Genomic DNA, 44,010 nt, shown 5'->3' with positions numbered 1-44,010 from the left:
CAGAAAACTCTCATGCTTTCTGCCTAATGATACGTCGCGATACGGCATAAACCACCGATTCGACGCGCCAAATCGGCGACGTCGCGTTTTTTCTGCCGAACGCATGGTTTACTGAAGCTAAGTGCTTTACGGCCGAATTCGAAAGAAAGGGGGAGTCCATGGCTAAACAGCTGGTCGTGGATCCGAAGAAGTGCGTGAGCTGCCGCACCTGCGAGCTGGTATGCTCGTTCAAGCACAATGAGGAATTCAATCCACGCCTCTCAAATGTAAGCGTGTTCCACTACGAGGAAGCCGCTATCACCGTGCCCATCATGTGCATGCAGTGCGACGAAGCATCCTGCGCCGCCATCTGCCCCACCGGCGCGCTGCGACGCAACGCCCAGGGCATTATCGAACACGACGCCAATAAGTGCATCGTGTGCAAAATGTGCGTAAGCGCGTGCCCCCTGGGCAACATCTCCTACTCGCCTGCCAAGCGCATGATTCACAAGTGCGATTTGTGCGGCGGCGAGGCATGGTGCGCCAAGTACTGCCCCTCGGGAGCCATCACGCTGGTCGATCCCGATGAGGTCCCGGACAAAAAACAGCTTGCCGCCGACAAGCTGAAGGCGGCCGTCGAGGAGGTGCGTGCATAATGACGCAGGCAAACGGCTGGATCGGAACGATTCTTCGCATCAACCTCACCGAAGGCTCCATCAAAAAAGAGCCTCTGAACATGCAGGACGCGCACGATTACGTGGGCGCTCGTGGCCTGGGAACGAAATACTACTGCAACGAGGTCGACCCCAAGATCGACCCGCTTTCCCCCGACAATAAACTCATCTTCATGACCGGCCCGCTTACCGGCACTGCAGCATGCTCTTCGGGTCGCTATGAAGTGGTGTCTAAGGCGCCGCTCACGGGCATCATCGGCGCGGCGAATTCCGGCGGACATTTCGGCCCTGAGCTGAAGTACGCCGGATACGACGGCATCATCTTCGAGGGCAAGGCCGATCATCCGGTATATCTGCATATCGATGACGACAAGGTGGAGCTGCTCGACGCCGGCGAGCTGTGGGGCCAGGGCGTCCACGAGACCACCGAGGCCCTTGAGGCCAAGCACGGCAAGGTGCGCGTGTCCTGCATCGGCACGCCCGGCGAGCGCTGCATGCTGTACGCCGCCATTATGAACGACAAGAACCGCGCTGCAGGCCGTGGCGGCATGGGCGCCGTCATGGGTTCGAAGAACCTCAAGGCAATCGCCGTGCGCGGCACCGGCGGCGTGACCGTCGCGCGACCCGAAGGCTTTATGCGCGAAATCACCAAGGCACGCACCATGCTCAAAGAGCACCCCGTTACCGGCAACGGTCTGGGCACGTTCGGCACTGAGATTCTTGTGAACATCGTTAACGAAGTGGGCGGCCTGCCGCTGCGCAACGGCCGCGACGGCTCGTATTGGGATAAGGCCGACGACACTTCGGGCGAGCACCTGAACGAGACGCACCTGGTGAAGAACCAGGGCTGCTTCGGCTGCTCCATCGCCTGCGGACGCGTGACCAAGATCGAAGGTAAAGGCGATCTGGACGGCTTCGGCGAAGGCCCCGAGTACGAGGCAGGCTGGAGCTATGGCGCCGCCTGCGGCGTGAACGACATCTCGTCCATCGTCAAGGCAAACTTCATCTGCAACGAGCAGGGTATGGACCCCATCACCTTGGGCTCCACCGTGGCATGCGCCATGGAGCTCTATGAGATGGGCGCCATTCCCGAGGAAGACATCGGATTCCCCCTGCGCTTCGGCGACGCCGCCGCCATGGTCAAGCTCACGCAGATGTGTGCCGACGGCGAGGGCTTTGGCAAAATCATCGGCCTGGGTTCGTATCGCTTGGCCGAGAAATATGGCCACCCCGAGCTTTCCATGAGCGTAAAGAAGCAGGAGATGCCCGCGTATGACGGCCGCGCCATCCAGGGCATCGGCCTCGAATATGCCACGTCCAACCGTGGCGGCTGCCACGTGCGCGGTTACATGATCAGCCCCGAGGTGCTGGGCATCCCGGTGAAGCTCGATCCGCAGGTGACCGAGGGCAAGGGCGCCATGCTTAAGACCTTCCAAGATCTCACGGCTCTGTGCGACTCCACCGGCATGTGCCTGTTCACCACGTTCGGCATCGGCCTGCCCGAAATCGCGGGTCAATACCGCGAGGCTGTGGGCTCGGACGAAACCGACGAGGAAATCCTGCTCAAGGGCGAGCGCATCTGGAACCTCGAGAAGCGCTTCAACATGGAGGCCGGAGTCGAGAAAGACACCCTGCCTCCGCGCCTGCTGCGCGAGGCGCTGCCCAGCGGCCCGGCGAAGGGCAAGGTGAACGAACTGCAGACTATGCTCGCCGATTACTATGAAGCGCGCAACTGGACCGCAGACGGCATCCCCACCCCCGAAAAACTCGCTGAGCTGAATGTGACCTATTAAGCACGCCACGGAGGGGCGAGTCCTGCCCGCCCCTCCGCTCATCCTTTCTTTCGGGAAGGTTCGCCCATGCTTGTGAAGTTCTTGGCGACATATCGGCAGATCGCGAACTGCAAATCGTGCGATATGCCCGCCCCTTCCAACGTTCTGGAACTGATGGAGGCGCTTTGTGCCCGCTGGCCGGAATTCGACGGCCTCATTCTGAACGACGAAAGAACGGATAAGGGCGATGACGTGATCATCCTGGTGAACGGGCGCCACATCGAGCATTTGAACGGTGTGGCGACGCCCCTTACCGAGCAGGATTACGTGGTCATCACCCCGCTGGTCGCAGGGGGATAAGCAGCTTCCATAAATCCAGCCGCTCGTTCCGACGCAGGAACGAGCGCTGCGCTTTTCCGCCCGTTCTCGATGCGGGCACGTCCATTTGAAACGAGGCATCCATGAACGATACGGACCGCGCCTCGAAGATCACCGCGATCATCGAGGCATATCCCGCAGACCGCCGCTTCGCGCTGGCGGCCATGCAGGACATGCAGCATGAATTCAACTACATCCCTGAAGAGGGACTCGTCGCGCTTGCCGACTATCTGGACTGCAGCAAGGCGCACCTCTATTCCATGGCGACGTTCTACAAAGCGCTTTCGCTGACGCCCAAGGGCGAGCACATCATCAAGATATGCAACGGCACCGCATGCCACCTCCGCGGATCGGTCAATCTGGCCACCGAGCTCAAGCGCATTCTGGACATCGAGCCCGGACAAACCAGCGCCGACGGCGAATTCTCGGTGGAATACGTCAACTGCCTGGGATCGTGCGCCCTCGCCCCCGTCATGGTGGTCGACGGCGTGTACCACAACAAGCTGAAGGTCGATCAGATTTCCGGCATTGTCGAAAGCTACCGCACAGACGATTCGAAGGACGTGGTCAGCAATGATTAACGGAACCGACAGAATACTCGTCTGCTGCGGCACGAGCTGCATCGCCAACGGTGCACTCGACGTGGCGGACGCCATTGAAAAAGAGCTTACAGCGCGCGGCCTAGCCGACGATGTGTGCGTCAACGTGGTGCGCACCGGCTGCTCAGGCGAATGTGAGCAAGGCCCCGTAGTGCGATTCATGCCGCGCGACCTGATGTATTACCGCGTCGCCGTGCGCGATGCGAAGGCCATCGTCGATTCGCTCGACGGCGCGCCCGTCAAAAAGCTCCTGCACAAACGGGACGGCCAGTTCTTCGAGCATATGGACGACAACCCGTTCTACGCGCTCCAGCACAAGGTGGTGCTCAAAGACGTGGGCATCATCGACCCGCTGAGTCTTGACGATTACATCTCCCGCGGCGGTTACGAGGGCCTGAAGCGTGCACTGTCCATGACGCCGGACGAGATCATTTCGGAAGTGGAGAAGAGCGGCCTGCGTGGCAAGGGCGGCGCAGGCTTTCCAACCGGGCGCAAATGGCGCAGCGCCGCCGGCTACGACGAGTGGCCGAAATACATCGTATGCAACGGTGACGAAGGCGACCCCGGTGCGTTCATGGATGGCTCCACGATGGAAGGCTGCCCGCATGCCGTGATTGAAGGCATGGTCATCGGAGCGCTCGCCATCGGCGCCGAGGAAGGCGTGCTCTATATTCGCGATGAATATGCCCTCGCGCGCGATCACATCCAGCACGCGATCGACGACGCCTATGCCGCAGGCATCCTGGGAGACTCCATCATGGGCACGCCCCATAAGCTCCACCTGTCAATCGTTCGCGGCGGCGGCGCATTTGTGTGCGGCGAATCCACGGCGCTCATGGCGTCGATCGCCGGCCGCGTGGGCGAGCCCCGCGCCAAGTACATCCGCAGCGTGCAGCGCGGCCTGTTTGACAAACCCACCGTTCTCAACAACGTGGAGACGCTCGCCTCCGTTCCCACCATCCTGCGCTTCGGCGGCGAGGAGTACGCCAAGCTGGGCGCCGAGAAGTCCAAGGGCACCAAGGTGTTCGCCATGGTGGGCAAAGTGAAGCACACCGGCCTGGTGGAAGTGCCTATGGGAACCACGCTGCGCACGCTGATCTACGACATCGGCGGCGGCATCATGAACGACCGTCCTTTCAAGGCAATCCAGACCGGCGGCCCGTCAGGCGGATGCATCCCCGAGTCGCTGCTCGACCTGCCCGTTGACTTCGACACGCTCACCGAGTACGGCGCCATGATGGGCTCCGGCGGCATGATCGTCATGGACGACCGCTCGTGCATGGTGGAGGTCGCCCGCTATTACGTGGACTTCCTCTGCGAGGAGAGCTGAGGCAAGTGCACGCCGTGCCGCGAGGGCCTGCGCCAGATGCGCGCCATCCTCACCGATATCTGCGAGGGGCGCGGCCGCCCGGGAGATATCGAGTTGCTCGAACGCATTTGCCACACCATGCAGGACGTTTCGCTGTGCGCGCTCGGCAGAACGGCGCCCAACCCGGTGCTGACCACGATTCGATTCTTCCGCGACGAGTACGAAGCGCATATCGAGCGCAAGGAATGCCCCGCCGGCGTATGCCCCGACCTCACGCGTTTCACCATCAACGCGGAGGCGTGCACGGGTTGCGGTATGTGCTCGCGCGTTTGTCCGGCAAACGCAATTTCCGGCGAAGTCAAGACGGCGCACGTCATCGACCCCGACAAGTGCATCGCGTGCGGCAGCTGCCGAGAGGCGTGCCGCTTCGACGCCGTTGAAACGATGAGGAGGATGCCGGCATGAGCGATTTGTTGAATATCACCATTGACGGGCGCCCCTGCACCTGCGAAGCAGGCGAGTACCTGTACGACGTAGCGGAACGCAACGGAATCCACATCCCCGCATTATGCCGCTCGGATGCGTTCGAGGATCATCGCGCCTGCTGCCGCGTATGTATTGTAGAGGTGGAAGAGCGCGGCCGCCGCAAGGTGGTGACCTCTTGCGTGTACCCCGTAGAGCGTGAATGCACGGTGTATACCAATTCCGAGAAGATCGCCGAAGAGCGTGCCGTCACCCTTGCCCTGCTGTCGAAGCGCGCGCCGGAGTCTGAAACGATTGCCGCCATGGCGCGCGAGGCAGGCGGTGCAGAAGGCTTTGACCGCCTGGTAACCCTCGACGGCGAGAAGTGCATCCTGTGCGGATTGTGCGTGCAAGCATGCGACAGCCTGGGAACGGGCGCCATCTCCACCGTGAACCGCGGCGTCGACAAAATGGTGAGCACCCCCTACGACAAGCCGTCAGCCGATTGCATCGGATGCTTGAGCTGCGCAAACGTCTGTCCCACGGGCGCCATCGAATACGCACAGGACGCTACAAGCCGTACGATTTGGAACCGCACGTTCGAGCTTGCGCTCTGCGAGCGGTGCGGCTCGCCCATGGGCACGAAAGACGCCGTGCATCGCGCCGCCCAACAGGCCGGCGTGGAAGAACCGCGCATATGTGACGCTTGCCGCAAGCGAGAGCTCGCCGACGAGATGATGCACACATACCGCTACGTATAGGAGAGACAAGCGGCGGAAGCCAATCCGTGCATGACGAACCCCTGCCGCAATAATCGAAGCGGGCCCGCGCCGCCGCCCCTTTCATCCCGGGGCGGCGGCGTTGCGTAAAACACGGTCGCACCCCCTCGGAAAACGCCCACATCTCACTACCACATCGCCACAACCCCAACGCCACCATGGTATGCTTGAACCACGCCCGACTCTCCATGTCAGGAGTTTCCCATGCCTGTCGAAAAACGATACCTTCGCAATATCGAAGCGCTTACCGAGGACGAATGCCTTCTGCTCGCCGAGAAGCACGTAGCAGTGGTGGGCTGCGGAGGATTGGGCGGATTGGTCGTGGAAGCGCTTGCTCGCATAGGCGTGCGACACCTACGCCTCATCGACGCCGACATCTTCGACGAGACGAACCTTAACAGACAGGTTCTTTGCACCGAAGCAACAGTGGGGCTGCACAAAGCAGAAGTCGCGAAACGCCGCATCCTGGAAATCGATGGCAAGGCGGAACCAGAAGCAATCGTCTCGTACCTCGATAAAAACAATGCCGCCGACCTGGTTCACGATATGGACTGCGTCGTGGACTGCCTCGACACGTTGGAGTCACGCTTCTGGCTGGCGCACGCCTGCCAGAGTCTTGGAATACCCATCGTCTATGGCGCTATCGCGGGATGGTTCGGGCAGGTATGTACCGTGTACCCAGGCGATGCTTCTTTCGTCTCGATATATGGCGAGCCGTTCGGCACGAGTCAGCATGAACGACTAGGCAGCCTTCCCTTTGCAGCACACGCCACCGCCGCCGTGCAGTCGGCCGAGGTGGTAAAGGTGCTTCTCGAGAGGCCCGGCCAGATTCGAAATCGCCTGCTCATGATCGACCTGCTTGACGGCTCGATGGACGATGTGGAACTTGCATGACGACGTTTCGCGCCGAATCTCGGAACACGGAATCGAAGAATCATTCTTAATGAGAAATATTCTAATGAACGTATAATATTATCCAAATATACAAATTTTGGTGCAGTATGCCGAAGTTATTTTCGGCAAAGGTTTCCATTTCCTTGCATTTGACTATAGTTTTCCTGGATTGCGAAAAGGAGCATGGGATGATTGCGCTACCGGAAAGCGCAGCTTCTTTTCGAGCAAAGGGGGAACCATGAAGAAAATCCGCATTGGCATCGTCGCCTTACTCGCGGCCTTCGTCATGGCGCTTTCGCTGACGGCATGTTCGTCGCAAAGCACCGAGACCGCGACCGAAGAGACCCCGGCACCCGCCGCCGAAGAGGCCACTGAGACGGCGCCCGCCGAGGAGCAGGCGACCAACCTCACCATTCTCTACGAAGAGGACGACAGCCTGATCAACACCTACTCGCTCCTCGCCGTGAATCCCGATGCGCCGTTCGTTGATGCCGACGGCAACGAAGTCGCCGACGTGGCAATCAACTCGGAAGGCGCCGCGGCTTTCATCGACTGGATGCTTTCCGACGAGGGCCTCGAGCTGATTGCTGACTACGGCATGGAGGATTTCGGCGAATCGCTGTTTACCGTCAATGACGATGCTCCTCACTATGAGGGCGAAATCCCGCAGGCCACCGATGAGACGAAGGCCATCCGTCTGTCCACCACCACGTCGGTGAACGACTCCGGCCTGCTCGACTACCTGCTGCCGTACTTCCAGGACGAATACGGCTACGAGGTCGAGGTCTATTCCGCCGGCACGGGCAAGGCAATCGCCAACGCCGAATCGGGCAACGCCGACGCCATCCTGGTGCACTCCAAGAGCCAGGAAGAGGAGTTCGTAGCCGCCGGCTTCGCGTACACGCTGCCTGACTTCGATTCCGAGCGCCTGTCGTTCATGCATAACTACTTCGTGCTGTGCGGTCCCGCCGACGACCCCGCGGGCGTGGCCGACGCCGCCACTGCGCTCGACGCCTTCGCGCAGATCGCCGACGGCAAGTACCCGTTCGTTTCCCGTGGCGACGCCTCCGGCACGCACACGAAGGAAATTTCCCTGTGGCCTGAGGACCTGGGCATCACCACCGAGGCCGACAGCGTTGCCGATTATACCGATTGGTACACCTACTCCAACGCCGGCATGGGCGCCTGCCTCGCCATGGCCAACGAGACGAACGCGTACATCCTGTCCGACAAGGCGACGTTCCTCACGTTTGAAGCCAACGGCGGTATTGTCGAATAACACCGCAGAATAGGGTTGAGGGCACGTGCTGACCGCATTCGAAGAGGCCATCGCGCTTCTTGCCTCGGGCGACGAGATGCTGACGAATATCGTCCTGGTGACGCTGCGCATGAGCATCGCCAGCTCTCTCATCGCGCTCGCCATAGGCATGCCACTTGGCACGGCCCTCGCCATGGGGCGCTCGAAGATCGCTTCGGCGCTCGTCATCGTGAACCGCACGCTCATGGGCGTCCCGCCCGTGGTGTGCGGTTTGTTGTGTTATCTCATGTTCTGCGGCGTCGGACCGCTTCGCTGGCTCCAGCTGCTCTACACCGTCGAAGGCATGGTGGTGGCGCAGGTGCTTCTCATCACGCCCATCGTGGCAGGCAACATGGAGTCATATGTACGGGGCTTGGTGGATGACGTGCGCGAAACCGCCCGAGGCATCGGACTTTCACGCGTCCGCACGGCGCTGCTGCTTTTGGGCGAGTGCCGCTATCAGGTGTTCACGGTCTACCTCATCGCGTTCGGCCGCGCCATCGCCGAAGTGGGCGCCGTGTCCATGGTAGGCGGCGCCATCGCCTACAAGACCAACGTCATGACTACGGCAATCATGATGTACACGAACCGCGGCGACTTTACCTTGGGAATAGCGCTGGGCATCATCTTGCTGTTAATGTTCCTCACGCTCAACGTCGTCGTGAGCATCGTGCAAAGGAACGTGGCGCGATGAGAATAGAAAAAGCGATCAAACGATACGGCGCGAAAACGGCGCTCGACGTAGCGGGCATCGAATTCCCTCGCGGCACGATTTGCGCCGTGATGGGCGTGAACGGATGCGGCAAGACCACGCTTGCGCGTGTGCTCGCCGGAACGCTCAGGCCCGATGAAGGCGGCAGGATTCTAGGCGACGGCGAAAGCGTCGGCTATATGCCGCAGCGCAGCTACGCATTCTACGGAACGCTTGCCCGCAATGTAGCACTTGGGGCGAAAGAGCGCCGGTTCGACGATCGCTGCCGAGGGCTCATCAAAGAGTTAGGGCTGTCGCACCTTGAGCGCGAGCAGGCCAAGAAGCTCTCGGGCGGCGAAACTGCACGCATGGCGCTCGCCCGCGTGCTGGCGGGAACGTGGACACACTTGGTGCTGGACGAGCCCACCGCCGCCCTCGACATCCCCTCGACGCTTGCCGCCGAACGCCTGATGCGTGATTACTGCACCGAGGAAAACGTCGGCATCGTGGTGGTGACGCACTCTGTGAGCCAGGCCCGCCGCCTCGCTGACCACGCCATCTTCATGGATGGCGGGCGCATCGTGGAAGAAGGCCCCGCCGCCGACATCCTCTCGCACCCGCAAACGCCCGAGCTGTCAGAGTTCCTCGCAATATTGGGCTCGTAGCTGCCGGGCGCCAAACGAGCAGCAGCCTAGGCCGCTTCAACCTGCACGCGCCCGCTCTCCACCCCCAACACAAGCCGCATCGTTCACCCGAGGAACTTCGTTTGCGCCACCCAACCGCACGCACCTAGATCTGCCTACGGGCCTCATAATGCCGGCGAACCGTTCCCGGGCTTTCCACGCGATACCCGCCCATGGCCTCGATTCGCGCGCGAAACTCTTCGCCTTGGAGAACCTCCAAAAGCGCCTGCACCATGGGAGTATCCCACGCATAATCAGGAATGAGCAGGTCGTACTGCTCTTCGCATACGGGAACGAACCCCAGGCCATAAATCTTCGCCGCCGAATAGATGCCCATGCCCGCATCGGCCGAGCCCGACTCTACGAGCGCCGCCACGGCGGTATGGGTGAATTCCTCGTGGTCGTAGCCATAGATCAAAGCCGGATCCACGCCCTCCCGCTTGCAGAGATAATCGCTCAGGATGCGCGTGCCGGAGCCCTTCTGACGATTCACATAGCGCATGCCCTTCCGAGCCATATCGGCAAGGGACGCGATTCCCAGCGGATTGCCCGGCGCCACCATCAGACCCTGCTGACGGTACACGCATTCCACCTGACGCACCCCGCCTTGAGGAAAATGGCGCTCAAGATACGAGGTGTTGTATTCGCCCGTCGCCTCGTCAAGCAAGTGGATGCCGCCGCAATGGTTCTCGTGACGCTTCGCCGCAACGATGGCACCCATTGACCCCACATGGGTGGACGCCACGGACAGCTGCGGCCACTTCGCATGCATGATTTGAGCGACCTCGTCGACGAGAGGGTCGTGGCTACCTATGACCACCAGCGAACGCTCGATGTGCGCAAGCGGGCGCAGCAGACGCACGCGTGCCCTCTCCCCCGCTTCAAACCCTTCACTGTTCTGAGGAATCTCCATAATGCCGTCGGCTTTCACGAATGACGTGACCACTCCCGCCCCGCGCGAAAGGGGCGTTGCCACGAACTTGCCCTCGACCGCGCCGAGTCGCACGCGCACGTACTCATGATGCTTGAGGGACGACGTGCACGGACGCGCCAGCACCGCCTCCACCGACGCGCCACCGTCGAGGCCAGCGCCCAAAAGACACTCTATGACAGGCTTGAGCAGCGATTCGACCACCACGATGCCGCTTACCGGATATCCCGGCACTCCGATAACGGGCACGCCGTCGACCATGCCCGCCATGGCCGGCTTTCCGGGTTTGATGGCCACGCCGTGGAACAGAAGCTCGCCGGCTTCTGCCACCACGTGCGCCGAATAGTCGTCACGCCCCGCCGACGAGCCCGCGTTGAGCAGCACGGCGTCACATTCCGCAACAGCCTTGAGCAGCGCGCAACGTACTGCTTCGGGGTCGTCGGGCGTGATGGGATACGTTACGGGCTCGCCGCCCCACGAGCGCACCATTCCCGAGAATATCGTGGAATTGAACTCCATCACATCACCCGGTTTTGGATCCGAGCACGGAGGAACCACCTCGTCCCCCGTAGGGATGATTCCAATTCTGGGCCGCGCCGCAACCGACACCTCGGCGATGCCCGCCGCCAGCATGGCGCCCATGGCTGCGGGGGTTATCTCTACGCCCGAAGTAAGCAGCATTTCGCCGGCGCAGATGTCTTCCCCGATCTGGCGCACATTGCCCCAAGGCGCCGATGCCGCATACAGCGTTATCGGACACCCACCAAGGTCGTTCGCATCGAACCCTTCGGGGAAGACGACATCTTCGATCATCACCACCGCATCGCACCCATTGGGCAGAGGGTCGCCCGTGTCCACAACCACGTACTCATCAGGTTGCACCGTCACAGGCGTGGTCGACGTGGCCCCGAACGTGACGGACGCTTGCAGGGCTATTCCGTCCATTGCACAAGCGTGGTAATGAGGCGCCGAAATGCGTGCATATAGCGGCTCGGCAGTGACGCGACCAAGCGATTCCGTCACTGGAACCGCCTCTTTGCGGGGCTCTCCGCCGCAATGGTCGAGCGCCTGCCGCAAACGGCCGACCGCCTCTTCCAGCGTAATCGTGCTCAAATACGCAAAAGCCATGAATTCAACCTCCAATACAAAGCGCGACTTGCAGCGGACGCGTGGAAAAGAGCCGTCGAATGCGCCCGCAGAAGCGCCCGGAACAACATCGCTAGAAAAGCCGCACTTCCACGGCCTGGCCCGCAGGCACTCCTTCGGTGTTGCGACCCACCACAATATACCCATCCGCTGAAGCAAGACTCGAAATCAACCCCGACTTGCTCCGCACGGGAATCGCACTCGGCTCGTTTCCGCACGCATCGCCTTGCGAAAGCACGGCGTGGCCCGATTCGCTTTCAAGAGCAGGCACGACGTCCGGTTCGCCCTCCAAACGCACCGCGACGATTTCGGAACGCCCATGGTTTGAGGGAATGCCTTCGCGAAGCCGCACGCATACGCGGCGCCCATGCCTGCCCGACGTCCCGCACATACGCGCAAGCAGCGGACGCACCGCCTCGAGAAACATGAAATACGCGGCCACGGGGTGCCCCGGCAACCCGAATGCAGGCTTTCCCTGCACGTCGGCGCACATTGTGGGCTTGCCCGGTTTAACCGCCACGCCATGGTAGAGCAAGCTCCCCAATTCAGACAGCACGCGCGCCGTATTATCCCTTTGGCCAGCAGATGACCCACCTGAAATAAGCACCATATCGCATTCCCCAAGCGCCCGGCGCACCGCATGGAGCAAGGCCTCGTATTCGTCGGGCACGATAGGGTACCGAATCGGCCGTGCGCCGCAAGCCTGAACGGCGGAGGCCAGCATCGGTGCGTTTACATCGCGCATCTGCGCCCCGATAGGCTCGCACGCCGCATCGACGATTTCATCCCCCGTCGATATGATGCCCACTGTCACCGCATCGAACACGCTGCATTCCATGATGCCCATGCTCGCAAGCGAGCCTACATGATGAGGGTCGAGCTTAGTGCCGGCAAACAGTACGGGCTGACCAGGTTTGACGTCGTCGTAGCGAAACACCATGTTGTCGCCTGGCGCAACCGCCTTCATGATGCCCACCGTGCCGTCACCATACTCTTCGCACCGCTCCAGCATCACTACAGCGTTGGCGCCTTGGGGCATTTGGCCGCCCGTAGGTATGCGCACGCACGTGCCGGGCAAACAGGTGCATGTCGGAGCAACGCCCATGTCCACTTCGCCCGCAAGGGTCAGCATGGCGGGCAAGGCTTCGGAGCATCCGAACGTGTCGGATGCCACTACGGCGAAGCCGTCCATCGTCGAGCGGTCGAACGGCGGCACGCCCTCGGATGCAACGACATCGCACGCTATTACACGTCCCAAAGCCTCGTCAAGCGACACGACACACGTGCGCCGCACCGCATAATCGGCAAAACGCTGCAAAGGCATGGAGCGAGCGTCCTCCAACTCCACCACCGTGAGCATGTTGACCCCCATTCCTGGCTTGACTCGCAAGCGCCAAACCCGACTCGAGACTATCGCAATCCAAATCCGACCAATGCCGCCAATACGAACAGCGCCGCGAACGTGCATGCCGCTCCGCGAACCGCCGGCCGAAAGGAACGATCGACGTTCAAATCTTTCAGCAAAGACTTGCTCCCTACGCAAATATGAGCCGCAAGGGCAACCGCAAGAGCGACGATGACGATTACGCCCGTCACCGAGGAAATCATGTCGCCCGCTCCTGCGGTTCGCACCACAACAACATGCACGGCGGCGCATACGAGCAAGAACACGCCTGTAGCCCACTTAAGCGCAAGGTGGCGTTTTTTATTGATACTCGGAGGACGAACCGTATCGGTAAGCTGCTGAATGCTCGTGGCAACGCAGAGCGCCACGTGGATCGCCGCGCATGCGACGCCTATCCATACCGCCCATGCAAGACCGCTTTGGAACGGGACCAGCCCGACGATGCTTCCGATGGAGGCGTGCATGATGAAGAACACGACGATGCCTGCCGACACCACGCCGTTCGCCAACCGTATTCTCGATCGCTTCGTCATCAGACCCCCTGCCCTTTCATGGCAATTGTACCCCTCAAGAGGAGCTATGTGATTTCGCGCCGGCAAGCGATACGCCCTCGACTTCGAACGTAGCCTATGAGGCACCGCATCGTCATGCGCATTGCGCAATGTGAAGGAATCATGTCCTTATACGCGTTTGGAAAATAGTTCTTGCATTCGCCATGACCCGACGATATTATTCTTTCTTGCACTTGTGAAGTGCTCGCATATATTGCGGGGTGGAGCAGTCTGGTAGCTCGTCGGGCTCATAACCCGAAGGTCGTTGGTTCGAATCCAGCCCCCGCGACCAACAATTCCCCGGCTCTCGCCGGGTTTTTTATTTTCCGCACCTTCGGCATTGCGCTTCGCTTTTCACGCCTTCGCTCTAACGCCTCGTTTTTGCGCCTTCGACCCTACGCCTCGTCGTCGAAGAACATGGTGGCTTTGCCGGAATGCTTGGCCTTGTACAGCGCGGCATCGGCACGGCGATACAGGTCGTCGAACGACTCCCCCGCCACACGCTGCGCCACGCCCACCGAAAGTGTGACGACCAAACCCGGCGCGATATCGAACATAGCCTGCCCGAACGCATCGCCGAACAGCTTCACCTTGGTACGCACCACATCACGATTCACCAGGCGTGAGAAATACACCACGAACTCGTCGCCGCCCAGGCGCCCCACCACGTCATCGGCACACACATGCTCCCTGATTCCATGCGCAAGCGCCACGAGCGCGGCATCGCCCGCCTGATGCCCAAATCGATCGTTGATGTTCTTGAAATCGTCCACGTCCACGATAAGCAGCATGCCCTCGGCATCGCCCGCTGCCGCATCAATCAGACGCGTAGTCTCACGGCGGTTCAGAATACCCGTAAGCGCATCGGTGGTCGCCTCGCGCCGCAGCTGCTCGATGGCATGCATGCGCACGTCGGCTAGCGAAGGACCTTCGCCAGCGCCTTTGGGCTCTTCGGGAATGGACGCGTGAATCAAGGCGAGCTTCCAGCTATCACCAATCTGGCGCATCGTTGCCGTCATGCGCAACAAGAGCGGCGGAGCGACCGAATCCGAATTCGACGAAGCGGGGTAGGCAACCGCCACAGAGGCACCGCATTGCATGACGCTCGGAGCAAGCTCCCATTCGACGTAGCCGATAATCGTGTAGTCGAACGCCTTTGGATGCGCGTCGAACTCATCGGCCAGAACGCGTGCAAGCTCGCTTTTGTCACGCACGGCCCCGCTCGTCCACGGGCCCAACGCCCGCACGTCATCGCATGCCGCGTCAAGCGAGGTGGCAATATCGCGCTTGGCGAAATATGCGTCAAGTATGGCCTCGAAGGCCGGACGAATGGTGCTCACGGCGCTCAACCCCCTCCTCAAAAACGACGCGACGTCATGCTAGAGTGCAAGCATAGCGAATATGAGACGAAAAAAGTTGCGCAACATTCGCCAATGCTGCAACGTTTTGGCGAATGTCGCAGGTGAGGGCGCTGGCCACGCGCAATATCAAATGAAAGTTAAAAGCGCGCCTATTGATGCTGCACTGTGACAGAAGAATGGGAAAGCGGGCGCTCCCTGCACACGAAAGCGCCACCGTTCCCGGTAGATGCCTCCGGCGCGCACGGCAGATGGCCCCTTACGCGCGACGCACCTTGAAGCAGCAGTGAATCTTGGGATTGCGCGCGAAATCGTACGGAATGGTCTGCGCGGTAATGTCCTCCATGGCCACGCCAGCCGCAGCCAGCGCCTCATAGTCGGGCTTGAAGTTGCGCAGGTTGCAGCTGAACACCGCCTCGCCGCCTGGCGCCAGAAGCTGCACCACGTGAGTGAGCAGCATCACGTGGTCGCGCTGGACGCTCCAAGTATTCTTGCCCATGGCTTTGGAGTTGGAGAACGTAGGCGGGTCCACAAAGATGAGGTCGAAGCGTGGCTTCTCGCGGCACGCGCGCACGATCCACTGCAGCACGTCGGCACGCACGAAGCCATGCTCGGGGCCGTCGCAGCCGTTGAGCTCCATGTTGCGCGCGGCCCAACCCAGATACGTCTGCGAAAGATCCACCGTGAGCGTGCTTTTCGCGCCGCCCACCGCAGCGTGCACCGTGGCGGTGCCCGTATAGGCAAACAGGTTCAGAAAGCGCTTGCCTTCCGCCATCTGCCCCACCATCTCGCGCGTGGTGCGGTGGTCGAGGAAGATGCCCGTATCCAGGTAGCTGCCCAGGTCAATTTCAAACACGTTGCCCGACTCCTGCGTGTACATGATGCAGGCGTCTTTCTGCTGGTCAGTATACTGACCGCCGCCGCGTTCGTGGCGACGCGTCTTAAGGAACACGCGCTCTCGCGGCACCGCGAGCACCGCCGATGCGATTGCCACGGCGTCCTCCAGACGCACACGGGCGCGTTCGGGGTCCACCGACTTGGGCGCCTGGTATTCGGCGATGCACAGGTAGCTTTCGCCCTCGCTTTTCCACACGCCGTCGTAGCGGTCGATCGCAAGCGCGTAATCGGGCAGGTCGGCGTCGTAAATGCGGTAACACGAGATGTCGTTCTTGCGCGCCCACTTGCGGCGATCTTTGGCAACCTTCTTGAGGCGCGCGGCAAATTGATCGGCGCCTTTGTCGCGCACTTCGACCGGCACCTCGGCGCCCGTCTCGAGGTTGGTCACGTTGATGATGAAGGGTGTGAAGTCAGTGTTTTCCATGCGCGATATGGTAACGAAGCCCGCAGCAAACGCCAGCGCGATTTAGCCGGCTACCGCACAAAACCACGAGAGCCAATCCTGCTGAGGAATTCCTTATATGTGCGTTTGGAGGGTCGGCCTGCTAAAAATGTCGCTAAATGTATGGCTTCAATAACGACCGATGCAGCAGGAGAACGGGATTGCGAATTGCGACCAGGCATTATGGGAGCCAGACGAGAGGAATCCAGCAATCCAGCCCCCTTGCAGCATAAGGGCGGCACACATTTAAAGCCATTTTCAGCAGCTGAGGCCCGTAATCGTGCACATAGCGCATTTTCTAGCAGCCGCATCCAGAAGACCGGGCTAGTTTTTGGCGTTTTGCTCTACAATCGACAGAAGGACCTACGTGAGGAGGACAGCATGCCAACCAGGGACGAACGTCGCGCCGAAGCAGCCAAGCATCTGGCGCTTGTGAACGGAGTGTTCGCGAAGGAAACCGCGGCGGCAATCGAGAGCGCCGTCATCTACGAAGATGGCGATGGCCGTGCGCTTGAACTGCCCGAGCCTGCCTTTGAGGCAACCACGACTCGCGCGACCACCGACTTCGCATCGAACGTCGTGCATCGCGCCGAGGGCAAGACGCTGGTGGTGGACCCCGCATCGTTCACGCGCCCCGGCGGCGCCTACGAGGACGGTGCGTTTGGCCCCGAGCAGATTCTGTGCGCCAGCAGCAACCTCTATCCCGTGCTGCGCGGCATGAAGCGTGCGTACTACGACGCCAACCGCGGCTACCAGTGCGGCCAGCTGTTCACGGGACGTGCCCTGTATCTGGAAGGCATCGTGTTCACGCGCGACGGCGAGATGAAGGCCGCCGACGTGCTGGTCATCGCCGAGCCTAACCGTCAGCGCGCGCTTGAGAACCACCGCTCCGAGGCGGAGTGCGACAAGGTTCTGGCCGACCGCATCGAGGCCATCATGCACATTGCTGCCGCCCACGAGATCGAAACGCTCGTCGTGGGCGCGTTCGGCTGCGGCCGCGAGGCAGGCGACGAGGAGCGCACGATCGCCCTGTTCAAGGAGTGGATTACCGCGCATCCCGGCGCGGTAGCGAATGTCGTGTTCGCTGTGCCGCGTGCGCACTTCTCCGCGTTCGATGCCGCATTCGGCCAACCCAAGAAGCCGGTCGTGCAGCAGTCCGCCCCCACCGAGGAGGAAGAGGACGAAGGCTTCACCTTGGACTTCGAACTCCCTGAAGGCATCACGCTGCGCTCGTAGAGTCGAAACATCAATCCGCGCACAAAAGCAGCACCCATGCACAACAAGAGCCGACCCGTAGGTCGGCTCTTTTCATGCGTTTGGCTGCGAACCGTTTGGCTTTAGCCCTCGATCGGCCCCAGCAGGAACATGTTATGCATGGTGGTAAACAGCAGCTTGCCCGTTTCGGCCTGGCGCGCGGTCACGCGGATGATGGCAGTGGAGCGACCCGCATGGACGGGCTCGGTCGTCACGTCCACCTTGCAGCACGGCGCGGCCTTGACGAAGTTGATGCTCGCGCTCTGGCACACGTTGTCGGAGCCCAGCGTGTAGGTGGCGAAGCCCGACGCGATTTCGCTGATGAAATATGCGGTGCCGCCGTGGATGCCGCCGTGGTAGTTGCCCAGGCACGCAGGCACGTCCATGGTGAAGTGCACGTAACCCGGCTCGGTCACGTCGATGATCTCGATGTTGTCCTGGAAATCGGCCGAAGGCGGGATGTTGCAACGCATCTTCTCCAGCATCACGCTCTTCTCCATGGGGAATTCCCTCTTTGCGGCCATAATCGTCCCTTTCTTCGAAGCCAAACGGCACCGTTAGTTCTGTTGCCCTCGATTAAACAGCCGACTCGTTCGGAGAGAAATACACAGCATGGGCGATTCGTCCCAAAACTCTTATGCGAACGGGTCGCACGCCACCATCTCAAGCACCAGCTGGGCACGAATGGAAAGCGGGGCACGATTCTCATGCAGGAACTGCGCGATGTCGGCGCGAGGGAGCTCGAACACCTCGATGAACTCCGTCGATTCAGCGCGCGGCTCGCCCACCTTTTCCACCTGGGCGAACACCATGGCAATGCTTTCGTCGCCCATGCCGAGCGACGAGAAGCCAGGCTGCACGAAACTGTGGATATGCACCGGGGTGCCGTCGGCATTGCGCGCCAGGTCATAGCCCGTCTCTTCGCGCAACTCACGCGAAGCGCACTCCTCCACAGTTTCGCCCGCATCGCGCAGGCCGGCAGGAAACGCGATGCACTCGCGATTCATGGGGAAGCGGAACTCCTTGATCAGCAGAAACGATCCCTCGGCCGTGAAGCCCACAATGCACACGGCATCCACCTGCGGCTCCACCGGCCCCGGCGTTTCGAGCTCGGTCTTGTATACGTCGAGCGGCTTGCGCGAAACCGCCTCGTACTGGTAATCACGCCCGTTAGGCAAACGAAACTTGAGGATGTATTTATTGAGCCAGCCCGAACTTACCTGCTCGATGCCCTGAAGCTCAGGAAATTCCTTCTCGCTTACCATATCTGCTCCAATCTTAAAAACCGTCGATTCGACCACCGTACCACACGTAGGCATGCAATGCTCGAATTCGGTGTCAAATCAACCCGCCGCGCCCAGAAACCCCAAGTAACCCTCAACGCCGCATTTCGGCTCGGCTACAAATCGCGCTGCTGCGTGTTGTGAGCGCTACAATTGCCGAAGGCGGCGCATAGGCAAACGATTCGCGCTGCACCCTTCGAAAGGCACGCCATGACCATCAAACGATCGAGCATCTTCTCGCCCCAAGACCTTCCCGAAGCGCCCTCGCAATACGACCTGTTCACGAATTGCCGCATGCCCGCAAAAACGCATGCTGAAGACATCGTCGAGGCCATCGAGCGCACAGCCGTACGCTTGAATCTGCCCGTCGCCGCAGAGGTGGAGACCCTGGCGCCGGCATCGTTCTTCGGCCTCAAGAAAACATGCGTCATCGCATGGCACCCCAACCCACCCCGGGATTACTACAGCGTGATAATCGAGCCTCATAGGGTAATCAGGGGCAAAGGCTTTGCCCAGGCGCAGTTCTGGCTGTGCGGAGAAAGCGGCATGCTCGACGTCATGCCAGGTAGACGCATGCAAAGCATGTATGCGCGCATCATGGACGAAGCCTCGCTCAAGCGCCCTGAAGACTGGGTCATCATCCCCGAATACGAGTATTACAAGCGTCTCTTCGATGTGGCGAGGCGGGCGCTTACAGAACTGTGCAATCGATAGCCGTATCGCAGAAGATCAAACGGAGGATTACCTATGGACATCATCTCGCAGGCGTTCACGGCACACGCTGAGATTGCGAAAGCCGAGTTGGCGGCAGAGCATTCGCCTTTCGAGGACCCCGATGCTCTCGAGCACCGCATGCGTGCGTACGCGCGTCTTATCGTGGAAGCGGGCTGCGCCCTGCGTCCCGGACAGGAACTGTTCGTGCGCGCCAATCTTGAAGCGGCGCCCCTCGTGCGCTTGATTACGCAAGAGGCGTATGACCTGGGCGCACGCCATGTGACCGTACGCTTTTCCGACGAGACAATCGAGCGCATGCACTACGACCACTGCGACATGAGCGTGTTTGAGGAATTCCCCAGTTGGCTGGCCGAGCTCAACAACTCCATGGCACGCGGCGGGGCGGCCGTGCTCACCATTGATTCGGACGACCCGCAAGCCATGGCGGGCGTGGATACGCGCAAGATTTCGGCGCGCATCCAAGCGGGACACGCGGCATGCAGCGAGTTCTACGACGCGATGGACTTCGGGCGCTGCGTGTGGTGCATCGCGGGTGCCGCAAGCCCCAAGTGGGCGCGCAAGGTGTTCCCCAACCTGTCGGAAACCGCTGCGGTAGCGAAGCTATGGGAGGCCATCTTCCATACCGTGCGCGTGGATTCCGATGACCCCGCCGAAGCGATCGCCGCCTGGCGTGCGCACCGCCAGAGCTTTGCCGAGCGCTGCGCATGGCTCAACAGCCAGCGCTTCGACGCGCTGCACTACACCAATTCCCACGGCACCGATATCACCGTGGGGCTGCCCGCCGAACACCTGTGGAATGGTGGCGGCGATACCACGGTGGACGGCGTACAATTCTTCCCCAACATGCCCACCGAAGAGATTTTTACCACGCCCGACCGCCTGCGCGCCGAGGGCACGGTGGTCAGCGCCATGCCGCTTGCCTATAACGGCAGCCTCATCGAGAACTTCAGCGTGCGATTCGAGGATGGCCGCGCGGTGGAGGTGCGTGCCGAACGCGGGCAGGACGTGCTGCAATCCATCGTGGACACCGATGAGAACGCATGCCGCCTGGGAGAGGTGGCACTCGTTCCGTTCAAGAGCCCCATCCGCGACACGGGCATCCTGTTCTACAGCACGCTCTACGACGAAAACGCCAGCTGCCACATGGCGCTGGGCCAGGGCTTCCCTGACTGCTATCAAGACGGACTTGAGATGAGCGCCGAAGACCTGCTGGCCGCCGGCGTGAACAAAAGCGCCACGCATGTGGACTTCATGGTGGGCACCGAAGACCTGAACATCGACGGCATCAAAGCCGACGGCGAGCGCGTGCCCATCTTCCGCAACGGCAACTGGGCGTTTTAGAACACCACCTCTTGATAGTCGACACCCTTTTCGTCGCGAAGCCAGTTGAAGAACTCCCGCGCCGTCATCGCCCGCACGAGCGAACTCTCGAAATCTTTCGCGTTGCGCGTGATGATGGCGTCGGCCTTCAAGCTGAGTGCCGATTCGAACATCAACGCATCCTCAGGGTCCTTCCAGGCGGATGCCAACATGCGATCGACCTCTGCCCCGCCTACGGCAAACACTTCCACAAAAGTGCGCAAGCCCCGCAGGCGCTCCAGCACGGAAGGCATGAGCGACTGCTTGCCGCCGTCGCTCAAGATATAAATCAAATCCGTCACCTGGGACGACGTCATCCACAGTTCGAATTCCCCTACACGGCCCACGATCATAAGCAGACGCGCTTCGTCATAAAAAGGCTCACGCATCGATAGATAGTCGATCAAAACATTGGTATCCACCAGCAATTTTGCGCGGACCATATCACATCAGCCCCCGGCTCTTCAGGCGCTCCACGCGAATCTGCGCCTTAGTCATATCATCGAAACGCGATTCTTGCCTCACGGAAAGAGAATCTACGAAGCGCGCCGCGCTCTCCCATGCCGCATTATCGCGAGGGCGTTCGTCAGTAAGAAAATCCGCGTTTCCCTCGCTGATAAGCCGATCGTAAAGGAGGTTGATAATTTGGGAAGCGCTCAGTCCGCTCTTTTGCAGGATGCGCCCGCCGCGCGCCTTTTTTTCGGCGCCCATGCGACCCGTGACCATAGCTTCGTTCATAGCAGCCTCCCTGATGTACAACATTCTATGTACAACACAGTATACCACAACACACTATGTCACTTACATGACCATCATGGAGGCTTGCCATTTGATTGGATATTGAGCTTGCTAGCATATCCCGTCATCTTGACGTTAATTTTGGCGATGGTGGGCGCTTTAGCGTCGAAATGACGGGATAGCCGTGCCTAGGCGGTGCAGGTAGGCCGCGCTCCGGTTTCGATAAGACGTTTTTGCTGCAAATGAGGGCGGCGAGCCCTGCGACTCGCCGCCCTCATTTGTTGTTTTTTTGCAATCGCCCTCCGGGAACGCGTTATCCACCCTCCGGAAAACGCGCTAGCGAATGAAGTTCGTCTTGATGGGTCGCTCGAACTTGGGGAACTCGATGCCCGCCTGCTTGCCGGCGTCGATGCACTTCATCAGCCACGCCATATTGCGACCGAGCGTGCGCATGGTTTGCATGCCTTCCTCATCCTGCAGGACTTCCTGAGGCGTGTTGCCGTGCACCTGGTTCCAGTAAGGACCGCCCACAACCATCATATTGGAGATGGTGAAATACTTGTTCATCTGGTCGAACGCCGCACTCGCGCCGCCGCGCCTGCACGACACCACCGCCGCTGCCGGCTTGCCCGCGAACAGCTTGCCGCGCCCGTAGAACAGGCGGTCCATGAACGACGTCATGGCGCCCGACGCCGCCGCGAAGTGCACCGGCGTGCCGAACACGAACGCATCATAGTTCTTCACGTCATCGATGGCCTGATTCACCACGTCATCGATAAAGCAGTGTCCGTCCTTGATGCACTTGCCGCAGCCCAAGCATCCCGAAATGGCGCCGGTGCCCAGCCACATGATATCGGCCTGAACGCCCTGCTCCTGCAGGCCCGTTTCGACTCCGCCGAGCGCGGTGTAAGTGCAACCCATCTTGTGCGGGCTGCCGTTGATGAGCAACGCTTTCATGATTCCCCCTTTACCACGCGGCAAGCCCCGGTCAGAAGCCTGCCCGCCAATGCATATCCATACGTCCATGATACCGCTGTGCGAGGAATTGGACCCCAACGATTCAGCAACGGGCGGCGGCGCATCCCGACGATGCGCCGGAGGCGCCCACCCTGCATTGATGCTCTAGCATCAAAAATGCCTCAATATCAGGGTTTTGGAAGATTGCATGAAATAGCCGAAATAATGCAATGCTCTGACCTGGGCCGATTCAGAAAGAAAACCCTCTCTACTCGGCAACACACCGAAAACCCTGATATTGAGGTGATTTTCGATAGAAGGAGGCGCAGCTGAGAAGTTTTACCCCCATTTTGCCCGCTGTCTTGCGCCGTATCCTACAATAGGCTGAATCTTCCTTGAGCACGAAAGGCCCCGTTATGAGCAATGCCACACCCGGCACATTCCACATTGCCGACCTTTACCCCACGCGCGTGAACCCCGGCGCGCCCGAAGCGTTTTCGGGCGCGATCTTCGATCTGGACGGCACGCTGGTGGACTCCATGGACTACTGGGATAGCCTGGGGCCCAACTACCTCGCCGAGCGCGGGATTGAATCCGACCCCGTCGACCACGAGAATTTCAAGACGCTCACCCTTGAGGAAGCCGCCGTCTACGTAAAGGACAAATACGGCCTGCCCGAATCTGCCGACGAGGTTTACGACGCCATTATGGACGGCATGCGCAAGCCGTACCTCGAGCTCATCCCCCTCAAGCCCGGCGTGGCGCACATGCTGAACGCGCTCGATGCCGCAGGCGTGCGCATGTGCATCGCCACCGCATCGGAGAAAGAGCTGGTGGTGCCCGCGCTTGATCGGCTGGGCATCGCGCACCATTTCCAGGACGTGTACACCTGCCCCGAAGTGGGCGTGAGCAAAAGCCAGCCCGACGTGTTCGAGTGGGCGCTGCGCGAGCTGGGCACGCCGCGCGAGACAACCGTGGTGATAGAGGATTCGCTGCACGCCATTGAAACCGCCAAACGCGCAGGATTCCCCGTAATCGCCGTGCATGAGCACACGGCAGCCCACAACGTGGATGAAATCGAGGAGCTTTCCGACGCCGTAGTGGCAAGCTTCGCGGATATGGAAGAGTAAAGCTATAATCGAAAAAGCTTTCCAACCTGTACGAAGGAGCACACCATGAGCAACTGCCTCGTCGCGCAATCCGGCGGCCCTACCGCCGTCATCAACGCAAGCCTGGCCGGCGTCGTGCGCGCCAACCAGCTTAATCCCGTGTACGACCGCGTATTCGGCGGCCTGCACGGCATCGAGGGCGTGCTGGACGACAAGCTTTACGACCTGACCGACCTTTCCGGTCGCGACATCAAGATTCTCAAGCAAACCCCGTCGAGCGCGCTGGGCACGTGCCGCTACAAGCTCAAGCGCGGCAACGATGCCGACTATAAGCGCCTGGTGGAAGTCATGGACGCACACGACATCGAGACGATGTTCTACATCGGCGGTAACGACTCCATGGACACCGTGGACGCGCTCAGCGAGTGGGCACGCGAGAACGGTATTTCCAAGCGCTTCATCGGCATCCCCAAGACCGTGGACAACGACCTGGTGCCCGTGGACCACTGCCCCGGCTTTGCCAGCGCCGCCAAGGTGGCCTGCGAAATCACGCATGCGACCTATCTGGATTACGCCGCCTATACTCGCCCCGAGGTGTTCGTGCTGGAAACCATGGGCCGCGACGCCGGCTGGCTGGCCGCAAGCTGCTGCTTCACCGGCGACGTCGACCTGCTGGTGCTGCCCGAGGTTGACTTTGACAAGGAGGCGTTCCTCGCCGAGGTGCAGAAAAAGTTCGACGAGAAGGGCGAATGCTACATCGTGGTGAGCGAAGGTGCGCACTATGCCGATGGCACGTACCTTTCTGCGGGCGATACCGCCAACGACGGCTTTGCCCATGCGGTGCTGGGCGGCGCGGGCGCCACGCTCAAGCAGATGATCATCGATGCCGGCATCGTGCCCCGCGGCGTGGTTCAGGACCTTTCGCGCGCGGCTCGCTCCAGCAACTTCGCACAGAGTCTGGTGGATGTGACCGAGGCCTATGAGCTGGGCATGAGCGCGCACATGCGCTCCGCGAACCCCGCGTTTACCAGCGCCGTCGTGGGCATTCGTCCCCGCAGCGCCGAGGACATGGCGGCAGGCGTGTACAACGCCGAGTTCTTCGCCGGCCCCGCCAAGGATTTCGCGAACTACGTGAAGCACTTCCCCGCCGAGTGGATCCTACCGAACTACGCCGGCATCACGCAGGAGGCCATGGACTACTTCCGCCCGCTCATCCAGGGCGAACCCAAGCTGGTCTACGAAAACGGCATGCCCGCCACGCTGACGCCGTTCAACAAACGCTAACCGATTCCGCTGTTTTCTGAACGGCTCAAAGATGCATCAAACGCAAAAGGGTCGCCCCGCTTGGGACGGCCCTTTTCAGTCCTGGCATATGCTAAGGTTGTAAGGTTATTCGCACACAGCCCAGACGCGAGCAGGCAAACCGGTTGCGCCTTCGATATGCGGCCACGCCACGAAGATGATTGCACCGGCCTCAGGAACCTGGTCGAGGTTCGCCATGAGCTCGACCTGGAGATGCCCGTTGTCCAGCACGTAGCGCTCGACGGCCAGATCATCGGCCTCGACCGCCAGATACGATGCGTCGGTGTCCAGCGTCTCGTGGCCGTTCATCGCGATGCCGCGTTCCTCATAGAGGAACTTGATGACCTCCATCGACCAACCGGGGCAATGCTCGCCGCCCTCGGCATCGAAATTGTTGAGCGCGTTGTTGTCGGGCCAGCGCTTGGACCAATCGGTGCGCAGCGCCACGAATGCACCCTCAGGAATGCGACCGTGCTTGGCTTCCCACGCCTCAACGTCCTCGAGCGTCACGGCGCAATCAGGGTTCTCGGCAGCCTTGGCCGTGATGTCGATCACGCACAGCGGGTGCGCCGCGTCAGCCACGCCGTACGCCTCAGAGCCCACGGCACCCGGCGTGAAGTGGTTGGGGAAATCCACATGCGTGCCGAACTGACCAGGGAATTTGTAGGTATGGATGCGACACGAAAGCATCTCTTCATCGTAGTCGAACACGGTCTTGCACAGCTCCACCGAACCATCGGGGATACCGCCCCAATACGGGCTCTCGTTGGTCAGCGGATGCGTGAGGTCAACCCATTTGCAGCCCTGCAGTTTCGCCAGATCTTCCCAAAGTCCCATGGAAATCACTCCTTCGCTTGGCTTCGCACGACACGCCGCCGCGCTGGATGCGGCGGCGTTTTTTGGATATGCCCATAATACCCGCTCGCCGATTTTTCACCTGCAAGAACTTCGTTCGCCCCATCAAAGTTCGCGACGCGTTAATATTCGTGGAGAATGAATGAATCACCTGATGGGAGAATCGTGAGAACACAGCAGCCGAAACGCCGCTCGCACAACATGCCGCCTATGACGTCGCAGCCCTATAGCGCGTACGCGCGTCGCGGAACGCCGCACGCGAGCATAGATCCCAAATTCGCCATCCTCGCAGCGGTGCTTATCGCGGCGGCTGCCGCCGTAGCCATCGGCGTGTTTTCCTGCTCCAACCGCACCGATGCTGTGCAAACGCCGCCTGAGGCGATCGATCCTGCCGCAGGCGCCACATCCACCTCTCAAACTCTCGTGCTCAACGACGCCGTGCGCGGCGAGGCGCCCGCAAGCGGCGTGCCCGAGCGGTTCCTCGATTGCGAGGAGACCACCGACGAAAACGGCATCGTCCACGGGACCACGCCCGAGGGCATCAACTATACCGTGGTGGGCCGCGGGGAACTTGCCCAAAATTCCGACCGCGTGACACTGTGCGCCATCGGCGATCAGCTGGTGACGGAATACGCGTTGCCGTTCGCTGATGCCTACGCGGGTAAAACCGGTGACGGCGCATACGACTTTACGCCGTGGTATCGCGAGGTGGCGCCGTTCATCCAGGAGCATGACCTACGTTTCGTCAACCAGGAAACCGTCATGGTGGACGAGAGCAAGGGCTACTCGTATTCGGGATATCCCACGTTCAATTCGCCCGAGTCGGCCGCCGAAGCCATCGTCGACACGGGCTTCAACCTGGTCAATTTCGCCACCAATCACACCTATGACCTGGGCACCTTCGGCATCGAAGAGAGCCACGAGGTATGGGATCGATACCCGCAGCTGCTCGTTGGCGGCAGCTATCTCACGCAGGAGGACCGCGAGACCGTCCACATGATCGAGCGCAACGGCATGACGTTCGCATTCCTCGCGTACACCTATGGCGACAACGCCTTCTCCGACCCCTCGCAGATGCCCAACAGCTACTACTCGTGCGCGTTCGACAAAGACGCCATCGAGGCCGACGTGAAACGCGCCCAGCAAGTTGCGGACGCGGTCATCGTGGCCATGCACTGGGGCACGGAGTATGTGAACGAGCCCAATGACCAGCAGGTGGACTACGCGAAATTCCTGGCCGACCTTGACGTTGACCTGGTGCTGGGCACACACTGCCACACCATTCAACCCGTTGAATATGTGACCGGCGACAGCGGCAACACCATCCCCGTGGTGTACGGGCTTTCGGATTTCATCAGCTGCTGGACCATCACCGACACTATCATCAGCGGCATCTTCAGCTGCGATTTCGTGGCGCAGGACGACGGCAGCGTGACGGTGGAGAACCTTGAGTGGCACCCCACGATTGAATGGGACGACGGCAGCGGCGAGCCCTACGTGCGCATGCTGGCAAACATGAATAAAAAGGAAACGAACGCCAACACCCGCACACCCGACGTGGCCGACGACTACACGTACCTGCGCGACCTCACCAACGAAGTCATCGGCGACGACGCGACAATCGTGTGGAAGTAACACACCTTTCCTCGCTTAGAATTGGCCGCCGCATAAGAAAAACCCCGACCGGGGATGGCTCCGGGTCGGGGCTTCGAAAGTGCTGCGCCGCCATACAGGAGGGGGAGGGAGCGGCGCAGCGCGCTTCGATAAGAGAGTGAGGTTAGCAGGACGCTAGAGCATCCCACTGAGCAGTCGCATTGGCCGGAAGGCCAACGAACTACTTGGCGGCCAAGGCCTTGCCCACCACGTAGCCCTGGGTGTGGCAACGACCGAGGGACAGGCCGGGCAGATCCATGGGGTAGTCGGGGCTGCCGAAGAAGTTACCTGCGCAGTTGCCGATGGCGTACAGACCCTCGATGGGGTTGCCGTCAGCGTCGAGCACGTTCATCTCGCCGTTCACGTTCACGCCGTGCACGATGGCGGACAGACGGATGTGGCGATGGATGCCGTAGAACGGCGGCTCGGTGATGGACTTGAGCCACTTGGCCTCCTTGCCCATGTCCTCGTCGATGCCCTTCTCCACGAGCTCGTTGTAGCGCTCGACGGTGGCCACGAAGTTGGTGGAGTCAATGCCCAGCTTCTCGGCGAGCTCCTCGAGCGTGTCGGCGGCGTAGGTGCCGATCAGGTCGGTGTACACGCCTTCCTTCTCGCCCTCGACCTCGGGCATGTAGGCTTCCATCATCTTGGGGTCGTAGAGCATGCCCGGCCAATCGGCGCAGTCGTCCATGTACTTGCTGTCGAAGATCTGGGAGTACCAGCCGGTGTCCTCGGCGCTGGTCAGGAAGTTGCCCATGTAAGCCATGGCGCTGCGGGCCTCGTTGCAGAAACGGGTGCCGTCGTCCTTGACGCACAGGAAGGGCATGTCGGCCATGGAGCCCGGGCCGGCGTCGAAGTCGTGCTGGACCTTGGAGCCGCACACGGGCTCCATGCGGGCGCCCGCCCACACCATCATCTTCTGGCCGTCGCCGGTCTTGTTCTGCTGCTTGCGGTCCATGTTGGCCATATCGGGGTTGTAGTAGGCCATCATCTCGTCGTCGTTGGTGTAGTCGCCGGTCGCGATGACCACGCCCTTGGCGCCGTTGAACTGCACGTACTGGTTGTCCAGCTCGGCGATGACGCCCACGACCTTGCCGGAGTCGTCCTTGACAAGCTGCTGGGCGGGGCAGGAGTAGAAGATTTCCAGGCCGTCTTTGCCGTCGAAGTAGGCGCACAGGTCCTGCATGCCGGTGCCGGTGTTGTAGGGCTTGGGGCCGAAGTCGAACGCGAAGTACTTGACGGGCTGGCCGTCGATGGTCTGGATGGTGCTGGTCCACTTGGCGGTGGTGTCCTGGATGGAGCAGCCGGCCTCGGTGGCCTTCTCCCACAGCCAGGTCAGAGCCTCGCCGGAATTCTTGGCCCACAGGTCAACCTGCTCGCGGTGGGAGCGCCACACGCACTGCTCGGTGATCCAAGAGGTGACGGCGGCCACGCCCGCGGGGCCCGTGCCCTCGGGGTCGGCGCTGTCCAGGATCAGCGAGTCGCAGGTGTTGCCCTGAGAGATAGCCTGGCTCTCCTTCTGGATGAGGGCGACCTTCGCGCCGGCCTCGGCGGCAGCGAGCGCGCAGGGAACGCCGGCAGCGCCAGCGCCCACGACCACGATGTCGAATTCCTTGGTCTCGGCGATGTCAGTGATGGGCTCCGGCTGCGCGAAGAATGCGGGCATGCCGTCCTCGGCCACCGCGGCACCGGTTTCGCTCGTGCCGGCGGTGCTGGGCGCGCAGCCCGCGAGCATGCCAGCGGTAGCGGCGCCGGCAGCGGCAACGCCTCCGAACTTGAACAGATCGCGACGAGTGAGTTCCATGTTCTCCTCCTTGTCGAGGGCCGGCGCTCCAGCGAGCACCGCCCGAATCGAGGCCGATTGATTGATGCGGTTTCGGCCTTCCTCCCTGGGGCGCACAAAGCAATGCGCCCTCGCGTCGCCCTTGAGTGACGCGGCCCCTCCCTTGGGGCAGCTCCGACAGTACGCGGTTTTTCCCGGCCCGCCATCGCCCAAGCGTCGAATTAATAGGTCTATTTCCTATAACCCCCTTTTGTAACCCCCTCTTCACCTGGGAAAACGCATTCAACCGTTTTATCGCGCGCATGCGCGTATCGGCGTTTTGCTTTACAATGCCGCGAGAGGGAGGGTAAGGGAGATCATGACAGGCACTGTTCAAGACACCGCACATACACCGCATCCAGGCGATTCGCGAGGCGTGTCGCCGAAGCACTCCGCCGACGAACACGCGTCGCTCGACGCGCAGGCAGCGGCACTCGACTCCGACGAGAAATCGGACGACGACCGCACGTCTCTGCTTTTCGGATTCATCCCCGTGGTGCCCCTGGCGTTTCTTGGCCTGGGCGTATACCGCGCCTGGATAGAAATCGCGTTCGTGGGGTCGTTCGTCGACTTTCCCTTCGACGCGTCGGCCCGCGACCTGTTCGACGGCACGATGGTGGCGGTCTCGCTTATCTGCGCGGCTCTTGCCAAGCGTATCGGACCCCTCTTCAACAAGCCAGGCATCCATATCGTAAGCGGCCTTTTGCTTGTTGCGTCGACGGTCTGCGTGTTCTTCTCATGCCTGCATCCGGAACTTGCCGGGGCGCTGGCCCCGATCGGAGCTCTCACGGGTGGCGTAGGCATCGCGTTTCTCATTCTGTTCTGGAGCGAACTCTACGGATGCCTGAACCCCATGCGCGTCGCCTCGTACTATTCGCTGGCCATCGCCGCCGGCGCCGTCATCATCTACATCTACCGCGGATTTGCATTCCCGTGGCTTTTCGTCATGACCGCCCTTTTGCCGCTGGCATCGCTGCTCTGCGTGCGCAACGGATTCCGAAGCCTGCCCAAACCGGAAAGGCCTTCAACGGTATGGGTGCAGCTTTCAGTGCCGTGGAAGGCGATTCTACTCATGGCTACCTACGCATTCGCCTACGGCATGCTGGAGGTGGCGTCGTATCAGAACTCGTTTGGCCCGCATTCTTCGCCGGGCACGGTCGTGGGCGCACTCGCGGTGTTCTTCGGCGTGGCGGCGCGCGGCAAGCGGTTTGACTTCGGGTTGGTGTATCGCGTGGCGCTGCCGCTTACCGTTGCGGCTCTTCTGCTGCTGCCCTCGTTCAACTTCATGGGCGGCGCGGCAAGCAGCTTCTGCGTTTCGGCGGGCTACACCATGCAGTCGATCATCATCATGCTCATCGTGGCGAACCTATGCTATCGCTACGGCGCCTCGGCCATCTGGCTTTTTGGCATAGAGCGCGGCATCAGGCAGATTTTCATGATGCTCGGGCGCGGCGTGACCGACGGCGCCCACGCGCTTAACCTGTTCGGCGGCAACGGCGAGGCGTTCATCTCGATCGTAAGCGCCATCGCCGTCGTGGCCGCAACCATGATTCTGATGTCCGAAGGCGAGCTGTCCAGCAGCTGGGGCGTGAAGGTGGTGCATCGCGTCAACGGGCCGAACGATGCCGATTCTATCGCCCCCGAGGTTTCCGAGGCCGAGCGCAAGCACGAGCTTGCCTCACGCGTGGCCGCCACGGCGCGCGAATACAAGCTGAGCGCTCGCGAGGAGGAAGTGCTGCTGCTTTTGGCCCAGCGCAAAACCGTGGGCATCATCGAGCGCGAACTGTTCATCGCCAACGGCACGGCAAAGGCGCACGTGCGCCATATCTACCAGAAGCTCGACATCCACACGCGCCAAGAGCTCTTCGACATGCTGGGCGTGGAGGCGGAAGGCCCCGCAGAAAAGAACTAGCCAGCAAGACGATGCCTGCTGGCTAGTCATATCGCGGTATTTGCCTTACGGCCGAGGCGCCCGGCCCCGCAAATCCTAGCGCTCCGACACGCTCTTCAGCGCCTGGGCGAGCTGATCGGGGCAGCTGGTGGGCTTGAAGCCGCACGTGGTGCCCTCGAGCGTGGAAATCACCTGATCGACCGGCATGCCTTCCACAAGCTTGCCGATGCCCTTGAGATTGCCGTTGCAACCGCCCATGAAGCTCACGTCGTGCACGCGACCGTCGCGGATGTCGAAGCTGATGGCGCGAGAGCAGGTGCCGTGGGTTTTGTAGGTATGCATGGTTTCCCCTTTTTCTTGATGAGGCGACGGCAGGAACCGCCGCCGATGAGTGGTTCGCAAAAAGTATAGGCGAGCAGAAAAACCCTGCGGGGCGCATCACGGGGCGTGCACCGAAAGCGCACGATGGGCAACCGGCTTGCCCAGGCGCAACCCAAGCCGACTCGACCATTCCCCGCTGGTGCACAGTCGACACAGCTCGCCCGACTCTCGCCAGCCCGAGCGGTTAGCCGCGCGCCTTCATGCGTCGCGCCAGCTTGCGCATGCGCACCGCCACGAGCAGCGCGCGACGAGCCTTGGGCGAGAACACCCGCATCGACACGTCGCGCGTACCCGCCGGAAGCGCTGTGTTGCCCAAATCATTCGCCATGGCAACGCGCTCGGGCTTGAACAGAAACGCCAGATAGCGCGCCGTGGCGTACAGCACGATCACCGCGGCAAATGCCGTCTCAGCCATCAGCAGCGCATGCAGCCACAGAGGATCGCCGAGAAGCGCCGTGGTTTTGGACAAGGCCGACGCCGTGATTACAAACGGGAAGGTAAACGCCGCATAGCTGGGATAAAACGGCAGCTTGAGCATGGGCGGAAGCTTGACCAGCACGAACACAAGAAACGCCTGAGCCAAAACCTCCATAGCAGCAACCACATGCACATTCGGCTCAAATACGGCGAAATACCCCGCGAGCGACAGGCTCATGGGCGCCGTGTAGATGCACAGCAGCGGCTTCGCGGGCTGAGGCGCCTCGTGCTGGGCATAACGCAGCGTGACCACCACGAGCAGCGCCAGATAGGCGATGAACCCGAACCACCAGATGCCGTGGCCCAGGGCCTCCATGCCGAACGTCGGCGACGTGATGGACGCCACGATGATGCCCACGTAGCAGACGAAGTACGTCGGAAACACCTGCGATAGGTCGAACTTGCGGATAAACGTCCAGGTAAACCAGATAATCCACAGCGCATGAGCGGCAACCGCGGCGGCCCAGAGCACAAACATTGCCCGCGGAGCAAGCGGCTCGAACAGCGCGGCTATCTGCATGGTGGCCATGAACGCGCCCACGGCCACGCTTGCGAAGATGGAATTGCCCAAGTCATGCTTGACCATGCTGGGAAAGAAGACCGCCTTCGCCACAAGCATCAGCAGAAGGACGACGGCAATCACGCCGAAAATCCAGGCGGCAGGCTCCCAATACGGTCGCAGAAGGCCGCCGAGCGCGACGAGTCCCAGGGCGAGGGCCCCAATCGGGATGGGCACACGCTTAATGGAGGTAGCGAGATATTGCAGTGGTGTGGGGTATGTTCTTTGTTCACTCATAGCGCGGGGCACTATAGCATGCCGCGCTGTGCGCTCTTTGGATTTTGCGCGACTACCATGCGACCATCATATAATACGGAAAGCCGCGTAAACCGACGCGCCCTGGGGCGCTCGGCGCGCGACAAGGCATAACCGCTGGCAAAGCGGCCGCCAGCCATCGATACGCACCAGGAAGGAGGACGCGCATGCGCAAGCCTATCTCATCGCTCGCAAGCTTCTTTGCCTGCTTCGCTCTTTCGGCGTGCATCGCCGCGCCCGCCTTCGCCGCAGACGCATCGGGTCGAAGCGGCCTGGAGGGCGCAGCCGAGGCGTTGCGCAACGAGTTGGCTCCCTCCATGCTCACCTACGATAAATTCCAAGAAGAACTCGGCGCTGAAGGCTCCGTGAGCATCGAGCATGCGCGCGTTCAGGGGCTGCAGGACATCATGTACGACGGCCAGCCCGAAACCCCCACGGTCACGCTCAAACTCGACAACGCCACGCTACGCGCCGGCGAGGATTTCGACATCGCGTTTTCCGGCGACAACGTGAATCCCGGCACCGTGGACGTGCTTATCACGGGCAAAGGCGCCTACACGGGCACCATCGAGACGTCGTTCACCATTTTGCCGGGCGACCTTTCGTATGCCACCGTGGACGTTATCCCTGATCAGGAGGAAACGGGCGGAGAGATTTGCCCCGCGCCCACGGTCAAGCTCGATGGCTTCGAGCTTACGCCCAACGTCGACTACACCGTCGAATATCGCCACAATGTCGAGGTTGGCACCGCCACCATCGTAATCGAGGGCACGGGGAACTGCTCGGGCGCCACGCGTGCCACGTTCGAGATTGTCGAGGCGCCGGAAGGCGGCAGCGCGGCGTCGCAGCCTTCGACGATACCCATGGTCGCCATTGCGCCCGTTATCGTTGCGGCGGCGGCGCTCATCGCTATCGGCGCGTTCGCCCTACGCCGCAAGAAGGCGCAGCGCTAGCCGAGGAACGCCGAGAGGTCGTCTTCCTCTTCTTCCTGTTCGCCACCATCGGTGAATTCGCCCCATGCGCTGGAATCGGCGAACTTGAGGAACGTCTCGGGGTCAAGCTCCATGCGCAGGCGGTCATCGCCAAACGTTGCGGAGAAGAACCCTTCGAAGGCCTCCTTGACGGCATCGTTCACAGGAGCCGAGAACCAGATCCACGCATTCGTAGGCCCGTTGTACTCGTCGAAATCGGCACCGAGGCCCGCATCCACGTAGCGGCCGTCGTTGTACTGCAGCACATAGCCGTCGATGGCGAAATGCCCCGTGAATTCCGTACGCGTAGCTACCCCTTCAATGGAGTTGTCCACGCTGTTCGACTTCTCGAGGAACGTTATCTGCACGTCGTCGGACTGGATGCCCTCCCCGAACGTGAACTCGTGTTCATACACATCGCTCATTGGATTCCTCCGTTCTTCGTTTTATGTCAGCTGGATAGCTTACTCGAAGCGGCGACCTTACGGCCGCCGCTTTCCATCAAATCAAGCAAATTGAGGGCTAATTGTCATCCGTCTGTTCCGCGATGCGCGTTACCGGCTTCGGCATCCGCCTAGGCCATGGCGGCTTCGTAGCCTTCCTCCACCACCGCAGCGATAAGCTCCTCGTCCGACACGTCGGAGGAGAGCTCGACGACGGCGCTCTTCGCGTCCAGGTCGACGTTCGCAACCGTCACGCCGTCGACGGCCTCGAGCGCTTTCTTCACATGCTTGACGCAGTTCTGGCACATCATGCCTTCCACATGCAGAGTCTTTTCCATGACTGATTCCTTCCTTAGAGATTGGCTTTCGGTATCGCTTGCCGCCAACCCTTCATGGTCGGACGGCGAATCGATCGATAGGGTTTTGCAGGCGACCGCTGCAGCATCATTGGCATGAGACGCGGCAATCTCGGGCGTTTCTTCACCTTGCGCCTCGGCGTTTACAGCGAAGCCCTTATTCTGCGACGTATCGGCTGGGTCGGAGATTGCCCCATGAGAGCCGGGCGCGTCTTGGGGTGAAGCACCATACATCGGCGCATCGGCGGCATGCATGAACTTCGGCTTCCATCCGCGCAGACGCAGGGCATTGCTCACCACGCAGACCGAGCTGAGGCTCATGGCCGCAGCCGCAATCATGGGATTGAGGTTGATGCCCGCCCAGCTGAGCGCACCTGCCGCCACCGGAATGCAGATGGCGTTGTAGAACAGCGCCCAGAAGAGGTTCTGTTTGATGGTGCGCATCGTGGCGCGTGACAGCTGGATGGCGGCGGGCACGTCCAGCAAATCGCTTTTCATAAGCACCACGTCGGCGCTCTCGATAGCGATGTCGGTGCCGGCGCCGATGGCGATACCCACGTCGGCGCGAACAAGCGCGGGAGCATCGTTTATGCCGTCGCCCACCATGGCAACACGCCCGCCCTCAGCCAGACGCGCAACCTCAGCCGCTTTGTCCTGCGGTAGCACGCCAGCAATCACCTGGCCGATACCGCATTTCTGCTGCACGGCGCGGGCGGTGCGTTCGTTGTCGCCCGTAATCATGACCGTATTCACGCCCATGGCGGCGAGCTCGGCAATAGCCTGCGCACTTGTGGGCTTTACCTCGTCGGCCACGGCGATCATGCCCAGCGCTTTGCCGTCGCGCGCGAAATAGAGGGGCGTCGCCCCTGCATCCGCCGCCCGCTCGCCCGACAGCGCAAGCGCACCCAGTTCGACACCTTCGCCCTTCATGAGACGTGCGTTGCCCGCGACGCATGTCGCGCCGTTCACGATGGCGCGCACGCCGCCGCCTGCTATCTGGACGAAGTTCGACACTTCGGCAGACGTGGCAGACGAGGACGCTTTGGACTGCGAATCCCCTGCCTGAGCTGTACTCATTTCCGCATAGGCCACTATCGCCTGCGCCAGCGGATGCTCTGAAAGCTTTTCCACCGAATATGCCGTCAAAAGCAGCTCCTGCTCGGTTGCTCCTGTGGCACATTCGACCGAAACCACACTGGGCACACCGCGCGTGATGGTGCCGGTCTTGTCCAATACGACCGTTTTCACATCATGCGCTGTTTCGAGCGCCTCGGCAGACTTGATAAGCACGCCATGCGTGGCGCCGCGCCCCGTGCCCACCATAATCGCCGTGGGCGTAGCAAGACCCAGCGCACACGGGCACGAAATGACCAGCACCGTGATGGCATGCGTGAGCGCGGTCTGGAACGAGCCGCCGGCAATCATCCAAATCGCGAACACGGCCACGGCGATGGCGATGACCGCCGGCACGAAAATGCCGCTGATCTTGTCGGCCATTTTCTCGATAGGAGCCTTGGTGCTGGTAGCCTCGTCCACCAGGCGAATGATGCCGGCAAGCGTGGTGTCGCCGCCCACGCGTTGCGCCTGCATCTTGAACCAACCGGACCGGCTGACGGTAGCGCCCGTCACGTTGCTGCCGACGGCTTTTTCCACCGGCACGCTTTCGCCCGTGATAGCCGATTCGTCCACGGCGGCGGAGCCTTCCAGCACCACGCCGTCAACCGGGACGCTCTCCCCCGCTTTCACCACCAGGACATCGCCCACGCGCACCTGCTCGATGGGAACCTCCACCTCGGCACCTTCGCGTATAACGACGGCAGTTTTGGGCGAAAGGTCCATGAGCGCCTCGATGGCGCCGGTAGTCTTGCCCTTGGCGTGAGCCTCGAAATACTTGCCCAGCGTGATGAGCGTCAGAATCATGGACGCCGAATCGAAATAGAGATTCATGGACGCTTCATGCGCCGCGTGCGTGTCGCCTGCGCCCAGCGCTGCGCCCATGACGTAGATCATCGCGATGCCGTACGCCGTCGACGCGGTAGACCCCAGCGCGATGAGCGAATCCATGTTGGGGGCGCCGTGGAACAGGCTCTTGAATCCGCCGCTGAAGAATTTGAAGTTGACGAAAATCACCGGAAGCAGCAGCAAGAACTGCGTGAACGCAAACGGCAGCATGCCGGCGTCGCCCTGGAAGAATGCAGGAATGGGAGCACCCACCATGTGTCCCATGGCCAGGTAGAACAGCGGCACGCAGAACACGATGGACACGATGAGGCGCATGCGCATATGGCGCTCGTTTGCCGCCGCGAGCTCGCTCGACCTCTTTTGCGCCGCCATAGGCGAAGGAGCGCCTGATGCCTCCGTCGACGTGCCAGCGCCTCCGATGCCGTCCCCGGCTATCGCGGCAGCACCGCCAAGCATGCCTTCGCGCGGCATAGCGCCATAGCCCGCTTTGTCCACGGCGGCGCAGATAGCAGCATTCACCTGGGCAATCGCGTCGGGCGATTCGTCGGCGTACTCGACTTCCATGCTGTTTTTGAGCAGGTTGACCGCGACGTCGGCCACGCCGTCCACCTTGGCAGTCGCCTTTTCCACGCGCGCCTTGCAGGCGGCGCACGTCATTCCAGTTATATCGAACGTCGCCTTCATTACATGAACTTCCTTATCAGCTTCATAGCCTCATCCACCACTTCGACGTTGCCAGCGCGCACCTGCTCGACCACGCACGTTTCCATATGATCTTGTAGGATGATTTCCGCTGTGCGGTGGATGGCCGATTCCGCTGCGGCAAGCTGAGTGAGCACATCGCCACAGTAACGGTTGTCTTCAATCATAGCCTTTACGCCGTTGAGCTGGCCAATCGCGCGGTTCAAGCGCTTCTGGATGTCAGCCTGAAACGCCTCGCTGCGCTCGGTGTCTTTATGGCGGCATTCGCAGCAACCGTGCTCAGGCACACCGCCGCATGTGGTCTGCTCGCACGCAGCGTCCTCGGCGCATTCGGTCTGATTGGATACGCCCACCTGATTGAACTCTTGCTTCGCAGCCAATGTGCCTCTCCCGTTCTTCGCCGCTCGTCATTCCTCTTATACCCACAGGGGGTATCTTTGAAGCATTATATACCCCCTATGGGTATTTGCAATCATTAATCCAATCTCTATAGAAAATGATGCCGACGCACGGGGAGATTGAAACGTGGCCGGCGAAGCCATAAATATCTCTACGGCAAGATTCCGCACGCCTACCACGATTGTTTTTCGCGCATTGCGAACATATATAAACATAGAGCTCTCGTTTTGCTTGAGAGGCTCCTTCAACTGAACGCTCTCCCAATTTTGGCATCCTAATAATGTGGAAAGGGGCCGGTTCACACTGAACCGGCCCCTTGGGAATGAAGCAAATAGTCCTTGCCTTTACGCTTACGCCTCGGGCACCTCGTAGGCGCCGTCGGCAGGCTCGTCGGGCCGCACGCTTTCCACGACCTGCGGGTTCTCTACCTTGCAGGTGTAGCCCTCCACGATGTCCATATCGATGGTCACCTTGGAGCCTTCCATCACGTGGCCCGCGATCATTTCGTTGGCGATGCGGTCCACCACCTCGCGCTGCACCAGGCGCTTCAGCGGACGAGCGCCATACACCGGATCGAAGCCGTCGATGGCAAGCTGCTCCACCGCAGCAGGCAGCACCTCGAGCGTGATACGGCGGTCGGCCAGACGCGCACGCACGTCCTTGAGCTGCAGCTCGACGATGGGCTCCATCTCGGCGGACGTGAGCGGATTGAACGTGATCACGTCGTCGATACGGTTCAGGAACTCAGGCCTGAACGTGGCACGCAGAGCATCCTGAATCTGGTTCTGGAGTTCGGCGAGCTTCTTGGCGGCGTTCGCCATGTTGCCCGACATCATGTCTTCCATCAGGTTGCCCATGTTCTCGCCCTCGTTCTGGCGACTGAACTCGCTGATGGACTGGCTGCCTACGTTGGACGTCATGATAATCACGGCGTTCTTGAAGCTGACCACGCGACCCTGGCCATCGGTCAGACGACCGTCATCGAGCACCTGCAGCAGGATGTTGAACACATCCGGATGTGCCTTCTCCATCTCGTCGAGCAGGATGACGCAGTACGGGCGACGGCGCACGGCCTCGGTGAGCTGGCCGCCCTCGTCATAGCCCACATATCCCGGAGGAGCACCAATCAGGCGCTGCACGCTGAACTTCTCCATGTACTCGGACATGTCGATACGCACCATGGCGCGCTCGGTGTCGAACAGATACTCGGCCAGCGCCTTGGCGAGCTCGGTCTTGCCCACGCCCGTGGGGCCCAGGAACAGGAAGCTGCCGATGGGTCTGTCGGGGTCGGAAAGGCCCGCGCGGTTGCGGCGAATAGCGCCTGCCACGGCCTTCACGGCCTCATCCTGGCCGATGCCGCGCTCGTGCAGCTTGTCCTCCAGATCGACCAGCTTGGCCATCTCGCCCTGCATCATCTTGGACACGGGGATGCCCGTCCACGCGCTCACGACTTCAGCGATTTCCTCTTCGCCAACCTCCTCTTTGAGGATGGCGCCGTCGCCCTGCTTAGCGCTCACGGCCGCCTCGGCAGCCGCCAGCTGGCGCTGCAGTTCAGGGATGCGCGCGTAGCGAATCTCAGAGGCCTTGGCAAGGTCGCCCTCGCGCGTGACCTGCTCTTCCTCCACGTGTGCCGCATCGATCTCGGCCTTGAGGCGCTGCACGTTCTCAATGGCGTCCTTCTCGTTGCGCCACTCGGCCTTGCGGGCGTCGAGCGATTCCTTATCGGTCGCCATCTGGCGACGCAGCTCTTCCAGGCGCTCCTTGCTGGCGGGGTCGTCCTCCTTCATGAGCGCCTGCTCTTCGATCTGCATCTGCGTGTACTTGCGCTCAGCGGCATCAATCTCTTCCGGCATGGAGTCGATCTCGATGCGCAGGCGGCTGGCCGCCTCGTCCATCAGGTCAATCGCCTTGTCGGGCAGGAAGCGGTCGGCGATGTAGCGGTTGGACAACTCCGCCGCGGCCACGATGGCGCCGTCGGTGATGCGCACGCCGTGGTGAATCTCGTACTTCTCCTTCAGGCCACGCAGGATGGCGATGGAGTCCTCCACCGAAGGCTCGCCCACCAGCACCGTCTGGAAACGGCGTTCGAGCGCGGCGTCCTTCTCGATGTACTTGCGATACTCGTCGAGCGTGGTGGCACCGATGGCGTGGAGCTCACCGCGAGCCAACGCAGGCTTGAGCATGTTGCCTGCATCCATAGACGAATCGCCCGTGGAGCCGGCACCTACGATGGTATGCAGCTCGTCGATGAACAGAATGATGCGGCCTTCGCTCTGCTTGACCTCGCGCAGCACGGCCTTCAAGCGGTCCTCGAACTCGCCGCGGTACTTCGCGCCTGCCACCATAGCACCCAGGTCGAGCGCGATGATGTCGCGGTCCTTCAGACTGGAAGGCACGTCGCCCGCCACGATACGCTGGGCCAGGCCCTCGACGATTGCCGTCTTGCCTACGCCGGGCTCGCCAATGAGCACCGGGTTGTTCTTGGTGCGGCGCGAAAGCACCTGGATGGTACGGCGAATTTCCTCGGAGCGGCCGATCACCGGGTCGAGCTTGCCCTCGCGGGCCTGCTGGGTGAGGTTCTGGCCGTACTGGTTCAGCGCATCGAGCTCGATAGAACCCTGCTGATCGGTCACACGCGCGTCGCCACGAAGGTTCTCGTAGGCCTCCTCGACCGTTTTACGCGTAACGCCCAGCGCGTTGAGCTGCTTGCCGGCCTCGCCGCCGTCCTCGGCCAGCGCGATGAGCAGATGCTCGCTCGTGGCATAGCTATCGCCCATCTTCTCAGCGATTTTGACCGCGTTGTCGATGGTCTTCATCAGGCCCTGCGAGGGGATGGCCATGCCAAGCCCGCCGCTGGTGACCTTGGGCGCGTTGTCGATAGCGGCATCGACGTTGCGCTTGAGCTGCGTCGGGTCAGCGCCGACGCGCTTGATGATGGCGGAGAGGTTGTTCTCTCCGGAGTCGAGCAACGCCTTGAGCAGATGGATGCCCTCGATCTGCGCCGCCGAGGCGTCGTTCGCAATGCTCATTGCAGCCTGGAAAGCCTCCTGAGCAGTGATTGCAAGTTTGTCTAATCTCATGATTCCTCCTGACGGCTTCCTCTGACGGGCATCTTGCCTTTCAGAACCTGCGTTCCTTTAGTCACGACCACAAGGTCGCTCCTGTCAGGAACGCAGAACCTTCAAGGCAATCTGCTCCGTCAGAGAAACCCTGTCTCCACCTTAGTTGAGTCTGCGAATCGCTCGCGGTTCGGGCAGCATGAGCGCCGTTACGTTCTCGCGCGTCTCGAGCTCGTGCACGCGGTCGGCGAGGCGGCGAACCTTCTTGTGGAGGTCGTCGATCTCTTTGTCGCGCTCGTCGATGCGGCCCTTAAGGTCGAGGATGCGGATAACGCCGGCGAGGTTGATGCCCTCGCTGGTGAGTTCGTTGATCAATTCCAGCCTTTCGATATCGGCCTGCGAATACATGCGCGTATTGCCGCTCGTTCGCTGCGGCGTCACCAGGCCTTTTTGCTCGTAGATGCGCAGCGTTTGGGGATGCACCCCGGCGAGCTGGGCCGCTACACCAATCATGTACAGCGGTGTATCCCTGTCGGCCATGATTCACCATTCCTTCCAACCTACTTCGCAGCACCCTGCTGGCCTGCGAAAACGTTTGCGCACCTTCGTGCGTCCCCCGCCGACGTTGCGCCGGCGGTATCGCCTATCTCACATTCAGACCGGCGCGCACATCCTGCCCGGCGGCCTCGCAAGCCGCCTGGAAATCGCGCATGGCCTGCTCCTGAGCGGGCGTCATGCTCTTGGGAATCTGGACCTGCAGCGTGATACGCAGCGATCCGGTTTCGCCACCCTTGACGTTGGGAGCGCCCTTGCCCTTCACGCGCAGCACCGTGCCGTCTTGGCATCCCGCAGGCACATGCACGCGAATCTTCGTGCCATCAGGTGCGGGAACCGTGACATCGGCACCCAACGCGGCCTCGGCCATCGTGATGGGGACATTCATCAGCACGTCGGCACCGTCGCGCGAGAACACCGGATGCGGGCTGATGCGCGTGGTCACCAGCAGATCTCCGTTTTCGCCGCCGTTCGTGCCCGCGGCACCCTTGCCGCGGAACCTCACGCGCCCGCCGTCAACAGCGCCCGCAGGCACCTTCACGTCGAGCGTTTCGGCAGCCGCCGCACCGGGAAGCTTCACGCTGACCTTCTTCGTGCAACCGTGGAACGCCTCGTCGAAACTCACGTTGAGCGTGACGTTCATATCGCGGCCCTGCTGCGGACGAGGTGCGTAGCCCGCACCGTATCCGCCGTAGCCGCCACGCTGCTGGCCGCCGAAGCCGCCGCCGAAAATATCGCCGATATCCCAGCTGCCGCCGAATGCGCCCTCGCCGCGGCGAATGCTTTCAAGGATGTCAGCCCAGCTGCCGAAGCCGCTAAAGCCCTGACCGCCGCCGAAAGGAATGCGCTGCTCGTCTGCCGTGCCGTACTGGTCGTACAGCTTGCGCTTCTTCTCGTCCGACAAGACCTCGTAGGCCTCGTTGATTTCCTTGAACTTCTCTTCGTCACCGCCGGCGTCGGGATGCATCGTGCGTGCCAGCTTGCGGTACGCCTTTTTTATCTCGTCCTGGGTGGCGGTGCGAGACACGCCGAGCGTCTTGTAGTAGTCCGGAGTCGCAGCCACGATCCACCACCTCTTTCTCTCCTACAACGAAGGCGGACAACCTGCCCGCCTTCCTACAGTTACATGTATCTCATAGGTCGCTGAAAAGTCAGCGAGGGTTTCCGCAGTGCCCGAGATTGGCGTGATGGCGAAGGCGTAGCGTACTTTGTACGTGAGCCTTTGCCAGCGCGGCAAGATTGGGTGCTGCGGGAAGCCGCAGCGGCGGCCCGTTCCGTTGGCCGGCAGGCCGACGGAACATCCGAACCTGCCCGCCTTCCTACAGTTGCTATTCTTGCTCGTCGCCTTCTGCGGGCTCCGGCTCGCGCTTGGGGCCGCCGGTGGCAAGCGTCACCATTGCGGGACGCAGCACCTTCTTGCCCAGACGATAGCCCTTCTGGAACACCTGCGCCACGGTCTCGTCCGGCACGCTGGCGTCATCCACGGTGGCGACCGCCTGATGCTCGAGCGAATCGAACGCCTTGCCGGCGGGGTCGATTGCCTCAAGCCCGTGCTTCGCGAAAACGCCGTTCAGCTTGGTGTTGATGGCCTTCACGCCATCGAGCAGTCCCGCCTCGCCGTTCTTTTCCGCATGAGCGATGGCGCGCTCGAAATCATCAAGCACGGGAAGCACATCGTTCATGAGCTTCTCGGCCGCGCGGGCACGCATCTCATCGGCTTCAGCAGCGGTGCGCTTGCGATAGTTATCCCAATCCGCCTGCAGGCGAAGGTACTTATCGCGAAGCGCCGCGGCCTCTTGCTCGGCCTTGGCAAGACGCTCGGCCTGCTCGACCACGGCATCGGCCTCGGCGGCAATATCGGCGTCTTCGGCCTTTTCGGCGGCGCCTTCAGGAGCCTCCTCCGCCGCAGCGGATTCGGCATCCTGCACCTTGGCGCTTTCGGCCTGAGGGGCGAAGCCGCTGGCAGCAGCGGCCCCTTCGTTCTTGTCGTCGCTTCCCTCGATGGGAATCTCGCGAGCCTCGGGGGCGACTTTCTTGGCGTCGTCCTTAGCCATGATTACTTACCTTCGTTCTTGTCGTCTACGACCTCATAGTCGGCCTCAATCGGACCGTCATCCGCCGGGCTGGAGGTGCCGGCAGCGCCCGGGGCGCCCTGCGCCTGCTGCGTGCTGTACACCACCTCGGCCAGCTTGTAACCGGCCTGCTGCAGCTTCTCGCCGGCGGCCTTGATGGCGTCGATGTCGGTACCAGCCAGAGCGTCCTTGGCCTCCTTGATGGCGTCCTCGGCAGCCTGCTTGGTTTCGGCAGGAACCTTATCGCCCAGGTCGGACAGGGTCTGCTCGGTGGCGTTCACCAGCGAGTCGGTGTTGTTGCGAGCCTCGATTTCGGCCTTGCGGGCCTCGTCCTCGGCGGCATGGGCCTCGGCGTCCTTAACCATGCGATCCACTTCGTCATCGGACAGAGCGGTGGAGCCGCTGATGGTGATCTGCTGCTGCTTGCCGGTGCCCAAATCCTTAGCGGACACGTTCACGATGCCGTTGGCGTCGATGTCGAACGTGACCTCAATCTGAGGCACGCCACGGCGGGCAGCCGGGATGCCGGTCAGCTGGAAGCGGCCCAGCGTCTTGTTGTCGGCAGCCATCTGGCGCTCGCCCTGCAGGACGTGGATCTCAACAGACGTCTGGTT

At 61.3% G+C, this 44,010-nt stretch carries 41 protein-coding genes, 1 tRNA gene and 1 pseudogene; 21 read left to right on the top strand and 22 right to left on the bottom strand.

Annotated elements, in window-relative coordinates; genetic code table 11:
• Positions 1–158: 158 nt before the first annotated feature.
• From Q0J60_RS06085 to Q0J60_RS06030, 12 genes and pseudogenes are all read left to right on the top strand, one after another.
• Positions 159–635: a 4Fe-4S dicluster domain-containing protein gene (locus tag Q0J60_RS06085; RefSeq protein WP_294439543.1), complete on the top strand. Its 477-nt coding sequence runs from the start codon at positions 159–161 to the stop codon at positions 633–635.
• Entirely contained in the window at positions 635–2,446 is a 1,812-nt protein-coding gene (locus Q0J60_RS06080) for an aldehyde ferredoxin oxidoreductase family protein (protein WP_294439541.1), read from the top strand. The genes Q0J60_RS06085 and Q0J60_RS06080 overlap by 1 nt, the downstream gene beginning before the upstream one ends.
• Positions 2,447–2,512: 66 nt before the next feature.
• Entirely contained in the window at positions 2,513–2,785 is a 273-nt protein-coding gene (locus Q0J60_RS06075; protein WP_294439539.1) for a MoaD family protein, read from the top strand.
• Between the two features lie 101 nt (positions 2,786–2,886).
• Positions 2,887–3,384: an NAD(P)H-dependent oxidoreductase subunit E gene (locus Q0J60_RS06070; RefSeq protein ID WP_294439537.1), complete on the top strand. Its 498-nt coding sequence runs from the start codon at positions 2,887–2,889 to the stop codon at positions 3,382–3,384.
• Positions 3,377–4,732, top strand: a complete 1,356-nt coding sequence (locus Q0J60_RS06065; RefSeq protein ID WP_294439535.1) for an NAD(P)H-dependent oxidoreductase subunit E — start codon at positions 3,377–3,379, stop codon at positions 4,730–4,732. Before Q0J60_RS06070 ends, Q0J60_RS06065 begins: the two co-directional genes overlap by 8 nt.
• Positions 4,733–4,744: 12 nt before the next feature.
• Positions 4,745–4,930, top strand: a pseudogene (locus tag Q0J60_RS06060) (NADH-ubiquinone oxidoreductase-F iron-sulfur binding region domain-containing protein); the annotation flags it as partial.
• The gene (locus tag Q0J60_RS06055) at positions 4,910–5,176 is read left to right on the top strand and encodes a 4Fe-4S binding protein (protein ID WP_294439549.1); all 267 of its coding nucleotides are present in this window, start codon (positions 4,910–4,912) and stop codon (positions 5,174–5,176) included. The pseudogene Q0J60_RS06060 and the gene Q0J60_RS06055, both read left to right, overlap by 21 nt.
• Positions 5,173–5,934, top strand: coding sequence for a 2Fe-2S iron-sulfur cluster-binding protein (locus Q0J60_RS06050; protein ID WP_294439533.1), 762 nt, complete (start codon positions 5,173–5,175; stop codon positions 5,932–5,934). The genes Q0J60_RS06055 and Q0J60_RS06050 overlap by 4 nt, the downstream gene beginning before the upstream one ends.
• A 222-nt stretch (positions 5,935–6,156) precedes the next feature.
• Positions 6,157–6,846 (top strand): ThiF family adenylyltransferase, encoded by a 690-nt coding sequence (locus Q0J60_RS06045; protein ID WP_294439528.1) that lies wholly within the window; start codon positions 6,157–6,159, stop codon positions 6,844–6,846.
• 238 nt (positions 6,847–7,084) lie between these two features.
• The gene (locus Q0J60_RS06040) at positions 7,085–8,125 is read left to right on the top strand and encodes a substrate-binding domain-containing protein (protein WP_294439525.1); all 1,041 of its coding nucleotides are present in this window, start codon (positions 7,085–7,087) and stop codon (positions 8,123–8,125) included.
• Between the two features lie 25 nt (positions 8,126–8,150).
• Positions 8,151–8,837, top strand: a complete 687-nt coding sequence (locus Q0J60_RS06035; RefSeq protein WP_294439523.1) for an ABC transporter permease — start codon at positions 8,151–8,153, stop codon at positions 8,835–8,837.
• Positions 8,834–9,499, top strand: a complete 666-nt coding sequence (locus Q0J60_RS06030) for an ABC transporter ATP-binding protein (protein ID WP_294439521.1) — start codon at positions 8,834–8,836, stop codon at positions 9,497–9,499. Before Q0J60_RS06035 ends, Q0J60_RS06030 begins: the two co-directional genes overlap by 4 nt.
• A gap of 124 nt (positions 9,500–9,623) precedes the next feature.
• On the opposite strand, the gene Q0J60_RS06025 is transcribed toward Q0J60_RS06030, so the two are convergent.
• The 3 genes from Q0J60_RS06025 to Q0J60_RS06015 all read right to left on the bottom strand — a co-directional run bounded on the left by Q0J60_RS06025 (position 9,624) and on the right by Q0J60_RS06015 (position 13,532).
• A complete protein-coding gene (locus Q0J60_RS06025) occupies positions 9,624–11,576 on the bottom strand; it encodes a molybdopterin biosynthesis protein (protein ID WP_294439519.1) in 1,953 nt (650 codons plus the stop codon).
• A 91-nt stretch (positions 11,577–11,667) separates the two neighbouring features.
• Positions 11,668–12,966 (bottom strand): gephyrin-like molybdotransferase Glp, encoded by a 1,299-nt coding sequence (gene glp / locus Q0J60_RS06020; protein WP_294439517.1) that lies wholly within the window; start codon positions 12,964–12,966, stop codon positions 11,668–11,670.
• A gap of 38 nt (positions 12,967–13,004) precedes the next feature.
• A complete protein-coding gene (locus tag Q0J60_RS06015; protein WP_294439515.1) occupies positions 13,005–13,532 on the bottom strand; it encodes a hypothetical protein in 528 nt (175 codons plus the stop codon).
• 233 nt (positions 13,533–13,765) lie between these two features.
• On the opposite strand from Q0J60_RS06015, the gene Q0J60_RS06010 reads away from it, so the two are divergent.
• Positions 13,766–13,842 (top strand) — tRNA-Met (locus tag Q0J60_RS06010).
• A gap of 103 nt (positions 13,843–13,945) precedes the next feature.
• Here the strand turns inward: Q0J60_RS06010 and Q0J60_RS06005 are convergent.
• Positions 13,946–14,890, bottom strand: coding sequence for a diguanylate cyclase (locus Q0J60_RS06005; protein WP_294439513.1), 945 nt, complete (start codon positions 14,888–14,890; stop codon positions 13,946–13,948).
• 277 nt (positions 14,891–15,167) lie between these two features.
• Complete coding sequence (locus Q0J60_RS06000; protein WP_294439511.1) at positions 15,168–16,229, bottom strand: class I SAM-dependent methyltransferase; 1,062 nt, start codon at positions 16,227–16,229, stop codon at positions 15,168–15,170.
• A 399-nt stretch (positions 16,230–16,628) separates the two neighbouring features.
• Here Q0J60_RS06000 and Q0J60_RS05995 point away from each other — a divergent pair, with 399 nt between their 5' ends.
• Positions 16,629–17,483, top strand: coding sequence for a TIGR02452 family protein (locus Q0J60_RS05995; protein WP_294439509.1), 855 nt, complete (start codon positions 16,629–16,631; stop codon positions 17,481–17,483).
• A 101-nt stretch (positions 17,484–17,584) separates the two neighbouring features.
• Here the strand turns inward: Q0J60_RS05995 and Q0J60_RS05990 are convergent, their stop codons facing one another.
• Both Q0J60_RS05990 and Q0J60_RS05985 read right to left on the bottom strand, forming a co-directional pair.
• Positions 17,585–18,025, bottom strand: a complete 441-nt coding sequence (locus Q0J60_RS05990; protein WP_294439507.1) for a PaaI family thioesterase — start codon at positions 18,023–18,025, stop codon at positions 17,585–17,587.
• Between the two features lie 111 nt (positions 18,026–18,136).
• Positions 18,137–18,820: an NUDIX hydrolase gene (locus tag Q0J60_RS05985; RefSeq protein WP_294439505.1), complete on the bottom strand. Its 684-nt coding sequence runs from the start codon at positions 18,818–18,820 to the stop codon at positions 18,137–18,139.
• 174 nt (positions 18,821–18,994) lie between these two features.
• On the opposite strand from Q0J60_RS05985, the gene Q0J60_RS05980 reads away from it, so the two are divergent.
• Together Q0J60_RS05980 and Q0J60_RS05975 are read left to right on the top strand one after the other, a co-directional pair.
• Entirely contained in the window at positions 18,995–19,498 is a 504-nt protein-coding gene (locus tag Q0J60_RS05980; RefSeq protein ID WP_294439503.1) for a hypothetical protein, read from the top strand.
• Positions 19,499–19,531: 33 nt separating this feature from the next.
• Positions 19,532–20,860, top strand: coding sequence for an aminopeptidase (locus Q0J60_RS05975; RefSeq protein WP_294439501.1), 1,329 nt, complete (start codon positions 19,532–19,534; stop codon positions 20,858–20,860).
• Here the strand turns inward: Q0J60_RS05975 and Q0J60_RS05970 are convergent.
• The 3 genes from Q0J60_RS05970 to Q0J60_RS05960 all read right to left on the bottom strand — a co-directional run bounded on the left by Q0J60_RS05970 (position 20,857) and on the right by Q0J60_RS05960 (position 22,573).
• The gene (locus Q0J60_RS05970) at positions 20,857–21,300 is read right to left on the bottom strand and encodes a PIN domain-containing protein (protein ID WP_294439547.1); all 444 of its coding nucleotides are present in this window, start codon (positions 21,298–21,300) and stop codon (positions 20,857–20,859) included. The two genes, Q0J60_RS05975 and Q0J60_RS05970, sit on opposite strands and share 4 nt — an antisense overlap.
• Positions 21,301–21,322: 22 nt before the next feature.
• Positions 21,323–21,616 carry a RelB/DinJ family addiction module antitoxin gene (locus Q0J60_RS05965; RefSeq protein ID WP_294439499.1) on the bottom strand — a complete coding sequence of 98 codons (294 nt, stop codon included), beginning with the start codon at positions 21,614–21,616 and terminating at the stop codon, positions 21,323–21,325.
• A gap of 336 nt (positions 21,617–21,952) precedes the next feature.
• Positions 21,953–22,573 carry a flavodoxin family protein gene (locus tag Q0J60_RS05960; protein WP_294439497.1) on the bottom strand — a complete coding sequence of 207 codons (621 nt, stop codon included), beginning with the start codon at positions 22,571–22,573 and terminating at the stop codon, positions 21,953–21,955.
• A gap of 416 nt (positions 22,574–22,989) precedes the next feature.
• On the opposite strand from Q0J60_RS05960, the gene Q0J60_RS05955 reads away from it, so the two are divergent.
• Together Q0J60_RS05955 and Q0J60_RS05950 are read left to right on the top strand one after the other, a co-directional pair.
• On the top strand, positions 22,990–23,703 hold the full coding sequence (locus tag Q0J60_RS05955; RefSeq protein ID WP_294439494.1) for an HAD family phosphatase: 714 nt from the start codon (positions 22,990–22,992) through the stop codon (positions 23,701–23,703).
• A gap of 45 nt (positions 23,704–23,748) precedes the next feature.
• Entirely contained in the window at positions 23,749–24,966 is a 1,218-nt protein-coding gene (locus Q0J60_RS05950; RefSeq protein WP_294439492.1) for a diphosphate--fructose-6-phosphate 1-phosphotransferase, read from the top strand.
• 105 nt (positions 24,967–25,071) lie between these two features.
• Here Q0J60_RS05950 and Q0J60_RS05945 read toward each other — a convergent pair whose 3' ends face one another.
• The gene (locus Q0J60_RS05945) at positions 25,072–25,821 is read right to left on the bottom strand and encodes a cyclase family protein (RefSeq protein WP_294439491.1); all 750 of its coding nucleotides are present in this window, start codon (positions 25,819–25,821) and stop codon (positions 25,072–25,074) included.
• A 183-nt stretch (positions 25,822–26,004) separates the two neighbouring features.
• Here Q0J60_RS05945 and Q0J60_RS05940 point away from each other — a divergent pair, with 183 nt between their 5' ends.
• Positions 26,005–27,474: a CapA family protein gene (locus Q0J60_RS05940; protein WP_294439489.1), complete on the top strand. Its 1,470-nt coding sequence runs from the start codon at positions 26,005–26,007 to the stop codon at positions 27,472–27,474.
• A gap of 199 nt (positions 27,475–27,673) precedes the next feature.
• Here the strand turns inward: Q0J60_RS05940 and Q0J60_RS05935 are convergent, their stop codons facing one another.
• Positions 27,674–29,296, bottom strand: a complete 1,623-nt coding sequence (locus tag Q0J60_RS05935; RefSeq protein ID WP_294439486.1) for an FAD-binding protein — start codon at positions 29,294–29,296, stop codon at positions 27,674–27,676.
• A 337-nt stretch (positions 29,297–29,633) separates the two neighbouring features.
• Here Q0J60_RS05935 and Q0J60_RS05930 point away from each other — a divergent pair, with 337 nt between their 5' ends.
• Positions 29,634–31,226, top strand: a complete 1,593-nt coding sequence (locus Q0J60_RS05930) for a LuxR C-terminal-related transcriptional regulator (RefSeq protein WP_294439484.1) — start codon at positions 29,634–29,636, stop codon at positions 31,224–31,226.
• A 75-nt stretch (positions 31,227–31,301) separates the two neighbouring features.
• Here the strand turns inward: Q0J60_RS05930 and Q0J60_RS05925 are convergent, their stop codons facing one another.
• Positions 31,302–31,547, bottom strand: a complete 246-nt coding sequence (locus tag Q0J60_RS05925) for a TIGR03905 family TSCPD domain-containing protein (RefSeq protein WP_294439482.1) — start codon at positions 31,545–31,547, stop codon at positions 31,302–31,304.
• A gap of 223 nt (positions 31,548–31,770) precedes the next feature.
• Positions 31,771–32,859, bottom strand: a complete 1,089-nt coding sequence (locus Q0J60_RS05920; RefSeq protein WP_294439481.1) for a TDT family transporter — start codon at positions 32,857–32,859, stop codon at positions 31,771–31,773.
• Positions 32,860–33,044: 185 nt separating this feature from the next.
• Here Q0J60_RS05920 and Q0J60_RS05915 point away from each other — a divergent pair, with 185 nt between their 5' ends.
• Positions 33,045–33,830, top strand: a complete 786-nt coding sequence (locus tag Q0J60_RS05915; RefSeq protein ID WP_294439477.1) for a hypothetical protein — start codon at positions 33,045–33,047, stop codon at positions 33,828–33,830.
• Here Q0J60_RS05915 and Q0J60_RS05910 read toward each other — a convergent pair.
• The 8 genes from Q0J60_RS05910 to Q0J60_RS05875 form a co-directional block, all read right to left on the bottom strand.
• On the bottom strand, positions 33,827–34,273 hold the full coding sequence (locus Q0J60_RS05910; protein WP_294439475.1) for a hypothetical protein: 447 nt from the start codon (positions 34,271–34,273) through the stop codon (positions 33,827–33,829). The two genes, Q0J60_RS05915 and Q0J60_RS05910, sit on opposite strands and share 4 nt — an antisense overlap.
• A 149-nt stretch (positions 34,274–34,422) precedes the next feature.
• Positions 34,423–37,293 (bottom strand): heavy metal translocating P-type ATPase, encoded by a 2,871-nt coding sequence (locus Q0J60_RS05905; protein ID WP_294439471.1) that lies wholly within the window; start codon positions 37,291–37,293, stop codon positions 34,423–34,425.
• Positions 37,293–37,598, bottom strand: a complete 306-nt coding sequence (locus tag Q0J60_RS05900) for a metal-sensing transcriptional repressor (RefSeq protein ID WP_294439545.1) — start codon at positions 37,596–37,598, stop codon at positions 37,293–37,295. The genes Q0J60_RS05905 and Q0J60_RS05900 overlap by 1 nt, the downstream gene beginning before the upstream one ends.
• Positions 37,599–38,060: 462 nt before the next feature.
• A complete protein-coding gene (gene clpB / locus Q0J60_RS05895; protein WP_294439469.1) occupies positions 38,061–40,790 on the bottom strand; it encodes an ATP-dependent chaperone ClpB in 2,730 nt (909 codons plus the stop codon).
• 141 nt (positions 40,791–40,931) lie between these two features.
• Positions 40,932–41,309, bottom strand: a complete 378-nt coding sequence (locus Q0J60_RS05890; protein ID WP_123208477.1) for a heat shock protein transcriptional repressor HspR — start codon at positions 41,307–41,309, stop codon at positions 40,932–40,934.
• 103 nt (positions 41,310–41,412) lie between these two features.
• Positions 41,413–42,387, bottom strand: a complete 975-nt coding sequence (locus Q0J60_RS05885; protein ID WP_294439466.1) for a DnaJ C-terminal domain-containing protein — start codon at positions 42,385–42,387, stop codon at positions 41,413–41,415.
• Positions 42,388–42,652: 265 nt separating this feature from the next.
• Complete coding sequence (gene grpE / locus Q0J60_RS05880) at positions 42,653–43,378, bottom strand: nucleotide exchange factor GrpE (RefSeq protein ID WP_294439464.1); 726 nt, start codon at positions 43,376–43,378, stop codon at positions 42,653–42,655.
• Between the two features lie 2 nt (positions 43,379–43,380).
• A partial coding sequence (locus tag Q0J60_RS05875) for an Hsp70 family protein (RefSeq protein ID WP_294439462.1) occupies positions 43,381–44,010 on the bottom strand: 630 nt, incomplete at its 5' end.

This window comes from uncultured Slackia sp., from assembly GCF_944321625.1.
Taxonomy (GTDB): Bacteria; Actinomycetota; Coriobacteriia; order Coriobacteriales; family Eggerthellaceae; genus Slackia.
The sequence above is the reverse complement of the archived record's forward strand: the minus strand, read 5'-3'. Positions and strand labels throughout refer to the sequence as shown.

Coding starts and splice junctions, on each gene's coding strand:
- Q0J60_RS06085 (WP_294439543.1), top strand. CDS start 159: ATGGCTAAACAGCTGGTCGTGGATCCGAAGAAGTGCGTGAGCTGCCGC.
- Q0J60_RS06080 (WP_294439541.1), top strand. CDS start 635: ATGACGCAGGCAAACGGCTGGATCGGAACGATTCTTCGCATCAACCTC.
- Q0J60_RS06075 (WP_294439539.1), top strand. CDS start 2,513: ATGCTTGTGAAGTTCTTGGCGACATATCGGCAGATCGCGAACTGCAAA.
- Q0J60_RS06070 (WP_294439537.1), top strand. CDS start 2,887: ATGAACGATACGGACCGCGCCTCGAAGATCACCGCGATCATCGAGGCA.
- Q0J60_RS06065 (WP_294439535.1), top strand. CDS start 3,377: ATGATTAACGGAACCGACAGAATACTCGTCTGCTGCGGCACGAGCTGC.
- Q0J60_RS06050 (WP_294439533.1), top strand. CDS start 5,173: ATGAGCGATTTGTTGAATATCACCATTGACGGGCGCCCCTGCACCTGC.
- Q0J60_RS06045 (WP_294439528.1), top strand. CDS start 6,157: ATGCCTGTCGAAAAACGATACCTTCGCAATATCGAAGCGCTTACCGAG.
- Q0J60_RS06040 (WP_294439525.1), top strand. CDS start 7,085: ATGAAGAAAATCCGCATTGGCATCGTCGCCTTACTCGCGGCCTTCGTC.
- Q0J60_RS06030 (WP_294439521.1), top strand. CDS start 8,834: ATGAGAATAGAAAAAGCGATCAAACGATACGGCGCGAAAACGGCGCTC.
- Q0J60_RS06025 (WP_294439519.1), bottom strand. CDS start 11,576: ATGGCTTTTGCGTATTTGAGCACGATTACGCTGGAAGAGGCGGTCGGC.
- glp (WP_294439517.1), bottom strand. CDS start 12,966: ATGGGGGTCAACATGCTCACGGTGGTGGAGTTGGAGGACGCTCGCTCC.
- Q0J60_RS06015 (WP_294439515.1), bottom strand. CDS start 13,532: ATGACGAAGCGATCGAGAATACGGTTGGCGAACGGCGTGGTGTCGGCA.
- Q0J60_RS06000 (WP_294439511.1), bottom strand. CDS start 16,229: ATGGAAAACACTGACTTCACACCCTTCATCATCAACGTGACCAACCTC.
- Q0J60_RS05995 (WP_294439509.1), top strand. CDS start 16,629: ATGCCAACCAGGGACGAACGTCGCGCCGAAGCAGCCAAGCATCTGGCG.
- Q0J60_RS05990 (WP_294439507.1), bottom strand. CDS start 18,025: ATGGCCGCAAAGAGGGAATTCCCCATGGAGAAGAGCGTGATGCTGGAG.
- Q0J60_RS05985 (WP_294439505.1), bottom strand. CDS start 18,820: ATGCCTACGTGTGGTACGGTGGTCGAATCGACGGTTTTTAAGATTGGA.
- Q0J60_RS05980 (WP_294439503.1), top strand. CDS start 18,995: ATGACCATCAAACGATCGAGCATCTTCTCGCCCCAAGACCTTCCCGAA.
- Q0J60_RS05975 (WP_294439501.1), top strand. CDS start 19,532: ATGGACATCATCTCGCAGGCGTTCACGGCACACGCTGAGATTGCGAAA.
- Q0J60_RS05965 (WP_294439499.1), bottom strand. CDS start 21,616: ATGAACGAAGCTATGGTCACGGGTCGCATGGGCGCCGAAAAAAAGGCG.
- Q0J60_RS05960 (WP_294439497.1), bottom strand. CDS start 22,573: ATGAAAGCGTTGCTCATCAACGGCAGCCCGCACAAGATGGGTTGCACT.
- Q0J60_RS05955 (WP_294439494.1), top strand. CDS start 22,990: ATGAGCAATGCCACACCCGGCACATTCCACATTGCCGACCTTTACCCC.
- Q0J60_RS05950 (WP_294439492.1), top strand. CDS start 23,749: ATGAGCAACTGCCTCGTCGCGCAATCCGGCGGCCCTACCGCCGTCATC.
- Q0J60_RS05945 (WP_294439491.1), bottom strand. CDS start 25,821: ATGGGACTTTGGGAAGATCTGGCGAAACTGCAGGGCTGCAAATGGGTT.
- Q0J60_RS05935 (WP_294439486.1), bottom strand. CDS start 29,296: ATGGAACTCACTCGTCGCGATCTGTTCAAGTTCGGAGGCGTTGCCGCT.
- Q0J60_RS05930 (WP_294439484.1), top strand. CDS start 29,634: ATGACAGGCACTGTTCAAGACACCGCACATACACCGCATCCAGGCGAT.
- Q0J60_RS05925 (WP_294439482.1), bottom strand. CDS start 31,547: ATGCATACCTACAAAACCCACGGCACCTGCTCTCGCGCCATCAGCTTC.
- Q0J60_RS05920 (WP_294439481.1), bottom strand. CDS start 32,859: ATGAGTGAACAAAGAACATACCCCACACCACTGCAATATCTCGCTACC.
- Q0J60_RS05915 (WP_294439477.1), top strand. CDS start 33,045: ATGCGCAAGCCTATCTCATCGCTCGCAAGCTTCTTTGCCTGCTTCGCT.
- Q0J60_RS05910 (WP_294439475.1), bottom strand. CDS start 34,273: ATGAGCGATGTGTATGAACACGAGTTCACGTTCGGGGAGGGCATCCAG.
- Q0J60_RS05905 (WP_294439471.1), bottom strand. CDS start 37,293: ATGAAGGCGACGTTCGATATAACTGGAATGACGTGCGCCGCCTGCAAG.
- clpB (WP_294439469.1), bottom strand. CDS start 40,790: ATGAGATTAGACAAACTTGCAATCACTGCTCAGGAGGCTTTCCAGGCT.
- Q0J60_RS05890 (WP_123208477.1), bottom strand. CDS start 41,309: ATGGCCGACAGGGATACACCGCTGTACATGATTGGTGTAGCGGCCCAG.
- grpE (WP_294439464.1), bottom strand. CDS start 43,378: ATGGCTAAGGACGACGCCAAGAAAGTCGCCCCCGAGGCTCGCGAGATT.